Annotated in this window: 43 protein-coding genes (1 of these 43 cut by a window edge); 15 read left to right on the plus strand and 28 right to left on the minus strand. The window is 43.7% G+C overall.

Features of this window, described 5'->3' with window-relative positions:
• The 3 genes from P0M28_RS30025 to P0M28_RS30035 all read right to left on the minus strand — a co-directional run.
• A protein-coding gene (locus P0M28_RS30025; RefSeq protein ID WP_302207207.1) for a transglutaminase family protein crosses the window boundary here: on the minus strand, window positions 1-429 show its 5' portion. Its footprint begins 420 nt before the window's first position; the window shows 429 of its 849 coding nt (coding positions 1-429); the start codon lies at window positions 427-429; its stop codon lies beyond the left edge, outside the window.
• 124 nt (window positions 430-553) lie between these two features.
• Window positions 554-1192 (minus strand): hypothetical protein, encoded by a 639-nt coding sequence (locus tag P0M28_RS30030; protein WP_302207208.1) that lies wholly within the window; start codon window positions 1190-1192, stop codon window positions 554-556.
• Window positions 1193-1810: 618 nt separating this feature from the next.
• Window positions 1811-2377 (minus strand): DUF421 domain-containing protein, encoded by a 567-nt coding sequence (locus tag P0M28_RS30035; protein ID WP_302207209.1) that lies wholly within the window; start codon window positions 2375-2377, stop codon window positions 1811-1813.
• A gap of 113 nt (window positions 2378-2490) precedes the next feature.
• Between P0M28_RS30035 and P0M28_RS30040 the strand changes: the two genes are divergently transcribed.
• The gene (locus P0M28_RS30040; RefSeq protein ID WP_302207210.1) at window positions 2491-3492 is read left to right on the plus strand and encodes an endonuclease/exonuclease/phosphatase family protein; all 1002 of its coding nucleotides are present in this window, start codon (window positions 2491-2493) and stop codon (window positions 3490-3492) included.
• Window positions 3493-3652: 160 nt separating this feature from the next.
• Window positions 3653-4801: a sensor histidine kinase gene (locus tag P0M28_RS30045; RefSeq protein ID WP_302207211.1), complete on the plus strand. Its 1149-nt coding sequence runs from the start codon at window positions 3653-3655 to the stop codon at window positions 4799-4801.
• Window positions 4802-4868: 67 nt separating this feature from the next.
• On the opposite strand, the gene P0M28_RS30050 is transcribed toward P0M28_RS30045, so the two are convergent.
• Both P0M28_RS30050 and P0M28_RS30055 read right to left on the minus strand, forming a co-directional pair.
• Window positions 4869-5888, minus strand: a complete 1020-nt coding sequence (locus P0M28_RS30050) for a helix-turn-helix transcriptional regulator (protein WP_302207212.1) — start codon at window positions 5886-5888, stop codon at window positions 4869-4871.
• A gap of 438 nt (window positions 5889-6326) precedes the next feature.
• Entirely contained in the window at window positions 6327-6449 is a 123-nt protein-coding gene (locus tag P0M28_RS30055; RefSeq protein ID WP_302207213.1) for a hypothetical protein, read from the minus strand.
• Between the two features lie 501 nt (window positions 6450-6950).
• Here P0M28_RS30055 and P0M28_RS30060 point away from each other — a divergent pair.
• The 5 genes from P0M28_RS30060 (at window position 6951) to P0M28_RS30080 (ending at window position 13866) form a co-directional block, all read left to right on the plus strand.
• Window positions 6951-8048: a fatty acid desaturase family protein gene (locus P0M28_RS30060; protein WP_302207214.1), complete on the plus strand. Its 1098-nt coding sequence runs from the start codon at window positions 6951-6953 to the stop codon at window positions 8046-8048.
• Window positions 8049-8130: 82 nt separating this feature from the next.
• Complete coding sequence (locus P0M28_RS30065) at window positions 8131-8622, plus strand: hypothetical protein (RefSeq protein ID WP_302207215.1); 492 nt, start codon at window positions 8131-8133, stop codon at window positions 8620-8622.
• Between the two features lie 782 nt (window positions 8623-9404).
• Window positions 9405-10481: a sensor histidine kinase gene (locus P0M28_RS30070; protein WP_302207216.1), complete on the plus strand. Its 1077-nt coding sequence runs from the start codon at window positions 9405-9407 to the stop codon at window positions 10479-10481.
• A gap of 99 nt (window positions 10482-10580) precedes the next feature.
• Window positions 10581-12857, plus strand: a complete 2277-nt coding sequence (locus P0M28_RS30075; protein ID WP_302207217.1) for a glycosyltransferase family 4 protein — start codon at window positions 10581-10583, stop codon at window positions 12855-12857.
• A 1-nt stretch (window position 12858) separates the two neighbouring features.
• On the plus strand, window positions 12859-13866 hold the full coding sequence (locus tag P0M28_RS30080; protein ID WP_302207218.1) for a glycosyltransferase family 4 protein: 1008 nt from the start codon (window positions 12859-12861) through the stop codon (window positions 13864-13866).
• On the opposite strand, the gene P0M28_RS30085 is transcribed toward P0M28_RS30080, so the two are convergent.
• Both P0M28_RS30085 and P0M28_RS30090 read right to left on the minus strand, forming a co-directional pair.
• Window positions 13858-15330 (minus strand): glycoside hydrolase family 130 protein, encoded by a 1473-nt coding sequence (locus P0M28_RS30085; RefSeq protein ID WP_302207219.1) that lies wholly within the window; start codon window positions 15328-15330, stop codon window positions 13858-13860. The genes P0M28_RS30080 and P0M28_RS30085 overlap by 9 nt on opposite strands.
• 285 nt (window positions 15331-15615) lie before the next feature.
• Window positions 15616-15762 (minus strand): hypothetical protein, encoded by a 147-nt coding sequence (locus P0M28_RS30090; protein ID WP_302207220.1) that lies wholly within the window; start codon window positions 15760-15762, stop codon window positions 15616-15618.
• 372 nt (window positions 15763-16134) lie between these two features.
• Here P0M28_RS30090 and P0M28_RS30095 point away from each other — a divergent pair, with 372 nt between their 5' ends.
• A complete protein-coding gene (locus P0M28_RS30095) occupies window positions 16135-16995 on the plus strand; it encodes a sigma-70 family RNA polymerase sigma factor (protein WP_302207221.1) in 861 nt (286 codons plus the stop codon).
• 1149 nt (window positions 16996-18144) lie between these two features.
• Here the strand turns inward: P0M28_RS30095 and P0M28_RS30100 are convergent.
• The 3 genes from P0M28_RS30100 to P0M28_RS30110 all read right to left on the minus strand — a co-directional run bounded on the left by P0M28_RS30100 (window position 18145) and on the right by P0M28_RS30110 (window position 19599).
• Window positions 18145-19116 (minus strand): hypothetical protein, encoded by a 972-nt coding sequence (locus P0M28_RS30100; protein WP_302207222.1) that lies wholly within the window; start codon window positions 19114-19116, stop codon window positions 18145-18147.
• Complete coding sequence (locus tag P0M28_RS30105; protein ID WP_302204934.1) at window positions 19113-19316, minus strand: hypothetical protein; 204 nt, start codon at window positions 19314-19316, stop codon at window positions 19113-19115. The genes P0M28_RS30100 and P0M28_RS30105 overlap by 4 nt, the downstream gene beginning before the upstream one ends.
• Window positions 19317-19395: 79 nt before the next feature.
• Window positions 19396-19599: a cold-shock protein gene (locus P0M28_RS30110; RefSeq protein ID WP_302207223.1), complete on the minus strand. Its 204-nt coding sequence runs from the start codon at window positions 19597-19599 to the stop codon at window positions 19396-19398.
• 161 nt (window positions 19600-19760) lie between these two features.
• On the opposite strand from P0M28_RS30110, the gene P0M28_RS30115 reads away from it, so the two are divergent.
• Together P0M28_RS30115 and P0M28_RS30120 are read left to right on the plus strand one after the other, a co-directional pair.
• Window positions 19761-20234 (plus strand): hypothetical protein, encoded by a 474-nt coding sequence (locus P0M28_RS30115; RefSeq protein WP_302207224.1) that lies wholly within the window; start codon window positions 19761-19763, stop codon window positions 20232-20234.
• Window positions 20235-20706: 472 nt separating this feature from the next.
• Entirely contained in the window at window positions 20707-21111 is a 405-nt protein-coding gene (locus P0M28_RS30120) for an Arm DNA-binding domain-containing protein (RefSeq protein ID WP_302207225.1), read from the plus strand.
• Between the two features lie 171 nt (window positions 21112-21282).
• Here P0M28_RS30120 and P0M28_RS30125 read toward each other — a convergent pair whose 3' ends face one another.
• Both P0M28_RS30125 and P0M28_RS30130 read right to left on the minus strand, forming a co-directional pair.
• On the minus strand, window positions 21283-25620 hold the full coding sequence (locus tag P0M28_RS30125) for an ELWxxDGT repeat protein (RefSeq protein ID WP_302207226.1): 4338 nt from the start codon (window positions 25618-25620) through the stop codon (window positions 21283-21285).
• A 5-nt stretch (window positions 25621-25625) separates the two neighbouring features.
• Window positions 25626-29162 (minus strand): FG-GAP-like repeat-containing protein, encoded by a 3537-nt coding sequence (locus P0M28_RS30130; RefSeq protein WP_302207227.1) that lies wholly within the window; start codon window positions 29160-29162, stop codon window positions 25626-25628.
• A gap of 148 nt (window positions 29163-29310) precedes the next feature.
• On the opposite strand from P0M28_RS30130, the gene P0M28_RS30135 reads away from it, so the two are divergent.
• Window positions 29311-31599: a T9SS type A sorting domain-containing protein gene (locus P0M28_RS30135; RefSeq protein ID WP_302207228.1), complete on the plus strand. Its 2289-nt coding sequence runs from the start codon at window positions 29311-29313 to the stop codon at window positions 31597-31599.
• Between the two features lie 325 nt (window positions 31600-31924).
• Here P0M28_RS30135 and P0M28_RS30140 read toward each other — a convergent pair whose 3' ends face one another.
• The 6 genes from P0M28_RS30140 to P0M28_RS30165 all read right to left on the minus strand — a co-directional run bounded on the left by P0M28_RS30140 (window position 31925) and on the right by P0M28_RS30165 (window position 41107).
• A complete protein-coding gene (locus P0M28_RS30140) occupies window positions 31925-36802 on the minus strand; it encodes a DNA repair ATPase (protein ID WP_302207229.1) in 4878 nt (1625 codons plus the stop codon).
• 48 nt (window positions 36803-36850) lie between these two features.
• Complete coding sequence (locus P0M28_RS30145; protein ID WP_302207230.1) at window positions 36851-37120, minus strand: hypothetical protein; 270 nt, start codon at window positions 37118-37120, stop codon at window positions 36851-36853.
• A 77-nt stretch (window positions 37121-37197) separates the two neighbouring features.
• Window positions 37198-37407, minus strand: a complete 210-nt coding sequence (locus P0M28_RS30150; protein ID WP_302207231.1) for a hypothetical protein — start codon at window positions 37405-37407, stop codon at window positions 37198-37200.
• Window positions 37408-37480: 73 nt separating this feature from the next.
• Window positions 37481-39649: a flotillin family protein gene (locus P0M28_RS30155; RefSeq protein ID WP_302207232.1), complete on the minus strand. Its 2169-nt coding sequence runs from the start codon at window positions 39647-39649 to the stop codon at window positions 37481-37483.
• Window positions 39650-39660: 11 nt separating this feature from the next.
• Window positions 39661-40296 carry an OB-fold-containig protein gene (locus P0M28_RS30160; RefSeq protein ID WP_302207233.1) on the minus strand — a complete coding sequence of 212 codons (636 nt, stop codon included), beginning with the start codon at window positions 40294-40296 and terminating at the stop codon, window positions 39661-39663.
• A gap of 88 nt (window positions 40297-40384) precedes the next feature.
• Complete coding sequence (locus P0M28_RS30165; RefSeq protein WP_302207234.1) at window positions 40385-41107, minus strand: PspA/IM30 family protein; 723 nt, start codon at window positions 41105-41107, stop codon at window positions 40385-40387.
• A gap of 306 nt (window positions 41108-41413) precedes the next feature.
• Between P0M28_RS30165 and P0M28_RS30170 the strand changes: the two genes are divergently transcribed.
• Both P0M28_RS30170 and P0M28_RS30175 read left to right on the plus strand, forming a co-directional pair.
• A complete protein-coding gene (locus tag P0M28_RS30170; protein WP_302207235.1) occupies window positions 41414-42190 on the plus strand; it encodes an XRE family transcriptional regulator in 777 nt (258 codons plus the stop codon).
• 255 nt (window positions 42191-42445) lie between these two features.
• Window positions 42446-44854, plus strand: a complete 2409-nt coding sequence (locus tag P0M28_RS30175; RefSeq protein ID WP_302207236.1) for an ABC transporter permease — start codon at window positions 42446-42448, stop codon at window positions 44852-44854.
• A 34-nt stretch (window positions 44855-44888) separates the two neighbouring features.
• On the opposite strand, the gene P0M28_RS30180 is transcribed toward P0M28_RS30175, so the two are convergent.
• A complete protein-coding gene (locus tag P0M28_RS30180; RefSeq protein ID WP_302207237.1) occupies window positions 44889-45905 on the minus strand; it encodes a quinone oxidoreductase family protein in 1017 nt (338 codons plus the stop codon).
• Between the two features lie 24 nt (window positions 45906-45929).
• On the opposite strand from P0M28_RS30180, the gene P0M28_RS30185 reads away from it, so the two are divergent.
• Complete coding sequence (locus P0M28_RS30185; RefSeq protein ID WP_302207238.1) at window positions 45930-46463, plus strand: Xre family toxin-antitoxin system antitoxin; 534 nt, start codon at window positions 45930-45932, stop codon at window positions 46461-46463.
• A complete protein-coding gene (locus tag P0M28_RS30190) occupies window positions 46463-46906 on the plus strand; it encodes an RES family NAD+ phosphorylase (RefSeq protein WP_302207239.1) in 444 nt (147 codons plus the stop codon). The genes P0M28_RS30185 and P0M28_RS30190 overlap by 1 nt, the downstream gene beginning before the upstream one ends.
• Window positions 46907-46988: 82 nt before the next feature.
• Here the strand turns inward: P0M28_RS30190 and P0M28_RS30195 are convergent, their stop codons facing one another.
• The 9 genes from P0M28_RS30195 to P0M28_RS30230 all read right to left on the minus strand — a co-directional run bounded on the left by P0M28_RS30195 (window position 46989) and on the right by P0M28_RS30230 (window position 57638).
• Window positions 46989-47867 (minus strand): Rpn family recombination-promoting nuclease/putative transposase, encoded by an 879-nt coding sequence (locus P0M28_RS30195; protein ID WP_302207240.1) that lies wholly within the window; start codon window positions 47865-47867, stop codon window positions 46989-46991.
• 219 nt (window positions 47868-48086) lie between these two features.
• A complete protein-coding gene (locus tag P0M28_RS30200; RefSeq protein ID WP_302210952.1) occupies window positions 48087-48650 on the minus strand; it encodes a transposase in 564 nt (187 codons plus the stop codon).
• A gap of 12 nt (window positions 48651-48662) precedes the next feature.
• Entirely contained in the window at window positions 48663-48890 is a 228-nt protein-coding gene (locus P0M28_RS31225; RefSeq protein WP_367281888.1) for a transposase, read from the minus strand.
• A gap of 180 nt (window positions 48891-49070) precedes the next feature.
• Entirely contained in the window at window positions 49071-50531 is a 1461-nt protein-coding gene (locus P0M28_RS30205; RefSeq protein ID WP_302207241.1) for an efflux transporter outer membrane subunit, read from the minus strand.
• 5 nt (window positions 50532-50536) lie between these two features.
• Window positions 50537-53737: an efflux RND transporter permease subunit gene (locus P0M28_RS30210; RefSeq protein ID WP_302207242.1), complete on the minus strand. Its 3201-nt coding sequence runs from the start codon at window positions 53735-53737 to the stop codon at window positions 50537-50539.
• Window positions 53738-53770: 33 nt separating this feature from the next.
• Window positions 53771-54061: a hypothetical protein gene (locus P0M28_RS30215; RefSeq protein WP_302207243.1), complete on the minus strand. Its 291-nt coding sequence runs from the start codon at window positions 54059-54061 to the stop codon at window positions 53771-53773.
• 167 nt (window positions 54062-54228) lie between these two features.
• Window positions 54229-55404: an efflux RND transporter periplasmic adaptor subunit gene (locus P0M28_RS30220; protein WP_302207244.1), complete on the minus strand. Its 1176-nt coding sequence runs from the start codon at window positions 55402-55404 to the stop codon at window positions 54229-54231.
• 573 nt (window positions 55405-55977) lie between these two features.
• Window positions 55978-56526: an OmpH/Skp family outer membrane protein gene (locus tag P0M28_RS30225; RefSeq protein ID WP_302207245.1), complete on the minus strand. Its 549-nt coding sequence runs from the start codon at window positions 56524-56526 to the stop codon at window positions 55978-55980.
• Window positions 56527-56726: 200 nt separating this feature from the next.
• Entirely contained in the window at window positions 56727-57638 is a 912-nt protein-coding gene (locus tag P0M28_RS30230; RefSeq protein ID WP_302207246.1) for a sugar phosphate isomerase/epimerase family protein, read from the minus strand.
• Window positions 57639-57671 lie beyond the last annotated feature (33 nt).

Genomic DNA, 57671 nt, shown 5'->3' on the forward strand with positions numbered 1-57671 from the left:
TGTCTTATGATCGGAATCTAGCAGAACTTGGTAACCATATTCAATTAGAGGAAAATAGATGTTTCTAGTTTTTAACGCTGTAAGTAGTACGTCTTTTAGATGCGGTAAATAGTCGAAGGGTAGATCAAAATAGCGATCAGGGAACAGAATAAAGTCAAAAGGATTATTATCTTCCAGGCGTACCACCGACTCCGAACGGATACTTAGTTTTTCGTGCCTCCCACTAAACCAGCAGAAATGCACCAGGTTATTTTCCGCGTCAATTAGTTCGGATAAACCCGTCGGGGTTGAGGATATGTCTATAGCAAAGCTTTCGAGCTTATTGTGGGGAGTGACCCTGGGTTTAAACCTTAGGTAGTGCGGTTCAATAAAAACCTCGCTACTAAATTTATAAGCTGTTTCGTGCACGATTTTCAATCTAGTTTTCATTGCTTCCGCCAGCGGGCGTATTAGGGTTTAAAATCTTCAGTAGTGTCATCATACCCTCTTTCTCTGGGTGGAAGATGTTCAGTACCTCTCATAAGAATGTCGTGAATATGGAGCAGTAGTGCCCTTAATGGTATTCCTCTAACTGGTAGGCCAGAATTTCCAGGGCTTTAGCTTCAAACAGTAGGTTGCCGGATAACCCGTTTTTTTTATTCTGGATGGTATCCACCAGAAAAGGAGCAATTACCGATGCATACGTCTGATGAAGCAGATAGGGTTGCTTCGCCTGGATATCCTCTATGACGGTTCGGATGGAAGAGGGTAAGTGGGATATATCCCAGTATTGAGTGAAGTCCTGCCGAATAAGTTGGATGCCAAGGCACTTTACTACTTGTCGCCCTGGAAACCGGACTTTTTGCTCTTGCCCCTGAATACAGGCATAGGCGATAAACTGACCAGCTTTGACCTGATGCTGGAAACGACCGGATACTCCAGAATGGGAAAATCCTCCTTGAAGAGAATACAAAAAACGTAAGGGATGATACCGTTTAATATCGAATAGTATCTCCAGGTCTTCCTCTAACTGCATATCCAGATAAAAGCATCCCAGTCCCTGAGAAAAGTCCAGAGCCCGAAAGCGGCTGGTATAATCGGGCGTGCTGATTTTTAGTATTTCCTGCTGATGAACCAGATAATCCTTGCCCAACTGTTGTTCCAGTAGGGTCATAAGATCATGCAGGAAATACGATTTTAAACATATCTTCATGGGAAAAGCTATTTGGTAAAACCTCCCAAAGGATACATTCCCCAGGAAATGATTCAGTCAGACAGACTCGGTCAAACGGTAAAAGGAGTTCGCTTTAGCTAATTTAATCTACAAGCTAACTGATAGAAACGAATGCTGCTTACCGCCAACCTTTAAGGTAGCGAATCAGTTTCATATAAAGTGTTCACCCCGGTAACTAAATTACCCTTACAGGAAACTTATTTTTTATAAATTATTTCAGTAATGAGCGATAGCCTATTAATTATAATTACCAGTATCATATTACTTCTCATAGTTTTACTGTTAGTCTATTTCTTACAAAGGAATACCGAAATTACCCTCAAAGAAGATACTCTGGTTTTAACAAAATCTTTCCGGGGGCAAGTGGGGATTAATCTGGAAGAGGAACTGAAGCATTGGAGTACCCAACAGCTTAGGCTTATCCTCTGGAGGGGTACCATTTATGGTATTACTATGAAATTTAGAAGTGGAAGACAATTGAATATAACCTCCCGGTTCAATCAAGAAACTTACCAGCAACTCGCTCAATTGTTAGAGTTTAAATTTCAGGACAGAAAAATCCCCGGGGGGCAAGCCTTCTAGCCGATTAGCCATTTTCTAGGCAGCTTCTCCCTTCGATTTCAACTCTTCTTTCAACCCCGACGGTAGTCCTTCTACGTCCGCTAATGAGAAACATACCTCATCATCATTTTCTTTAGGAATCACACTAAAGCTGGCATCCGTTTCCAGAATCACGGCATACACCTGGTTTTTGTTCTTCAGCCCACTCTCCCGAATGCTCGCTAGAATTTCAGATTCTAGGATTCGCTCCCGTTTCATATTATCGGGTAAAAACTCTCCTTCGTACAACAATAGTTGCGGGGTAGACTTAACAATTTTCCGGATGGTCGCCGAATACAACATCACTTTAGTCAGTAGATACTGAAGTACCATCAGCAACAGAATTCCCAAAGCACCATCTACTATGGCGACATCCTTCAGAATGATTGTAGAAGCCACTAACGAACCCATGGCCACCGTTACGATCCAATCGAAGTTATTCATTTGTGAGGTAGACCGCTTCCCTATCACTCGAATATACAAAATTACGAGTACGTAGATCACCGGAACGATCACTACGATGCGTACTATACTATCTAGGTTTGTAACAAAAATATTATCCATTGTATTAAGGGGTTGGTAGTGGTCAAGAATGGCCCAGGGGCTGAACACTACCTAAGTAAAAAGGTTTACCTTTGGTTTTTTGCCGTACTGCTTTTACTACAAACGACGACCCCATGAGCACTCTTAAGACAATAGTTTACTACCTGACAATACTATTGAGTACGTTAGTGATTGCCGCCTCGCTGCTATCACTACTGTACGATGTGAGTATTTGGTGGATTAAAGCACTTGATTTTCCTCGCCTTCAGTTCCTGATTACCGGGGGAGTCTGCTTAGTAGTATTTGCAACAATAAGTGATCGTTGGTCATTTTGGTCAGTATTTTTGCTTATCGGATTAATTGCCAGTATCGGGCTTCAGAGCTACTTTGTCTATTCCTACACTCCGCTGGTAGAAGAGTCTTTGAAGGATGCCACCCCCGAAGAAGCTAACTCTGAGGCGGTCATCAGCCTGCTAATTGCCAATGTGTATATGTATAACCGGCAGGCCGCTGACTTCCTTGAAGTAGCTACGACAGCAAGTCCTGATATGATATTGGTGATGGAAACTAATCAGTGGTGGATTGACCAACTGCAACCGCTACAGAAGCAGTACGACTATTATCAGGAATATCCGGCGAGCAATACCTACGGGATGGCTTTATACTCTCGCTACCCTTGGGCGGATATGCAAGTTAAATTTTTTAATCACGACAGTGTACCTTCTTTCCATACCGTGGTGCAACTTCCTCGTGGAAAGTCATTCCGCTTTCACGGAGTACATCCAGTACCGCCGGTATACAGTAAACACCCCGACAATCAGGGCGAAAAAGAAGTAGCCTTACTGAAGGTAGGAAACCTGATGAAACAACACCACGAACCAGTCATAGTAGCGGGAGATTTTAATGACGTGGCCTGGTCGAATACCTCGCGATTGTTTCAGGCTGAGGGAGAACTTCTTGATGCAAGAGTTGGTCGGGGACTATACAACACATTTGATGCTACCTCTTGGTTGATGCGCTGGCCGTTGGATCATGTATACGCCAGTGGCGAGTTTCGCTTAGTCAGTTTAAGACGTCTGGGAAAATTCGGGTCGGATCATTTCCCGCTATACGCCGAACTCGTTCTAATCGAATAACGGTGCTGGATCAAAGTCTGCGGCTAACTTAGTAGTACGATTTGTTCTTGACTTTCTGAATAGTATCTTTGACAAGTGGAAAGAGCCCTGAACCAGAAAAGCCCTTCCGAGCTGTTTATCTCATCGTAATAGTAGGGAAATGCCAACCACACCATACATCATGAAACAAGCCGCACAAACAATTCTGGATCAGCAGCAGCATATTATGGACACCTGGCAAGAAACCGTAGAACGGCTGATCACCGCCTCCCGAAACGCTAATAAGCTTGCGTTATACGACCACCTGCCGGATATGATCCGCGATATTGCGGATATCTTAATACGATTCCACGGTTCGGAAGATATGCCCCAAGACGAAAAATACCAAGAGATTGTTGCCAACAGCAGTGAGCACGGACGCCATCGGTCAACTTCCGAAGGATACACCGTGGACCAGATTATGCACGAGTATATCATCTTTCACCGTACGCTCACCAATACCCTTCGAGCCCATAACACCTACAATACCGATGTAGCGGACTTACTGAAGTACATTATAGAAACAGCCATGCTACAGTCGGTGGCAGCGTTTAATAATTCTTTACAGCAGATGCAGGAAAAGTTGATGGGTACCTTAGCCCACGATCTGCGCAACCCCCTAAGTACTACCTATAGTTTGCTGGATCTGATATCGGACAAAAGAACAGGGGATAATTTCGAGATGCTACGGCTGATGGCAGTCCGTAGTGTACAGAAAGCACTCAAACTGACTGAACAGCTGCTCGACTCAGTGACCTTGCGCGCCGGCGAAGGAATGATGCTTACCTTTGCCGAAACCGACATTGTCAAAGAAGTGCAAGCTGTGCACGAAGAGGCCTGCCAGATTTACACCCAAAAAATCGTATTGGAATGTCCTGAAGGAGAAATAATTGGAGTGATCGATGGGGTAGCGATTCGGCGGTTGCTAGAAAACCTGCTGACCAACGCTATTAAATACGGTGATATTAACCAAACAATCACGATCAAAGTGGAAGATTCTGACGAGCAGGTTCACCTTGGTGTCCATAATTACGGTAATCCTATACCCATCGAACGACAACAGATGATTTTTAACTTTCTGAACCATGACTCCAAAAAAAGTGATAGGGAGCGGCAGAGTTGGGGCATGGGACTTACCCTTATCAGAGTGGTAACTGAATCTCACGGCGGGAAGGTGTCTTTAAACAGCAATGCTGAACAGGGAACGCAGTTTATCATTACGTTGAGTAAAGAGAATAAACCCGGAAAAAGACGTACCAGAGTATTTGAGAAAGAACCGATTCCGGCGTAACCTGTAGTACACTACCAGATTCCGCTGGGAAAATTCGAGTCAGATCATTTTCCGCTTGATTTCTGATTTAATGATTTTTAAGAAGGTACTGCTGAAACTGCTTGGGAAACATGCCGAACTTCTCTTTGAATTTGGTGGCAAAATGGCTTTTGTTGGTATACCCTATCCGCTGAGCTACCTCTCCTACATTCCATTTACCTTCGGCTAACAGTACTTTGGACAACCGAAGCCGCTCTTGCCGAATATGATGATAGATCGTAGCATGAAAGAGTTGTTTGTAGCCCTGTTTTAACTTCAATTCGTTGATTCCGATCATATGAGCCAATTCTTTAATGGAAGGCGGATTCGCCAAGCGATCCATGATGATTTTTTTGGCGTTTAACAGCGCCTCCTCGTCGTGTTCCCGAAGCATCACCTGTTCGGAGCTGGGCTTCTGATCGTCGCTGTATTGGCTGAGCACTAACGATAATAGTTCCAGCACCTTAGACTCCAGAAATGTGCGTAAAATAAGCCCCTGATACTGGGTTCGCCAAATCTGATTCAAACACTCCGAGGCCCCAATGCTGTAGTATCCCTGATAGAGAAAAGGGTATTGAGCATCTACATCCCGAAATGTCTTTTCCAAATGGGGGTGGATGGATTCTAACCCGGCATCAATACGGCTCAGATAATACGACCGATTGATTTCAATAATATAGATCGCTTGTTCAAGATGAGCGTGAAAACGAAATAACTGGTCTACGCTACCGGAACAGGCCGATAACGAATTTTCTGATGCGTTAAGTTGGTACTGAATGAGGCGGGCATTAACCGAGTGAATTAATTTGCCCTTTCGGCAGAAAATCAGGCGAAGCGGGTGATACTTCAGTTGTTCCAGATGGATGAGCAGGTCTTCTTTTAAAGTGCCTTGAATAGACACTAAGCTGAGCCCATCATGCAATTGAAAGGTCTCCACTGTGCCCAAACCTAACCGCTTGGGTAATTGAAAGCTCTGTACATGATTGTTAGTCACCAGTGGCACTTCCAATGCAGAAGCAATAGTCTGCATCAATCCTAGTCTATCCTTACTGGTAACAGTTATTTCCATACATGAACGGCAGCAAATTTCTCAAAAACCCAGCATGTTACTATGTTACTAACAAGAAAATTGAAACAATGATGCCGGTTACGTAAAAAATACCTGCCTGAACGATTCCCTGATTCCACAATAAGCAATTAACCTTATCTTATTTAATTGATAAAATTATCGGTAGCGGCAATATTCTAGCCTTCTGCAACAATAACGTTAACACCCTTTGTCCTACAAATGTTATAGTGTTTTAAGGAATATGAATACTATGACCAGCGTGAATTTATATTACTATTGCTATAGCATACTAGCTGACGGCTTTTTACTGACTTAGCCTGAAAGATATGAAGTTACAATCAGTGCTGGAACTTGTTCTTTACTAGTATTCACGACGAGCTAAAGCCCCAAAGTTTATATTTGAAGGCTTTTAACAGATCAAGTAGCTGAAAGGTAGACCTAATTTGACTGCTCTCGTCTTTTTGCTTCACGTTTGGCCGCTTTGGCCGCCCTCTTTTCTTTAAGATTTTTTTCCGGTGCCTTTTTGCTGCTCTTTTTTCTACCTTCTTTTTCTTTAGACATTTTTTTGGGATTTGGATATAAAAAAAAATTAACCCGATATTATTCTGCTGTTGAAGGATCACCCATCAACTCTCGTTCAAAATACACCAGATCCTTATGGGCAGGGTTCTCTTGAATGGTGCAGTAGTATATACGCTTCACATATCGCCTTACTACTAATTTAAGGGTAGGATTCACTTTAGCATATACTACCGATCCTTTAGGAAAGATATTGTCCATGAACCAAGGTAGGCATAATATAATTAGTATGTTCTGTTTTGACGAAATGGTTGGCAGAAAGTTTACTGAGTTCACGCTTTAACCACAATACGAAGGTTGACTTACCACTACCAGTATAACTTAGGTGAATAAAAGCGAGCATAGTCCAATATGAAAATGACAAAATTACCAGTAGAGGTAGCAAAATACCTAAAAATAACCGCTAAGGTAAAACCGGGATTTTTTCACCTTCTTCCTATGTAATAGTTTTAATTAATAAAAAGATATTTTTTCATCTTGCCTATGAAAGCTTCCGCCAAATTTATCGATCAGGGTCAATCTGATTTTTTTCCTGTACTTAGAAAGAAAGTCAATCATTATTTTAAAGACAATCAAATTACCCGCTACGGCAACCGGGAAATGATTATTAAATCAGTGGTATTGATCACAGTATATCTAGGCACTTACCTGGCTGTTTTGTTACTTTCGGTAAACCCTTGGTTCTTATTACCTTTGGCGATACTGATGGGAGTAACTCAAGCCGGTATTGGGATGTCGGTGATGCACGATGCCTTACATGGTTCTTACTCATCAAACCCTATTATCAATCGTTGGGTGGGCTATAGCACCTATTTCGTAGGAGGCAATCCTTTTGTCTGGAAGATACAGCATAATGTGTTTCACCATACCTATACCAATGTCCACGGATTAGACGAGGATATTAAGACGAAGATTGTCCTCCGCCTGTCTCATCATGCTTCCCTTCGGTGGATTCATCGCTATCAGTACATTTATGCTTTTTTTCTGTACGGCTTCAATACCCTATTTTTTACTATCAGCGACTTTATTAAGTTATTAAATTATCACCGCATGGGGATGATCAAGCGGCAAAAATCAGCGTTGTGGGTGGAGTTAGCCAAACTTATATTTACCAAGCTGCTGTATATCTTCTTTTTAGTCGTTCTACCGATCTGGGTTACCCCCCTTTTCTGGTGGCAGGTGCTGATTGGGGTGTTGGCCATGCATATAGTGTCGGGGTATATTCTTACCCTGATATTTCAAATGGCTCACATTGTAGAAGGGGTCGATCAGCCGCTGCCCAATGCCGAAGGCGATATTGACAATGCTTGGGCTATTCATCAGTTGGATACGACTGCTAACTTTGCCCGAAATAATCGGCTGCTCAACTGGTACGTGGGCGGGCTCAATTTTCAGATTGAACATCATCTTTTTCCTAATATTTGCCATGTGCACTATCCTAAAATTTCTCGTATTGTAGAGCAAACGGCTAAAGAATTTCAACTGCGTTACCAAGTGATGCCTACCTTCGTCCAGGGACTTCAGTCGCACATTATTATGCTTAGATCATTAGGTCATCCGCATCACCCAGTGAATGCTTAACTATCTGCTGGGTTGTAGATAATTTATCAACCACTAACTAAATTTTTCATCTACTATTTTTTACTTTTTTACTATAATAAAAATGAAAACGACTATTTATTTCTATCGATTTCCCTCCGCTTTCCTAGTTGTCTTATGTACACTGATTGTTGGAGGATGCACGAAACCGCTAACCAAGTCTGATGTACAAGACGACCTGAAGGATGCCCGGGAGGCTACCCAGGAAGCCGAAGAAAAAACTCAGGATGCTTATGAAGCAAGACAACAGTATTATACTGATTTCCGCGAAACCAAGGTGAAGGAACTGGAAGACCGAAGTAGCAAAATTGACAACCGGATAAGCGAGCTTGAGAAAGTTTCCAAGAAATCATCTAATCAGGCCGCGCAGAGCGACATTTCTTCGGCAATAGCAGAACTGCAGGACGAAAAAGAAACGGTGAACGAGAGAATTGTGGAGGTGAAATCCATCAAAGAAGAAGATTGGAGCAGGTCCTACGATGAGATCAGTGCTGCTATTGGCAAAATAGAAGGCGAAATTGACAAACTATCTCAGAGTTTAGAAACCAATAATTAACCGATGTATTGACGCATGGTGTTCGCCCAGAAGAAACTGGTAAATATAAGGTTGAAACTTGGTTGATCACTAATGGCAGATGCCAACCAGGCACAGCACTGAAGCGATAAAATCACCGATAGCGGTAATAAAATGCATAAAAACAACCCTTGAGGTCTGATGCCAAAAACTATCGGATAATAGCACAACTAAGCACGCTAGATGCCGTGCAATAAAGAGTAAGTAAAACTTAATAACCACAAAAAGAGAATAATCAATGAAAAATTCGAGAATGATTGAGGAAAGGAAAAACTCACAGTATCAGAAAAAAGATGTCAAGCAATTAAGTGTTATGGAGCTAACTAACTTTTCTCACGGAGAAGAACGAAGAAGTTCAATGCGCGATGGGTTTTATACCCACCGTTATCGTTCATTGGTCTAATCCTGATTTATTGTTTGTTGATAAGGCGATTTCACTTGAGTGAAATCGCCTTTCTTTGGCTTCTTTCAAAAAAGAGATCTGTATTCGTCAATTGGTAATTCTTTAGCTATTCCTACAATAAGGCGGCTTGGCTCCCGTCGCACAGTGAGATAAGAATCTATTTCTTCAGAATAAAGCAGTTTATATTCCGCAACGAATGAATGAAATACTGGTTTTACTGCCAATATGCTGTTCGAAGCTAGAGCTTTACAAATCATTGGGCACCCAGTTAGAAAGATGTCTGTAGAAGTGCCTTCCTCAATATAACAGTTACCATATACGTAGTACATCGCCTCTTTTCACTAGTAAACCTTCTATTGATATGACTGATAGCCTGAACAAGCAATTTGCCGACAATGTACCTGAGTTTTTTTTTATTTGGGATATAGGCTTGCAGCAAATTACCCATCTTGCCAAAATCTACTGCGAGAATGGCACTTTTAAATTGAAAGAACTTACTGATTATAACCAGATTATGAATTTTGTCCATTCTCAGGATCAGAATAAATTCGAGGCTATACTCAGGAGTTTTTCCTCCGAAAATGCCCTACAGGATCATGACTTACGAGTTAATTATAAAAAATATAAGGCAAAGTGGTTGAACCTGCGCTCTTTTCTGATAGAAGAAAAACAAGAAAATGGCGGACAGATAGTAGCCCATATTTCCGACGTGACCAAACACTACGAGCAGTTGGAGGCTTTGCGAAAAGCAAGTGAGTGGAATGTAGAAATCATCCAAATGCTGATACATGATTTGAGAAACCCACTATCCAGTATCAGAATGCTTTCTACTCTGACCCAAAAGAGAATTGAGGAAGGCAGTACTTTGGTGGCCTTACACTTTCTAACATTGATAGACACCGTAGAAGAGGACGCTGCTCAGCTGATAGAAACGCTACTAAGGCTACTTGAACTGAGCGATACCAAGTTTACACTGGCGCGTAAACTAATGAATGTTAGTGAACTGGTACAAAGAAGAGCTAAATATTTTGCTGCTGAAGCCGACAGTTACACTATTTCCCTCACTGCCGAGCTACCTGACGAAGCCATAAAAATTGCGGCTGATAGAAGACTATTGAAGCAGGTCATTGATAATCTGTTATTGAATGCGCTGAAATTCACTCCAGCTAAAGGGCATGTTACGGTTCGTCTTTTATATCAGACAAGTTATATAACCCTCTCAGTGCAAGACAGCGGCATCGGTATTCCTAAAGATAAACTGCCCGAACTGTTTGAGAAGTTTACGAAGGCTCGCCGGTTAGGAATCCGAGGCGAGAAAACATCGGGCCTGGGCCTATCCATTGTAAAAAAAATCACTGATATGCATCAGGGTAAAATTTACGTAACCAGTCAGGAGCATCAGGGTAGCACATTTACGGTTGAGTTACCGGTAAACTAAGGTGCTTGGGGCATCAGGGGGTTGGCGTATTTCAACGGGCCTACTCCGAATAAGATTAATTTTTTCTCGTTTTCACGCCATTCTAAAATACGCTACGCTATGAAAATTGCCTACATTTCTACGTATTTACCTCGCGAATGCGGCATTGCTACGTTTAACGACAATTTGGAAAGAGCCGTGAACGCTAACTTTCCTACATCTACTTCCATAGAGCAAGGATTTGGTATTGCCCTTAATGACTCCGAGAACTTGTTATCTTATGATTATCCTGATCACGTAAAATTTGTCATTCGGCAAAATCAGCAGAAAGATTATATCCAAGCTGTAAACTATATCAATACCAGCGACGTCAGTGCAGTGATACTGGAGCACGAGTTTGGGATATTTGGAGGGGAAAGTGGCATCTATATTTTGCCCCTAATCCATCGGTTAGAAAAACCGCTCTTTTCCGTACTGCATACGGTATTGCAGGAGCCATCTTATACGCAGAAAATCATCATCCAGGATATTGCCGCGCGCTCGGCCCGGCTCATCGTAATGAGCCGAAAAGGGATGGAGTTATTAACCACAATCTACGGCATTGCCCCGGAAAAAATCGAGTACATCGAGCACGGCGTCCCCGACCTGGAAGCTCCGGTGGTGAACCCGTTGAAAAAAGTACTGCCTTTCCAAAATCACCAAGTGCTACTTACGTTCGGGCTACTTAGCCGCAACAAAGGATTGGAAACCGTAATCCGGGCGTTACCCCGCATCGTTGCCCAGCACCCCGACGTGATGTACGTGATCTTGGGTAAGACCCATCCGGGTATTATCCGCAGTTCAGGCGAGGAATACCGGGATCATCTTAAGCGTCTGGCCATTCGTTTAAAAGTTGATAAGCATCTCACCTTCATCAACAAATTCGTTTCTGAAGCTGAACTTATGGACTATCTGTCGGCGGCGCAAATCTACCTAACTCCCTATCTCAATGAGAACCAGATCACGAGCGGCACCTTGTCTTATGCGGTGGGAGCCGGTTCGGCGGTGGTTTCTACTCCTTACTGGCATGCACTGGAATTGCTGGATAATAATCGGGGGCGTTTGATTAAGTTTAAAGACGAAAACTCGCTGGCTAATACTGTGAATGAACTACTGGATCATCCGGATGAGCTCAACGCCCTGAAGCAGCGGGCTTATCAGTATGGTCTGCACTTACGATGGCCTCGGATAGGGAGCCATTATATTCGAACCATTCATGAGTTTATTGAGCAGAAGGTATTTGCTAAAAAAGAAATTCGTCAGATCGTTGATACGGATCGAATACCGGAGTTCAGCCTAACCCACGCCAGTCGTCTGACGGACGATACCGGTATCGTGCAGCACGCCAAATACGGTATTCCAAATTTGAAAGAAGGGTATTGCTTGGACGACAACGCCCGGGCACTGATTATGATCTTAATGGCCTACCAGCGTAATAAGAGTAAGGAAGCGCTGGATCTGTTACCCATCTATCTCAGCTTTATTAACTACATGCAACGAGATGATGGTAACTTTCGCAACTTTTTAAGTTTTAGCCGAGGATACTTGGACGAAGTAGGTTCCGAGGATTCGTTTGGCCGTACGGTATGGGCACTGGGCTATCTAGTATTCTGCGCCCCTAATAGTTCCTACCGGGAATTTGCCGGGGAGCTGTTTTTTCGCTCGGTACCCCACTTCAAGGCATTGCATCATTTACGGGGTATCGCCAATACGATCATTGGCATTAGCTACTATTTAAAAGTGCATCCCGATGATGATCGTCTCACGCATGAACTTACTGATTTAACCGATCTTTTGGTAGATGCGTATAGACAACATTGTAGTCCTAACTGGAGCTGGTTCGAGGAAAAGCTCACTTACGACAATGCTATTTTACCGTTGGCCTTGCTGCACTCCGGTGAAATTACCGGCGATGAAAACGTAAAGCAGGTGGCTATGGATTCCTTGGAGTTTCTGGATAAATTAACCATGAAAACTGAGTTTCTCAGCCCAATCGGTAGTTACGGGTGGTATCACCGCGGAGGAGAGGTTCCGGTTTTTGATCAGCAGGCGATAGAAACGATGGCTATGGTCCTGATGTATCTTCAGGCGTACCGAAGCACCCACCATCCAGTCTATATAGAAAAAATGTTCGTGAGCTTCCAGTGGTTTCTGGGAGAAAATATTCTTCGAGTTCCGCTGTACGATCACGAAACAAAGGGTTGCTGTGACGGCCTACAGGAGACATCTCTTAATCGCAATCAGGGAGCCGAAAGTACACTGGCCTACCTGATCTCCCATCTTACCGTGCTGAAGGGTCTGGAACTAGAGCATGAGTACAGCAGCCCGGTAGATAAGCATACAGAACCTGTTCTTTGACATGAAAATTGCGGTACTATCTCCCATTGCCTGGCGTACCCCGCCCCGGCATTATGGCCCCTGGGAACAAATGGCGTCTAATGTGGCCGAAGGACTGGTACAAGCTGGAGTAGAAGTAGTAACCCTGTTCGCGACGGCCGATTCTATTACTTCGGCCAAGCTGGAAGCGGTGATTGGTACCGGATACGAAGAAGACCGTACCCAGGATGCTAAAGTGGTTGAGTGCCTGCATATCAGCCATCTGATGGAGAAAGCGCATCAGTTTGATATAATTCATAATCATTTCGACTTTCTGCCACTTACCTACTCTCACCTTATTACCACTCCTCTGGTCACGACCATCCACGGGTTTTCGTCTTCTCGCATTATTCCGGTATACAAAAAATACAATGCTTCTTCCCACTATGTTTCCATCAGCCATAGCGACCGTAGTCCGGAACTGAATTACCTAGCCACAGTGTATAATGGTATTCGGGTAGGTAATTTTGCGTTTACCGAACAGCCCGATGAGTACTTACTATTTTTCGGGCGAATTCACCCGCATAAAGGAACAGCCGAAGCCATCCGGATTGCCCGTCAGAGTAACCGGAAGTTGCTTATCGCCGGTATCGTCCAGGATCAGGCGTACTTTGATGAACAGGTAAAACCTTTTATCGGTGACCAAATTTTTTTCCTAGGGCCAGCCGAACCGAAAAGGCGGAGCGAATTGCTGGGAAAAGCTTATGCTTTGCTGCACCCCATCAGCTTTGAAGAACCATTTGGTTTAAGTGTGGCCGAAGCCATGCTATGCGGTACTCCCGTTATCGCCTTTAATCGGGGGGCTATGCCCGAGCTGATCCAGCACGAAAAAACTGGTTTCCTGGTAAGTACCGTTGACGAAGCGGTTGAGGCAGTACAGCAAATTAACCAGGTCGACCGAGCATATTGCCGGGAATGGGCGACATTGCAGTTCTCTCAGGAAAAAATGGTCGCTGATTATCTAAATGTTTATCAACGCATTTTACGCTGAAGATGACTGGTTGTAAAGCTTATCCAGTAAGGCGTTGAGATTGACCGAAGCAAAGGAGGAGCAGTAGTCAGACAAACCATACGGAATAATCAATTCCCCATTATGAATAACAGAGCCACAGGAATACAACACATTAGGCACATATCCCTCCCGTTCTTCTTTGTTAGGAATAAGCAGAGGTTCCTCCAGATGCCCGATCTCAACAGTTGGGTCATCCAGTTGCAGTAAGCTAACCCCGATACAGTATCGCCGCATGGGGCCCACTCCGTGGGTCAGTAGCAACCAGCCGTATTCGGTCTCAATCGGAGAACCGCAATTGCCCACTTGAACCAACTCCCAGGGATATTTAGGCTGCTGTATCTTCACGGGGTTTTCCCACAGATTAATATTGTCTGAGTACATGATGTAGTTGTTCCAGCCGTCATTGCGGGAAGCCATCACAAACTTACCGTTGATCTTCCGGGGGAAAAGAGCAAAATTCTTGTTCTGGGCTCCGGCACCGTACAATGGCATAATATTGAAGTTATAAAAATCGTACGTCTTTAGCAGTTTGGGCACAATGATCTCTCCGTCGTAGGCCGTATAAGTAGCAAAGTATACAATGTTTCCATCATCTTCCGTAAAGCGAACAAAGCGGGCATCTTCAATACCTTTGCGTTCAAATTCGGATATTGGAAAGATTACCCGGTCGGAAATATCGGTATCCAGCGAAAAGGAAATCTCGTAATAGGAATCCGCTAGCCATAATACTTTTTCATATTCCAGACGGATAGATTCATCCGCATGTTTTTTTTTCTTTTCAAGTATGAGCTTTTTTAGGTAGTTATAATCAAAATACTCTTCTAGCTCCTCTCCCACTTCTTTTGATATACGTTCATCTATCTCACCGCTAAATGCGTTATTAAAAAATAATCTTTTCTCATAAGGGGCACTGTGCACGATCTCAGCCTCATCCACATGGTTGCCCACCGTTACCACGCTGATACTATGATCTCTGTCCAGCAAGGCGGTGCGAAAGGCAATGGAAGAAATATGGCCTTCTCCCACTGCCCTAAAACTTATAATAACTCGCTTTTGCCCTTCTTCCAATTCCGTCTGATCCGGCGCTTCTACCATAGAAGGATTAAAAAAAGCAGCGGACTCAATGGAGTATTCGTGGGTGAAATACGAGCCAATTAGTAATCTTCGATAAGAACTTAATAGTTCATGGTCTACATCCATCTCGGCAAAAAGAGACTTCAAGCGATTACAGTGACGGTATAATACTTTAGTAATATTGCGATGCCTTTTGGAATACTCCTGAAGAATAGGCGAGATAATACTAAATACTTCCTGATCATTCATGTCTATGACCTTCTGAATCACTTTTTTGGCCCGTTCATCGCCGTTGAAAAAAAAGCGGGCAATTACCCGTTTGGCATCAGGATACACTTTAATATTTTTTCGCTCAATGGAAAGTCTCATAGAAGAGGGGTAATAGAATGGTTCAATGCTAATTTAAGGTACGATGCGTAGAGGAGAAATGGGTAAATTAGGTTCAAATTGAGGGTATCAGATATGATAAAGTATGAAATAGGGAAGCTGGGCAGGGAGAATCATGATGAGATCGTAAAACCAATAACAATGTGGGTTAGCCGTAGGCATTTTCTGGGTTTCATAGTTGGTAACCTATTTACTATAATGCTTTTGGCAGCGTAAAGGTCATTGGTGGAACTAGCTATTCGGTGAACCCTGGCTACTGGTTAGCTCTCACTCAAAGTAAACTAATTCCTTTCGGGTAGGATCTTCCTGAATGGTACAGTAGTAAACACGCTTTACGTATCGCCTAACCACTAATTTAAGAGTAAGATTCACTTTGGCATACACCACTGATCCTTCCGAAAAAAGATTATCCATCTAGGTAAGGTAAGCATAATAAAATTAGCATCGTCTGTTTCCCGAGAATAATCCATCGTTATTCTTTTCAGAACGACGATAGTTACATTTTAGTGCTTTTATACTTTTAGGGTTGCATCCTAGGGATGAATGAAAATGGGTGATTCCAATTAACAATAAGCATTGCTAGAAAAAAAATACCAAAAGTCTCAAAAATTAGCGTATCTTCATTTAACTATTGCATACCTCTATTTTTTGATCTACTCATTTTTTTCTAATGATTGGGGGAAGACTTAACGTAGAAGTTTTGTTTTCCATTACCTTATTTCTGCTTACACTGCTTGGTGATGGCTCTATCAGCCAGACTCTTTTTATTTAGAAGATAATTATCCTATGAAACAGCTAAAAATAAGCAAGCAGATCACGAACCGGGAAAGTCAGGCACTGGATAAATATTTTGCAGATATAGGAAGGATGGGCTTGATCAGCCCCGAAGAGGAAGCAACTCTAGCGAAGAAGATTAGAGAAGGCGATCAACAAGCTCTAGAAAAGTTGACCAAAGCCAATTTACGGTTCGTTGTTTCGGTGGCCAAGCAGTATCAAAGCAGTAAACTGAGCTTAGGAGATCTGATCAACGAAGGGAATGTGGGGTTAATCAAGGCGGCTCAACGATTTGACGAAACTCGTGGATTCAAATTTATTTCGTATGCGGTGTGGTGGATTCGTCAGTCCATCACGCAGGCAATTGCCGAGCAATCACGTGTTGTTCACCTTCCTTTAAACCGTATTAACTCGCTGAGTAAGATTACCAAAGTATTCTCCGAACTGGAACAAAAATCCCATCGGTCGCCTACCATCACTGAGATTGCTGAGTCAACTGAGATGACCGAAGAGGAAGTGTCCTTTAATTTAAGTATTTCACATTCTTACCTATCGTTAGACGCTCCATTTGTTGATGGAGAGGAGAATAGATTACTCGACATATTAGAGAACAAAGATGAGGTAACGGATGCTAATATGATAATATCTTCCTTGCGAAAAGAATTGGAAATAGCCCTCTCTGCTTTGACAGAAAAAGAAGCAAATATACTCACCCAACACTTTGGGCTGGACGGGGAAAAGGCGATGACACTAGAAGATATCGGTAAAAAATACAACCTGACCCGGGAGCGGGTCCGCCAGATCAAAGAGAAGGCAACCCGTCGCCTTAGAAATAGCCCTCGGAATCATCTGTTGAAAATGTACTTAGGATAATTTGCAATTCTAAAAGAACCATTTCAGGTTGCATGAAATAAGGAAGAAAACTCCATATTACCTGTCTCACGATTAAAAAATGAAGGAATTTTTAGAGTGGATATGCTAGGTAGACGGTAAGTTGAGACAATAACTTTTAACTTAGCTGATATGAAAAAGAACGGCGACAGCCACCACCACCCGGCTTGATAGAGTCTTCAAGGTGATGTCGTGTACTCTCAGTTGTGGATGTAAGAACAAGAATAAAGTATATACTCAAATTCTGGAAACAGACGCTAATTTATGAGTTATCTTAAAAGGAAACGATAATACCATTGGACTTTCCATAGCAGATGTGAAAGAGGATACTGGTTTCACTTCATGAGAAAATCATCCAGTAAGAAAAAAGGTTTACTCATTCACCGTGGCTTAGCTAGGCTGAATTGTAATCTTTAGTACTTTCTATTTAGCCACTCTGCTCGTATCAGGATTCATAGACCCGCTTTCCGTATTCGCTGATACTGTGTAGAGGATCATCTCCTGAGTCACTTTCCGTATGAATTAACCCAAGCCCACTCAGTTCCTTCACAACGTCTTTCTCATCTCCGCTTAAAAGACCTAGTCTATGATAGATCTCGGTCATTGTAAAAGTATGGTCGGCACTTTTATAGAGATATCTAAATACGATTGTTGCGTTTTTACTTAGCCGTTTCATGGAAGACTAGGTTTTTCATACGGTGAAAATCAGCTATTGAAAGCTCTAAGGCTTTTATGCACCTGCTTTCCATATTCGCTGATTTCATAATAGGTTCCACCTTGGTTAGTAACCACCGGCTGGATCAAGCCTAAACAGCTCAACTCTTTCCTGGTACTCCTTTCATCTCTACTACTTAGATCAAGTAGCTCAAAAACCTCCGGAATAGAAAAAGATCCGATTATATGTTCGTAGTAGTACTTAAGTACGAGTTGTTCATTTTCTGTGAGTGACATAGCTAAAAGCCTGCTCGAGGAGTAATAAAAGTTGCCTTGCTACAGTAGTCCGTGTTGAGACGAGAGCCTTATATTTTAGATCAAAAGGTGATCAGAGAGTGCTTTCTCTAGTCAGACAGACCTGTAAAAAACAAATCCTTAAGGAGCATGCAAAACTGATGGGTGCATTTCAAAATGACGTTACGCAGCGTTTCGTATAACATCTTGCAGTTGATGCCATCGGTCGCTCATATTGAGTGCCCTCAAATCAAGTACCCGCTGTGCTCCCTTCCGGCCCCGTTGGCCTGATAACTTTAAGCGTTGCTGGGCTACCGTACGTTGGGCTGCTTCTATGGCTCCTGATCCGATCATCCAGCCTCGGCTAACATAGTAGGGATAGTCCATCCGGTACGTGTTGTTTTGACAATAACGTAGCAGTTTGGCTTTGGCCTTTCCTACTGCTTGGGTGGTGGTCTTTAAAGCCCCAATGGTAGCCACTACTTGCCTTCCCCCCTGCTGTAGTAGTTGTTCACTCACTTGCGCCAGCCAAGCTTTGCTTTGCTGAGCGTTACTGAAATAGAGGTGTGCAAACTGAGCTAAGTGCTCTTTGACATGATAAAAATCTAAGATTTGGGTCGCTCGCGGATAGGCAGCATCCACCCAATTTTTGATCCAGGGTGCCCCATCACTCACCACGACCATACGCTCAGCTAACGCCTCATACTTATCGGTCAATACGGCCATCTTGGCTTCAAACGCCCGATGGTGCCCCAGGTGAGCCACATACTCAGAATGCTTGATCCAGCCCCGTTCGGGCTGCTCCTTATAGCAATCCGATTCGCAAAACACCCGACCAATCTTGGCTTCCTGCCAACTTTGTTCCCGGGTTAATAACATCCCGCCGTCAATCTCTACATAGACCACTTCTGAGGAGCTTACTGCTTTCGCAGGTGTCTCTTCCGCTAATAAAGTGGCGGCCGATTGCCCATAATGATGAACCAGGCGATAGATCTGGGTCGCATTACTGGGCACATGAAGTAGTTTCTCTATGAGCCGAGCACCTGACGCATAACAATGATCTTGCCCTACATATACCAACAGTTCGGTCAGGTAGGGGGTAACTTTCCCTGAAAGGTACTGACTGAACCGATGGGCTTTACTCACTGCTATCATTCCGTAGCGACTTTGGACTTTTTTTTAATCCGTCGGTCAGTAGAAGAGACCCCTACGGTTTTTTCTAGCACTTGGCGGCCTAACTCAACCCAGAGGGTATCAAATTTCTTTTCGTAATCATAAAAAGTCCTCTCGTCTTGCAACGACTCAAGAGCGTCCCACCGGGAAGCTGCTAAGTCTAGGTATTCTTCTTTCGTCATAGCTCTTTACTTTTTAAGGTACTATCTTCATACGACATTATGAAATGCACCCAAACTGATGATACGTAAGTTTTATTGCTTATGACATTGAGGAAACAACTTTCACATTCACGGCATTCATCCCTTTTTTACCCCTTTCCTCTTCGTACTCTACCTCATCGTTTTCACGTACCTCTCCGGTAAGCCCTGACTCATGAACAAAAATGTCATCTCCTGAATCAGAGGGTTTAATGAAACCAAAGCCTTTAGCAGGATTAAAAAATTTTACAGTACCTTTTTTCATCAGTATTTATTAAAAGTGTAGTAACATTCAACTGTTATTTATAGTAGAGCGTTCCACATCATGCTGTTTATTTTGGATACACGTCAACATTAACTAAATGTATGTGGCTAAACTATTAGTCGGATTGGCAAGTTGTAGTAAGTGGTATACAGATGACTGCAATGCGTAAACAACTTATTAACCCGAATCTAGAAAACTCATCAACAACCAACCAAGACTGGCTAGACTTAACACAGCAGGCTCAGGTGGAATTGACATCGGAAGATCCGGCATACCCCATAGAAGGAGCGTTAGATTTAGAGAAAAAAGCAGGTTGGCGAGCATCCCAGGCAGGCTCACAATGTATTCGTATCATTTTTGATGAACCCCGTAATGTCCGAAGGATTATGTTACTCTTTGAGGAAAAACAACAGCCCCGTACTCAGGAATTCGTACTGAGATGGTCTTCGGATAGTGGCCACACTTATCAGGAGATTGTACGGCAGCAGTATAATTTTAGCCTTCCTCAAACTACTCGAGAATTAGAGAATTATTATGTGAACCTGAAAGAGGTAACTACGATTGAACTCAGTATTATTCCTGATACTAATCAGCAGAATGTACGGGCGTCTCTGACTCATTTTCGTATTGGATAGAGGTAGCCACCTCCCTTTAACATTGTAATTTTCTGCTAAGTTATACCCCTTTGTTGGTATGCTGGATTTACCCTATTGTAGGGTAAAGGGAATGATAACTACAGACTCGAGTCCTAACAAGGAAACTGCTAGCACTCAAGCAACAATTTCAGGTATATATGCATAAGCTAGCTTTTCCCTATAGGTAAATTATTGTACCTTTATAAAAGAGTTCAAACGGAACCAAAAAAAATGTGCCTAATACATGGTCTAACCGAAAAATAGACCGCACAACTTATTGAAAATCAACATTTAAGGGAACTGTATTTTCATCCAGTCATCCCGACTTTTACACTTTCAAATACTATAGAAACCCTCTTATTCCACGAATTTGAGGGTTTTTCTTTTCCCTTCGCTTCATATTTTTCAAATATTCTCATCGTACTGGTGACCTGTTTTATCCGATTCGGTTACCCAACCCTAACCAATTGCTATGACTACGCAGCACACCTTTAGTATTCTGTTCTGGCTCAATAAATCTAAGGCCAAAGATGGCCAAGCCCCGATCTGGGTCCGCATTACTGTGGACGGTAAACGTAAAGAAGTTTCGGTTAAGCAAAAGTTAGATATGAAGCTTTGGAACAATAAGAAGGGTCGTGCTAACGGCACCCGCCAGGAAGCCCAAGAAATCAACCTTTACCTCGACCAGGTACAGAACCAGTTACACAGCATCTACCAAGAGATGAAAGCGGCGAATGAACTGGTCACCGCCGAGGCTATTAAGAATCGATTCACTGGAGCCGAGGGTATGATGGACGTTAAAAATGATACGTTGACATCGTTCTTAGGCAGAAAACCGACAACTGTCATGAAGTTCATTAATCGGGTGTACGGATAAATTGTGAAGTTAAGAAGGATTTTATGGCGAAAGCCTTCGGGGAGTAAGCATTGTTGATAAAGTCATAATCAAAACATGAGACTACGGATTCACTGTTGGCTTAAAGCACGAAAGTTTGAAGTTTTTACAGTCTGGGAATGTCGCACTGTTTACGACTACTTAATTCTTGAGTTAATCGACTTTAAGTACTTTGAACGAGTGATGGCTTGATCTACTCCAAGCCTTTATAAGGTACACTCCATTCTTGTAGCCGGAAAAATCAATAGAGAATTCGTTTTTTACGGGACGGTTAATTTCTACAATGGTTTTCCCCAGTTGATTATACACCTTGAGGTACTCTATTGGGTGCCGAAACTGGCTGAGATCTATAAAAAGGGTTTGCGTGACCGGATTAGGATAAACTAAAAGGTGCTGTACATCAGAAGGCTGTATTCCACCGGTAATAATCTCCTCTTCAACGTTATCCGTAGAATCAGTAGGTGTGGTCCGCATAGGTCTCTTCGTAAGATTGAGTGCTGTTGTCATATTAGTGCCACAGGCACTTATTGAAGAGAGCGTGAGCGTGTTTTCGTTGACATAAGCATCCCATTGTACCCAAACGTTGGGCCCAGCAGACCTTTTTATTGTGCCTCCGGTGCTACTCCACTGATACGTTGCGTTTTGAAGTGTTTGTGCTTGGTAGTGGTATGTGCTTCCCCCTACTACTTCACGCTCCCCCACAATATTTCCAGCAACTACAGGCTTAAATTCAACCTCTAGTTTTCGAAGAACTCTAGCATCGTCAGCAAAGCCGCTACTCGATGATATAAATACATCTCCATCAACATTTATCAGGTATGCGTCATCACTTGTTGTGTATCTTCTAAGCCAATTCCGTCCTCCGTCTTCAGTATAGTATATGGTAGAGTTAAAACTTGCCCAGCCTATCATTTTGTTTAGAAAAGTTGGAGTTAACTCCTGTTGATTATTTTCTCGGCGGATTTCCTCCCAATTGTTACCTCCGTCAACCGTTCGGTAAAGCTCCGGTGGGGCTGGGTTATCATATTTACGTTCATATGACCATAGAAAACCAAGATTGGCATCTAAAAAATCAAACCCTTTTATTCCTATGTTTTCATCAAAAAAGATATTCTTCCAGGTTTTTCCTTGATCTTCAGTCTTATAGACTACATTTTTTCTTTTAATAAATCCGGTAGTGTTGTTCACAAAATCTAATTTGTGAAAGTATTCAGATTCATTATTTGTTAATATAGTCTCCCAAGAGTTACCCCCATCCGTGGATCTTGATACTTCTTTGTAAGAAGAAGCAAGTACTATTTGGTCATTTAAAAACTTGATTGATTGAATTCCTCTACTATTTACTATCGAATTCCAGTTGTTTCCACCATCTTCCGTTTTATACAGGATGTCGTTTGTAAAATAAAAACCAATTTTTTCATTATACATACTCAAATCCCCCTGATCGTTGGTTGGTAATGGAAATGGTTTCCAGGTAAGCCCGGCATCGTAGGTAATAAAGGCAGTTGTATACCCTTGGTAAGAGTTTGTCTTAACAAATCCTGAGGACTTGTTGATCATATTCAACCGGGTTCTCTGGTCAATTTCCAGTACAGAAACAGTTTCCCATACACTGTTGCGGCTAGCCAGGATAAGCTTATGAGTATGTTGTTCCCAGTAATTACTAATTGCTTGTCCCACGGCAATGACATTGTTACCTGCTTCATTGGTGGCCATTCCCCAAACTTCACCTCTAGATTGACACACTAGGTTCCATTGATTACCACCATCGGTTGATTCGTACAGCCCTTCGTCTTGATTAAAGAAAAAACCTCGTTGTTCGTCGAGCATATGTAGATGGGATATTTTTTTTTGAATGGTAGATACTGGAATCCAGTTGTTTCCGCCTGTCGTCGATTTATACGCTCTTCCGCCACGATTCACCATATAAATAACATCCCGACTGAGTAGCTGTAGTTGGATCACCGCTCCAATCTCGTCAATGCCATTTAAAGATAGCTCACTCCAGTCCTTACCTCCGTTGGAAGTTTTATACAGTTTTCCCCGGTGGTCCCCTGCCAATCCATAAAGTGAGTCTACAAACGAAATAACATTAATATTATTCCGATCGTAGGAGCGACTACCGACATCAATAGCCCCCTGAAACTTCCAGTGACCGCCCTGGTCGGTGCTCTGATAGATATTGCCGGTGTGGGTACTTACAAAAGCGTGATTCTGATCAGAGAACGACAGGCTGGTAATAATGTCATCTTGTTGAGAGATTTTTAGGATTTGCCATTTTTCTCCAAGGTCGTCGGTTTTCAGAATAAAAGATGAACCGGTGACGTACAGATAACCGTCTCCGGGATACTGTACGGTATGGTAATTTTCGGCCGCTAGGTTTGGAGTGATATCCGTCCAGTTGGTTCCACCGTCTGTAGATTTGATGATATTGTTCGGACCGGCAGCAACCACCACATTATTGTCCAAGAATGCTACATCCTCGAGCTTTTGGTCGAGGTACTGCATGTTATCTTCACATACAACGGAGATGTTTTCTTCAACGTCGGTAACTGCAATTAGTAATACTTCCTCCGCTGTGCTTTGAGTGCTTTCGGCTTTTACTCGTACCGACATCAGAGGAGTGGATTCAAAGTCTATTGGTTGGCTGGAAAGTAGCTGGTTACCGCTGATAGAAAAATAGCGATTATCCCGGTCACCTTCTCCCGGAACTAATGAAAAAGTATAGCCTTGGGACTGAGTCGACACCGAAAGTACTCCTACCACCGTTTTTGAGGGTTGGTTTTCGTCTATGGTAGATTTAGTAAGTTTAATTGCTTGAGCGGTACTGCTGAACGTTACTTTCTTGGTCAGGGTTGCTACCCCAAAACAATACGATGAATCTCGCAAAGCCTGGGTAAACGATGCCCCAGAAACAGGAATATTCACCGTTGGTTCGGATTGATCGTTACTTACGATGCTTACCAATCCGTCATGTAACCCTGCCGTATCGGGGAAGAAAGTTAATTGCACATCAGACGACTCACCGGGACGAAGTAGCGGTGAGTCTGAGTCCGAACTGATATAGTAAGCGTTACCTGATACCGTAACGTCTGATAAGTAAAGGTTTTTGCGACCAATGTTGGAAATACGTATGGTCTTTTGTGCACAGCTATCCGCCGCCAATGCAGAAAAGTCTAGTTGTGAGTGGCTTACCGAAATTTTTGGTTGGGGAATGTCAACCCATAAGTCTTGATGAAACCTATCCACTCCGGCAAAATAGAAGTCCTCTCCCACCCCGGCTTTGAAGTCTATTTCCTGAAAGTCTCCCCCGAACAAGTACAATGAGTCAGGATAGTTCAGATCATAAATGCCCAAGCCTACGGGAGTCCTACCATAAAGCTGGTTTTTCCACTCGGTCAGTCTTGCGTCCTGCTCATCCCTGTCATCGTATTTAACGACCACCACATCGGATACATTTTGGGTTCCGGCTTCGGTGCCATCGGATACCCAAAGGTTAGCAGAGGAGCTGTAGCCCGTTCTGCCGACAAAATAAAGCTTACCATTGGCAGCGGCAAAGTTCATGATTTCAGAATTATACGCGTGTGGGTCGAACGAAAAAGATTTAAGCATCTGGGTTCCCTGAACCGTCCCATCCGTCACCCACAGAGCGTCACTGTCCTTCGTCCCGCCATTGTCTCGGTTAAAGTTCAGGCGCACCGAAAAGAACAATAAGTCACCCACCCCCGTCAGATTATCAACCTCTATTCTTCCGTATCGATCGATGGTCCAGGAAGAGAGCACCGTAATTTCACGGGTGGCTTCGTTGACCCGGCCTATCTTCCCGCTCCCGGCTACGTACAACCGGTTTTCATGATGGCGATAGCGCGTGATATTCTCGAAACCAGCGGCATTAATAGGTTCGAATCTTTGTTCAGACTCATCATATATTGATAACTCTTCTCGGTGATCGCTAAAAGAATATAAACCCTCGCTGGTGGTAAATAGTGATGCTGCCCGTAACTGGCGATCACAGTCAGGAAAACACGCTACGCGATTTTCTGAGGGAAACACTTCAAAAACCTCATCGCGATTGCCTAAAACAAGCAGCCGATTTTGGTAAACGACCCAGTTTCTAGGATTTAAGCTGTTGGTTCCCGGGATATGATCTACCAGCAGCCGGGTACCTTCTTCTGTACCATCAGTTATCCAAACTTCTGTTCCATGACGAACATCGTTGGCACTAAAGAGCAACTGGTCGTTGTACACCAAAAAACTTTTGGGAGAAGAGCCGTTCTCACCGATGGTGATATCTTTTACTAGTACTGTATTTTCTACCGTTCCATCGCTTCGCCACAACTCCATACCGTGAACCTGATCTTCAGCAGCGAAATACAGTTCGTTCTTAAAGGATATGGATTCACCGGTAGATTTAAATTCTTTCAAAAAAAGCTGGGCCAATGTAGTAGTAGAAGCCGTACTTAAGAGCACGAATATTATAGTAATTCTCATAATAATTATAACAAATTTAAGAATATTAACTTTTGATGGTAGACCTTATCGTTATGTCTGACCGTAGCCATGTACACCCCCGATTGGTTAGCGAGCCAGTTAATTTCCAATGGATCGTACAGGGTAGTTATTGCTAACTGTTGGGAATAACATAACTTACCGAAACTATCCACAATCGTAATATCATAAGTGCCAATTTCCCCGGGAGGCAGCTTTAAGTACAAAGGTGATTGGGTGACCGGGTTTGGATAAAAAAGTACGGGCTGATGAGGCTGCTCTTCAATAATTGCGGTGGGGGTCAGTGCATCGACCATAAGAGTTTGAGCCAATGAGAAGGCGGAACCCAGGTGTCCGTTGTCAATGGCCTGAACCCCCCACTCGTAGATTCCCTCGGGAAGCGATGTAAGTACGAAGAAGTTATTCTTTTGGGCATTGCCTAACGTAGGGTACTGTAGCACGCCATTTTCGTTGGCATAGGGATGTACTACAAACCTTCCATTAGCGTCTTTTACGAAGAGGTTATACGTAAGATGAGTGCTGGATGATTCAGCGTCGGTAGACGCATCCCACGAGAAAATAACGGTGGAACCCGATACCGAAGCCTGAAGGTTGGTGGGAGACTCGGGCGGGGAGTTGACCCGGTTCCAGCGAGGTGACATGTTGTTACGATACAGAATAACTTTAGGACTTACATAGTCGGTCTCTCCTAAGACTACCACATCTAAGTCGCCATCTCCTTCAATATCTCCTACCGACATGTGCCCTTGATGCGTGTGTTTAAGTAGATAAGGGTATGTTTCCCGAAAAGCTAAATTTTCCTGGTTCTCGTAAATGTGAGTGTGTTGCGCACCTCCGTGGGGGTCACCGTAAATCAGAATATCGGTATCACCATCGTTGTCATAATCTCCCCAGGCAATTTGTATGTCGTAGATTTCTCTCACAAAGGTATCCTGAAACACTTCGGTAAACGAACGGTCGCCCATGTTTCGTAGCAATGCTACTTTGCCTTCCCCATTACCGCAGTACGTTGAACCAGCCAGCAAGATGTCTAACCACCCGTCACCATCATAATCGAGCCAAGTCATTTTTCCTCTCGACAGGGGGAGATGAGCGGTAACAGCGGGCAGGCCTTCCAGCACGTTAGGCTCAAATACTTTAGAGGCCTTTTGCTCATAGATAACCCATCGGTTGACTCCGCAGCTGGTAGTTTGCGCGACGATAATATCCAAGTCACCGTCATTATCGTAGTCAGCCCATGGTTGGCTGCTCTTTATATCTCCCCGTATGGAAGTGATGTTTGAGTCCAGAAATTCGCGATTATCCTTTTGTTCGTAAATAGTAATCGGATGAGCCTCGTTATAACCACCCTTTGATTGCATAATGTCTACATCACCATCGTGATCATAATCTTCCCAAACAAAATTTGAAGATAATACGATTGAGTCTCCCAAATACTCGGAAGGTAACTGAGCGGTGAAATGACCGGTGCCATCGTTGATAAATAGTCCCGCCGAATCGGCGACGTACCAACGCTCGCGCAGATTCAGCCAAAAATCCAAGTATCCATCGTTATTAAAATCTATCCAACGTAGAGTAGCATCATTGAATACCGGGGGGAATTTTTGGTTCGTTCTTTCGTAGTAAGTGTCTTGCCACAAATATACGTGGGTCGCTAAAGTAGCATTAGTTTCTTCATTGGCTGAGCTCAGTAATAGATCCAGATCACCGTCGTTGTCCAGATCTGCCAATGACGAGAACGTTCCCTCCGTTTCATCAAGATAAAGGCCAAAGTCAGCCTCGTAGGGATCAGGAAAAGTGGCGGCTTCCAGTTGGGCAAAAAACTTGTCGGGATAGGTGCAGTTAGCAGAGACAATTTTGTAAGTGTACGAAGTGTTGCTGGTTAGATTAAATGTGTCCAAAAACGAAGTAACGTTCTTCGGTAGTGTGGCCAGCGGCCTATCTATCGGAGTGAATTCCTCGTCTTCGGAAACACGATAAATTTCGTACGCAGCTTCACTGTCAGACTCATCTTTCCATTCTAAGCGGATTGAATGGTTTGATATTGTGGTTGATTGTGCGTTTTTAGGCGCAACTGGCCGATTGTCTTGGATAGTAAACTTCCTCTCAGCCGTGAAGACCGAGCCCCGATAATTTGCGTCAACACTTTGAACTGCCCAGGCGTATGTTCCTGCTGGCAGGCAGCGAAGCGTGAAACCCGAATTGAGCGAAGCGTTACCCGGACGAGCCACCCGACGAAAGCCACTCAAAGTATCCGATAACGGACTTATAACATAGCTTCCTTGTTCGTCTTTAACGTACACGTTGTAGGTGAGAGAAGCTACGTTGGTCTCCAGGTCGACATCTTTACTCCATGACAAACTTACTTGGTTGTCTACTACCTGTTCGGAGAGTCCGGCGGGTGGTAAGGGGATGGTGTTAGCTTTCCCCTGCTCGATCCAAAGATTTCGATACAGATGAAACTGCTTGTACCCAGTCATTACAACATCTAAGTCGCCATCTTTATCGTAATCAGCAGTAGCTACCACGCTCCTTCCCAAGCTCTTAATCTCGGGCAGAACAGCTTGGGTAAAGTCCTTTCCCTCCTGATTAATATACAAGTAACTTTGTTGGGCTTCGTTTGCGCAGTACTGGTGACCATTGAGTAAAATATCGTACCACCCGTCATTATTAAAATCTCCCCAGAGTGCTCTGTTTGTTTCGGGAAAGTCAATGCTTACTGTTTCGGTATTTCCTGATACCAGACGTTGAAGACTATGCTGTACATATGATTTTAAGAGTAAGTCTATTTTGCCATCACCATCATAATCAGCCGCTTGCGCATCGTGTATCTCTGCCTCGTACCCTAGTATGTCCCTCTGAAAATCCCCGAACCCATCGTTTTTCCAAACGTATCCTCTTGCTACGTTATCTTCGGAAACACTCCCAATGAGATCAAGGTCTTGATCACCATCTAAATCTACCCAATTCCCGTAAGTTAGGTCACGGATACTATTATCCGTTGACCGAGCAAAGATTCCTTTTCTATTTTGATAGATGTTTAGTTGCTTGAACTTGCTGAAGAAAAAATCACTATCACCATCCCGATCATAATCGCCCCACATCACCGCGGCAGAGGGAACACTATTGATAACAAATCCCTGATTGGTATACTCCCGGAAGCCCTCCCGGGTGTTTTCTAGAATAAGCAATTTTTTAGAGTGGGCGCCCTCGGATAAGATAATGTCTATATCGCCATCTCGGTCAAAATCGCCCAGGTCGAAGCTTTGGTGCGTCACCCCGGCTTGCGTTCTGATGGGAAGCTGACTGGTAGGGATAAAGCTACCTTGGTCTTGGTAAAAGATAAAAAAGCTAGGGTCACCTCCTAAAGAACCTATATGGATCAGATCAAGCTGTCCGTCGCCGTTCATATCTCCCCACTGAACGTCAGCGTTCCAAAGCCCTACGCCACCCGTGATTTCTACCTCTTGAAATGATTGCCCCAACTTGTTTTCTGTAGCAAGTAAGTAAAGGATCAAGATCAATAAATGCGGTTTATAACGTAATATATTTATTTTTTTAAGTAAATTTTATGATTTTTCATCTTTTAATCGCTACTTTATACAAAAGTAATATATTTTTGTTTATACAAAAAATTTTTCGGAAAGGATGTTTAGCATAAGGATTAAGCTAGTGACTGTTTTTTTACTTGTCCCAATAGCTTACGCGCAAGGGCAGGTGTTTGATTGGGCATTAGGCTCGGGGGGCTGGACAGACGACTATACTCGCGATATCACCGTAGATCATCTTGGTTACGTTTACGTTACTGGTTATGTAACTAATGCGAGTATTGGTGACACTATTCTTCGTGATAATGGTGCTTTTGTCATGAAGCTGTCAAATAAGGGGCAGGTTGTTTGGGCTAAAAGTTTTGGACAATTCGATACTTCAGGGGTTAAAATAAAGGTAGACTCACAAGGAAATGTTTTTTTGTTAGGCAAATATTCTCATGGGTTTACAGTCGAAGGACACACCGTGTATAGTACTGGGATCGGATTATTCCTCATGAAGATAGACGTAAATGGCACCATTCTGTTTCTGAAAAACTATAGCACTCCTCGTGGAAACGGGCGAGCCTTGGGTGAAGGCTTAGCTATAGATGAACAGGACAATGTTTACGTAGGAGGGCATTTCAATAATTTTTTAGTATTAGGAGACTCAACGTATCACGTGCGAGGAAGGCAAGGGTTTGACCATGATTTGTTACTGATCAAATTTAGTAATGAAGGTGAAGTGCTGTGGGTGCGAACTCCCGGGAGTAATCAGAAAGAGTTTATCCACGACGTAGCCGTCGACAGCCATGGTGTCTATCTGGTAGGCGATTTGTCTGGCCGCATCATTACTTTTGAGGAAAGTACGTTCCAGGCTCCTATCTCAGGATTAGGTTTTGTTGCAAAATACACCTTAGACGGGGAATATCAATGGGCTGAGGTATTTCATTCCCCGAATCATTCCAGAGCATTTTCGGTAGCGGTAGATCATCAAGGAAATGTCTACGCATCAGGTATCTGGACCGTTCGCAATTATGTTCATCGCTCCGATAAATTTATAGCGAAGCTTAGCAACGAAGGCCAGCTTCTGTTTACCCGATTTGTAGAATTTGGTCCGACGTACACGCTAAAAAGTGGAGTTACCACCAACGGCACTGATGTTTATTTTACGTCCGGATTAGCTGCGCCCTATAAAGCCGGTCATATACAAAGTGATTCCAGCAGTACAGAACAGGCAGCTATCCTAAAATTCAGCGAAATAGGGTACCCCCAGTGGTTAAAACTAACCGAGGGGTCGTCTAATGACGAGGGGGTAAGCATTGCGGTGGATGGTAAAGCTATATTCCTCGCAGGTAACTATAAAAGTGATACACTGCATCTTGACGCTTCTTATACAGTAAACAACAGCGGCAATAGCGATAAGGATTTTTTCCTAGCGGGTGCAAAAGATACTACCGATAACATTTGCCCTGATCCTAGTTCTTTCACACTTAGTCACGTACCAAATTTTTGCCACGGGGATTCAGCACGACTAGTCATTGAGAATCCCTATGCAGTTTATACTGAATGGTATAAAGATGGTCGGAAACTTAATTTTGATAATCAACGGAGTATATATGTCAAACAGCCGGGCTTGTATTCAGTGAAAATCAATAGTAATACTAGATGCCCAGGTATTATTGAAGGAGTAGAGGTTGACTTAGCATCAAATCGTACTGAGGATACCGATGTGGTCATACATTCAAATCCAATCTCGCTTTTTAAATACGATTCAGTAACCGTTTGTTTAGGAGAGAAATTAATCCTCGAAGTTGACTACCATCCAGAGTACACTTACATGTGGCGGAATCTACATATATTAAATACTGATAAAAACAAAGCAACCATAATTACGGGTGCCACAGACACCTCATTCGTGATCTTGCAAATAAAAAATACAGTTACTAGTTGTTCTAACCAGGATACCTTATATCTTATTAGCACCGCGCCCCCCTCTTTAACAGTGATGCCACTTGGTGATTCTTTGGTTGCTTCGGGTAGTCTCAATTATGAATGGTATTTCAATGGAAGGCTACTTGAGGAATTTGATGGACATGTCTCTGTTTTTCCAGAGGAAAATGGGTACTATAAGGTTGGGGCTACAAATGAAGCGGGATGTTATAGTGAGTCAGATAGTGTATTAGTTGAACTCGTATTGGGTTTGGAAGAAACCCCGGAGGATATTCGTGTGTATCCTGTTCCATTCGAGTCAAAGATTTACATTAAATCAACACAAACCGTCGAGAAGGCAACGCTGATGAACATCAATGGGAAGGAAGTAAAAAGTTTTCCATCGGCTAAAGTACTGGAGGCTGATGATGTCAGACCGGGTGTTTATCTACTGAAAATTCATACTTCCAGTCGCATAATGCTATTTAAAATACAGAAATGATTGCGTCATGGTGAAAGGGGTTTGATAAATTGAGTGAATTTCTTTACTGAACTCCAATCTCCTGCTTAATCCGTTGCACTTCCTCTTGGCGATAGGGTTCACCGTTGGGAAGGAATGTAGACTTCCCAATTTTAGGACGACTCAAAAGTAGAGTTTTTTGGTCAAATTACTTTACAAATACTATTACTATTTTGACAAGTAGAAAAAGAACGGGGCCATCAAGAAAATGAATGCGGCTTTCAACCGACTGGAAAGGATATTACTGGGGCGCAAACCCACGGCTACACTAGCCATAGCGGACTCTCAGAGCATTCAGCACCTGGTTCTATTCAACAGGCTTTTGCTGAAGCCATTGGGCTATTCCTCTCAAGCTTTCCGAAATATCTTCCATCATAGCAACGGCTTGCCCCATTCCATTGGTGCCTTTTTTGCGCTGCTCCTGCTGAAAGATTGTTTTGATTTCGCCCCATCGCTGTTTCGCTTCTCCTTCTAAGGCATTGTGAAGTTCTTTGAATTTGAGTAAGTTAGCTTCGGCACCTGAGGTCAGAGTTTGAGCTTCGTTTTCGTAGTGAGTATTAATGAGCGTTTTTAGCTCGTCCTCATTCATGATGGGAGCTACTTTTTCGGCCATTTTGTTCATATCGCGGTACGAACCCTGCAACTTGAACGGTGGTTCAGTGCGGTAAGCATCGGCTCGAGCTGCCGAACGGATGTACTCCAAGTTCACGGTAAGCACGGTATCCCGGATAGTAATGAGCTTTTTCATCACAGTTATGTATTCACTTATTTCTTCGGCAGAATGGTTGGCCTCCCACTCTACTCCTTCCGCAGAGTTATCTTGCGCTAACTTTACCAGCGTATAAACATCAGCTTGGCTCTTGATAGCTAGTTTGCTCAGCACCGGGTTAGAGGTTAAACTATTCTCTATGTAGCTCAACTTAAACGCTTCGGCGGAGTCGCCGATAATATCGCCTAGATTGTAAATATCGGCTCGGTTCGCCAGCATATCGGGAATCTGAAATTTATCACCGCTCTCGGTATAGGGGTTTCCCGCCATCACTACGCAGACTTTCTTACCTCGGAAATCGTAGGTTTTGCTGCGCCCCTTGTACACGCCTTCAATCTTACGCTGAGCATCGCAGAGGGAGATAAACTTTTGCAAAAACTCGGGATGGCAGTGCTGAATATCGTCCAGATAGATCATCACATTATCGCCCATCTCAAAGGCGAGATTAAGTTTCTCCAGTTCCTCTCGTGCCCCAGCGTTAGGTGCTTGACTCGGATCTACCGATACTACCTGATGACCAATCGCCGGACCATTAATTTTCATAAAGACCAAGCCGAGCCGATTCGCCAAGTATTCCATCAGCGTAGTTTTTCCGTAACCCGGCGGGGAAATTAGCAGCAGCATCCCCATCAGGTCAGTTCGTTTATTTTCCCCGGTAGCCCCGATTTGCTTCGCCAGATTAGAGCCAATCAGCGGTAAATACACCTGATCGATCAGGCGGTTACGCACGAAGGAAGACATTACCCGGGGTTTAAATTCGGATAATCGTAGCTCTTCGGTAAACTGCTGGGTAAGCTCTCGCTTTCGCTGTTGAAAATCCCGGTAAGCGGGTACAGCTTCATGGTGAAATTCGCTAAGCTTCTGGAAGAACGTCTGGTAATGCAGTTCGTATTTCCCGTCCTCGATGACCGGATGGTTGCCCTGCATATTTTCCATCGTAGTGCTAAGAGTCACCTCGCTGGTTTCTACCTTTTGTTTAGGGTTAAACAATAGTGCTGCCGCTTCGGAAACATAGGCGGTGTCCAACTCAACCTGTTCCGCAAACGACTGTACCCACTTACGAATAAGATCATACTGTACCCAGAGCTGTTCAGCTAAATCACTGACAGATTTACGGTACTTAGCCTCGGCTTTTTGCTTCGCTAGGTATTTCTCAAAAGCTTCCTTCAGATTAATCGACTGCTGATTGATCGTAAATTTATCATCACCAATTAGTTCGTAGAACAAATACTCACTGGCTTCAGTAATCACCGAAGCATCAAACAAAGACGTTTGCTGAACAAAATCTTGAATGCTGGTCTGAATCTGGTTAAGTACCGGATCAAATTCTTTAGTGTGCGGAAAAACCTGAAGAATAGCTCCCGCTCCTTTGAGTTGAAAATTCAATCGTTGCTGCTGCTCTTTTTCCAAAAACTGTTGCCAGCACATCAATGCACAACTTCTCGCTTCTGATGAATATCTCAACAGTCCGGCTTGCTGATGAATACGGGCTAGTTGTTGCAAAATATGCCTCGCATCCTGATCGTGTACGCCTTTCACATAACCTTCGTCGTAACGACTGGCGACAAACTGCTGCACCCAATCCGATACTTCTTTAGTCAGTTCTCCATCGATGTCGGAAAGCGCAATCGTTTCATCACCAGCCTCAGCCGCCACGAAAAGTTGGTACGCCAAATATTCGGCTCGATACACTTCTTGATTTTCCGAAACCAGTGACTGGTTCCAGTAAGGTTGGTAACGATTGATATCCGCATCATCCAATCCCTCGTAAAAATTAGTACCCGTAATGTGATAAAATAATTGATTGTTCTTCACGACAGTGGTCAGCGCCACTTCGGCAGTATTTACCGAAAAAGAATGTTGCCCCAACCTAATCACCTGCGCGCCGTCAACGTAGAGTTCGTTACGGTCTTTTAGTTGCCGTAGTGCATCCTCTCGGGTAGATTTCAGCCTACTTTCTACGTCATCAGCTTTTACCGTATCGCCAACTTCTTGCAACTCAGTGACAATACTTCGGACTTTCTCGACCATCAGATCGGAAGCGAAGTAGCCGTTAAGTTCAGCGGCTGATGAGAAGGAAGACAAACGGTGCTGGACAGATTTTAGAATCCTATCAGCCGCTTGTAGCAAGGCATTTGCTCGTTGGTTGCGAGCTTCAATTAACTGAACCTTACGGCTTTCAAAAGCATTGTAAATTTCTTCGCGCAGCTCGTTGATCTGGTTGAGCATTTCGGGGAACTCAGCAAACTTCCCTTCCAGTTCTTCCAATTGCACCATCAGTTTATTGAGATACTCATCGGTCTTTTCGGGCGTATCGGCTACATCCAGATAGTTGACCAATGCCTGACGAATCAGCTTGGACTGGGCGTGGAACTCAGCCTTTCCTTCCTGACCGAGCAGTTCTTTCCGCTTGCGTTTGAGTTGGGCTTTTAGCTTGTTCAGCTCGGTGAAGATGACCGAGATACGGTCGATAATCTGGGTAGTTTGGGTAGCATCTTCAATTTTTAGATTACTCACCACTTCCATTAGCATTTCCAGTTCGCCCGAAAAATCAGCGATCTTTTTCTCCAGCTCCTGAATGTCTACAACCTTACCAACTTTGGTTAGCCCCTGCTCAAATTCAGCTACCTGTTTGGTGAAAGGAGCTAAAGAATCATCTTTGAGTAAAAACTTTACAGTATACTGCGCGGTGGACTGAGCCACATCGGCCAATGTTCCCTCATACTCTTCAACCCTATCAGCATCTACGTAGCGTAGTTCTTTAAGCGAAATCACTTCACCTCGTTTCTCCCGCAGCCGGGCTAAAGCATGGACAAATTCCTGGATATGTTTCTTCGGTTGGCTTTTCAGCTCGCGCAGTAGTTGGTCTACCGCTTGAGTGGTTTCAGCTACCTGTTGCTGCGTATTTTGCCGAATACTAGTAACTTTTTCAAACTCATCAATAGCCGCCGATGCCGTATTGCGAAGGGCGGTGAGCGGCTTATGAATTTGCTGGGCTTCGTCACGATTTAACCAGTAGTAGGCGTCTAACAAAGTAGTAGATTGTCGCTGGAGATCAACGTATAAGTTTTGGTAATTTTCACCTTTATCAATCAGCGTGAGCAGTGCCTGACATTCGGCCATTGCTCGCACAATATCTTTGTTGCCAACTTTGTAGAGAAAAGAATCGCTCTGGGACGAAAGTGGATAATTTGGCCCGACAAAAGGAGTTTGCCAAATACGGATGGCGTGGTGCTTCTTAGGCTCATCATCCGCATTAAAATAGCAAAGCTCACCATTCTCAAAAATCGCAAAACCGTGGGCGACCATTGGATTAGCAATTTCCTGATTGATGATATTGTAGGGCAGTAATTGGTACTGATGATAATTCTGATTGTAGAAAACGTAGAGAAAATCTTCTCCATTGGGCGAAGCAATAGTTTTTTCGTAGACCAACGAATCCTGACTGATCTCAAAGGCTTTGAACTCCCCCGTTTGCAGATAATAACCGTTCGGAAACAAAATTCCCTGATCGTCAGGTAGTACAATGCACGCTTCTTCAATGGCATCAATCCGCCGAGCTTCTTGCAATTTGGCATTGTACGCCAGATAGCGGTAAGCTTTTTCCTGATAAGGACGAATCTTCAACAGCACTAAATTATCCAGCACCGAATAGTAGACTTCGGCATCGTCTAGCGTTTGGTCAGGGTTATCTACCGGTTCCTGATAAATTCCCTGCCCGGCATCGGTATTGTCTTCTACTTTCAGCGTAAGGTTACCATTCAGTGTGTCAACAAATACCCGATCAGCTACCGATACATGCGGGTGCTTTCCGGCTCGTTGATCGTCGCGGGTAGCCCTTTTCCAACGGAAGGCATGCTGTTCGGGTACCGAGATTTCGTGCTCACTACGGTTGTCGCGGTACACTAGCGTATCGCCCTTAATTTCCCACTTGAACGCTTTTATATCGCTCGCGCTCTTGCTGATCTGAAATACCATGTACACGAACGGCTCGCTGAGCACAAAGCGGACAAACTTGGTATCTTTATAGTATTTGTATAGCTTCTGAAAGTCATCTTGAAACGTAGCGTTGCTGATTAGATCATAGCCTAGCTCATGAAAACTATGATCGCGATAGGAATACAGACTGAATACATCCGATAACTCCACTTGTGACTTTAGCCCCAAATGTACGTTGTAGCCAAAAATGAAGTTCTCGCCCACTGGCACCATATCGTAGGGGATGCAGTTGTGCGCCGTATGCACCCGTTCGGTAGCAATCAGCGTAGTTTCAATCGCCCCAAAAACCTCTTTGCGAGCTTCGTTAAGCTTACCCAAACGATCCCGCAGATCAGTTGCGCTTTGCTGCAAGCGATTCTTCAGAATTTCATAGGTACTATTTTCTAAAGTAGGATTGGATGTATCTTGATTGGGCATTGTATGTTTGTAGTTAAATGAATAGCTGCTTAGAGATCTCCGACACGATTAATACAGAAGACTCAATCCGGATAGCAGTACTGCTAGTAAACCAATAGCCACCAGCAAAGTGTACCACCTAGCCTTCTTTCTTTTGATCTCTTGCTCATATCTTAGCTGTTTCAATGCTTCGTAGTTGTTAGCAATATTTGCTCGATAACTGGGATTATTTTTGTGATGATTCTTCAAAACTTCAAATGTACCCTTACGGCGAAGTAAAGCTCGATTATTCTCGTAGCTTTTCTTCATAGCACTAATTACTCCACTAGCTCCCATCATGTTTTCTATTTATGTGTAAATATTAATTTAAGTTAGTCCCATCAACTATTTCTTGGGCATGTATTCTATCCTCGATGCTAGAAGGGTAAGGCAAAAACTGGAAATGAAAACTGACCAGAGTCGGAATAGTAAATGCTTTTATTGGTGTATTCTTCATCGCTCTCGAGCGAAAATGTATCTCCGCTGCTGATATAGTAACCTGCTACCATGCCGGCTAGAAAAAGAATCGCTGGAACACTAATTCCCTTGATTTTAATTGATTTATTAAAGTTAGTATTGGTATGCATAGTGTGAAAGTTTAGGGTAATGTGGCCGACCAAAAGTCTTTTAGCTTCTGACCGACCACAGGGTGAGGGTTGGTTATAATTTGATATTCTTGACTGGTTCATCGGCTAATCCAGCAGAACGGGCAATATCCATTAGCTTAGTCAAGCTGCCTTTTACTTCCGGCTGATCGGTCTGGTTCATCAGCTTGAAGAGCAAAGCCGACACCGTGAGATTCTTCATGTCTTCGGAGGATACTCCGAACTGACTGATGAATTTGTTAAGATTATCTTTGAAAGTTCCCCCGCCATTGGTATTAAAGAATGTATCTTTAATATCTAGCAAGGTGGTATTTTTCCGCACCATACCGTCAATGGCTTTGCCTTTGGCGATGGAACCCATAATCTGATCAAACAGCATGGTTTCCCCACCGATGATCTCAATGTTAGAGGCTTTCAGAGCTTCGCCAATCACTTGCGCCTGAGCTTCGGCAATATCCTTCTGAATATCGATCTTCGCCAGCTCCAGGGCTTTCTCGGTTTCCAAACGTAGCTTGAACTCTTCATGCTCCTTACCGGGACCGTCCAGCACCTGCATGGCGTTGGCTTTCTCGCGGATACCCTCGGCTTCGGCTTTGTACTTCTGCTGCATCACCCGGGCTTCGGCCATACCTTGCTTCTCTTCGGCTGCCGCTTTGGTTTCAATCACTTCAGCATCAGATTTTCCTTGCTCTAAACTAATCTGTGCCGCAACCAGTCCAAGTTTCTCGTCAGCTTCCGACTGCGCTTCAGCCCGTAGACTGATACCTTTGGCGTCGGCTTCGGCCTGGGCCTCGATGACTCCGGCTTCAGCTTCCCCTTCTTTCTCGCGAGCGGCGGCTTTGGCTTCCATCACCTGGGCTTCGGATAGTCCGATAGCCGCGTTTTGGGCGGCTTCCGCTTCCGCCATTGTCTTCATGGCTTGGGCTTTGTGCTCAGCCGAGTTTTCTTCGGCTTGGGCGTCAATCATCAATTGCTTCGCTCGGTGTTCGGAGGCTTCTTTCGCGGCTTCAGCAGATTTGATTTCCTTAACCAAAGACTCTTGCGCTTCTTTCTCAGCGTTGATTAGAGCCACTTCTTTATTCCGGTCAGCCTCGGCCTTGGCTTTAGTGTCTTTGATTTTCTCTTCTTCCTCCACCGTCGCTTTTTCTACCATCACCCGCTCCCGAATCACTTCCTGAATATTCTTCCGCTCTTCTTCCAGCGACTTTTCTTTCTCGATTTGAGCCAGTTCTACGACACGCTCCCGCTCAGTGGCTTCCAACGCTTTAGCTTGCTCTACACGCTCCTGCTCAATAACGTCGGTGCGTTCCTTATTACGCTGAGCAACCAGAATCTGACGGTCTTTATTTTGCTCGGCAACCCCCACTTCTTCTTCAGTTAGAATGCGGGCTTCCTCAGAACGCTTGCGCTCCTCTTGGCGGACTTTCTCACGCTCGGCAGCTTCACGAGAGCGAATATTAGTCACTTCGCTTTCTTGACGTTCGCGTTGCTCAGTCAGTTGCTTCTCCAGTTGCAGAATGGTTTCTTCAGCCTCCACATCCTGCTTTTTGATGGTTTTCTTCTTTTCGTTTTCAATCAGGTTGGATTGAATTTTTTGCTCAGAGGTAAGATCAATGATCTTCTTGATACCTTCTGAATCCAGAATATTATCCGCATTCAGATACTCTAGGGGAGTCTGCTCCAGATAATCAATAGCGCAGTCGTCCAGAATATAGCCGTTGAGATCGGTGCCGATTTCCTCCAGTATTTTATCCTTAAAGTTCGCTCGGGAATTGTACAGCTCCACAAACTCAAAGTGCTTACCTACCGTCTTTAAGGCTTCCGAAAATTTAGCGTCGAACAGTAGCTCTAACTGCTTGGGATCAGATGCCCGATCGCAACCGATAGACTGGGCGACGTGAATTACATCTTCTTTGGTTTTGTTTACCCGAACGAAAAAGGTAACCTGAATATCAGCCCGAAGATTGTCGTTACAGATCAAACCATCCTTACCCGTTCGGGAGATCATGATGGTTTTTACGGTAATGTCCATTTCTTCCAGACGATGCAGTACCGGAATTACCAGCAAACCGGAAAATGATACTTTTGCCCCGCCCGCCCCTCCGGTGACAATCAGGGCTTGTCCTTGGGAAGCTTTGCGGTACATTTTGATGATAGCAACCCCGATCGCAAAGAGAAATACGATGACGATGATGCCGACGAATAATAACATAGATTGTTCCATGTGAGTAGAGTTTAGTCAATATAAGGTTCAATAAAATAAATGTTACGTCCTTCCTGCTGCTCGATGACCATCGCGGTATCACCCCGGTCAAGGGAAACGCCCTCGTAGGTTTTTACACTGAGTAACAGGGGTGCACCCGCAGTTTTTACCCGTGCCTGTCCCACCCGTTGGTGCGAAGCCTGGGAGGTTATGGTGCAGATTTTCCCGATAACTGTTTCGTTAGATTCCTGATTCAGCTTACCAAAAACTTTCGCCAGCGGATTGGTCAATACTTTTGCAATGAATAGCCCAGCGATAAGAGTAGGAATCAGAATCAACAGTCCGATCAGAAACGAGGAGTTACCGAGATAGTAATTTCCCAAAACAGTTAGTACCCAAACCGGGAGAATCCAGAAGGTAAGAAAAACCATTAGTGGTACTTGACCCAGATTAAAGAAGGCCAGCACCTCATTTAGCCCATTCCCTGAAAGGTCACCGTCCACGTCAGCATCGACATCCACGTCTGTATCTAGGTCAACATCTACATCGAGCGAGTCAATATCGATGGCTCCGACCAGTACCACCAGCCAGTAAATCATTACAAAGGCTAGCAGCAGTGTGGAAATCAAGTTGGGGGCCGACGCGGCGGCGGTGAACAGTTCTTTCATAATTAGTGAATGATGATTGATGATGAATGACTAATGATTGGTGAGTAATGACCAGTGACATATACAATTAATCATTACTCATTCGTCATTATTCATTACTGTTTGCTTGTGGCAAGCCCAGTCGTTTTTTGAGCTCTAGTAAGCGCTCGTCGGCAGAAGGATTGCTTCCGGTATCCAACGCTCGCTCGATTTCTGCATCGACGGTGGTAGGCTGGTTGGCAATTTCGCCGTAGGATTCCGCTAGGGCTTCCTCCTCTTCTACCTTGGCTTTCATTCGTTCAAGCATGGCAACAGTACTACTAGAATCTACGCCAGCCAGTTGCTTATTGATAGTTTTGGTAGCCTTACTAACCTTCATGCGCGACTTTAATGTTCGCAATTCATTTTCCCAGGTAGTGATGTTTGCCTTCAGCGTATCTACGGTATTTTCTAGTTGTTGCACTGAAGCATCGTAACGGCGGGCTTCCCGCTGATGCAAAGCTGCATCTTTATCGGCATGTTCTTTCCGGCGGAGTGCTTCCGAAGCCAGGCGATCCGCTTCGGTCATTTCCAGTTCGCCAGATTCGGCTCGTTTCAGCAGGAGAACAGCTTTCTGCTCATAGTCAGTAGCTCGCTTCTGGTAAGCTGTTAGCTCCCGACTAGAGCGGATCTGCTGCGCTTTTACTTCCGCCAGCGACTGCAAAGCTTTTTCAAGATCAACTTTCAAATCGCGGATACCCTGTTCGGTTACCTTGATTGGGTCTTCCAATTTACTGATAGCATCGTGGGCTTCGGCTTGTCCAATTTTAAAAATTCGAGTGAAGATATTCATGGTCACATTGGTTAAATGGTGGTTGATAACAATTCGGTTTAATCCTTTCCATACGCACTCCAACCATGTTGCATCCTTTCTCAATTAGTCATATGTTAATGACGAATTGTCAAAACTTACCAGGCTGTAAAGAAAAGAAAGCAGACGGTTACGAACGCGCCGTTTTTTTGAATAAACCTACATGCTCATCGCTAAGATGATTCAATTTAATACTACCTTGTCCGGATCAATAGCAATTAATTATATATACGGACGTTTGCTAAAAAAGTTAGCACTACTAAAAAAATTAGTTAAAAATATTGTACTATGTCCATTATTGGAAAGAATATAAAGACCATCAGAACCATCAAAAATATCAGCCAGGCTGAATTTGCCGATATATTTGACATATCTCGAGCTAGTATTGGAGCTTATGAAGAAGGAAGAGCTGATCCTAAACTAGAAACTATAATCAATATTGCTAATTATTTTAGTATTTCTATTGACACGCTGCTCACCAAAGCCCTTTCGGTAGCCGAGCTGCGGGAATTTGATATTTTAGATGATAAGAAGCCTCTAGCCGAGAAATCGGATAGTGATCGGGATTTAAGCAAGGAAGATACTCCACTAGTGAAACGAGGGAGTTACGTTGAGTACATTGTTAATTATCAGAATAAAGATTACATCAATCGCTTACCCTACGTCCGCTTACCCGACACCCAACACTACAAGTCTCGGGCGTTTGAAGTGCAGCATGACGCGATGGAAGTAAATCGTAAAGGGTTGTTGAAAGGTGATATCCTATCTTGCTCACCCATTGCCCTCTCTGAGAAGAAAAAGCTAGTGAAAGATGGAGTATACGTAGTGGTGACGGAAGAAGATATTTTTGTGCGCCGTTATGACCATGCTGACGAGCAACTCTACTTTCGGGCGGATAACCCCAACTATGAGACCCTGCAAATTCAGCGGGAGAATATTTTAGAGCTTTGGAAAGTGATGGGATTCTTCAGTACCGTGCTGAAGCCCCCAATATTTCTGGAAGAGCGAGTAGCATTGTTGGAACGAAAGCTTAACGATTTAGAGCAGCGATTTATTTCTGATTGACAGAGTGATCCAAGTGTTTGGATGATGTAAATACCTTAGTAGAGGTCTATTTGGGTATATTCCATCGAAAGTAGTTCGTACCTAGTTCACATTCCCTTCTGTTCATTCTCGGGCAATAACTGTTCATTTTTGCACAGTATATGGTGTAAAAAAATCCCGTACTTATCTCAACCTATTCATAATCAACCAATTAATAATTTGGCATAACGGTTGGTGACCTTAGCTAAGTCTTCTCAATTTTTTACCAGCTGCCGTATGTCTTTGTTTGCAAGCACTCTGAATACCACCCGGAGAAACCTTCGCCACCAGTGGGGAAGTAGTTTGTTGAATGTTGTAGGACTCACTTTGGGTATTCTCTGTTCGGTGATCATTTTTCTGACTGTGCGCTACGAGTTTAGCTTTGATACGCATCACCAGAACAATGAGCAGATTTATAGAGTAACCAACAACTATTACTATCCCACGTTCACTATGTACGTAGGGCATACGCCCGATCCAATGGCGGAAGCTCTCCGGAATGATTTTCCGGAGTTTGAGCGGGTTGTCTCGATCCACACCTCCCAAAATCACTCTATTTCTATTGAAGATCAGCTGTTTGAGTCTGATATTCTTTTCTGCGATCCCGCGTTTATTCAGTTACTTGATTACTACAATGATGCTTCGCAGTGGATCATCGGTGACCCTACTGCCGCACTTAACGAGGTTAATCAGACGGTGCTTACCCAATCGCTTGCTGAGAAAGTATTTGGCGATGCAGAAGAAGCTCTCGGAAAAACGATTACCCTCAGCAATGGCACCAACGTAGAAGTAAGGGCAGTGATTCAAGACCCACCGCCCAATACCAACTATCCTTTTGAACAGTTAGTGTCTTACGCTACGTTTGATCGAGTTGCCAGCGAATCGTTCGGCAGTGTTAATAGTACAACTACTTTTGTTCAGCTTCCCCCGGAGGTGACGGCAGAAAGCTTACAACCCGCATTGGATCAGTTCAATGCCAAGTATATGGAAACTGCTTGGGGGGAAGACTTCGTATCTATGGCTCTTCAACCGCTGGCTGCTATTCACTTTGATGGACGATTTGGCGCGGACAACTACATGACCAGTACTACTTACCTGTGGACGCTCGGACTGATTGGCTTATTTATGATTGTAGTAGCGTGTATCAACTTCGTTAACCTTACAACTGCCAAAGCTATCACTCGAGCTAAGGAAGTAGGAGTGCGGAAGATTTTGGGAAGCACGAAAAAGCATATCATTGCTCAGTTTATGACCGAGTCGTTACTACTCGCTCTGTTTGCCGTAGGTTTCGGTATCGTACTTGCCCAACTGTCCTTTACCTACTTTAGCGAACTTACCAATCTGAATATCGGAAACGAATTTACATTCACTCCCGATCTGCTGGCATTTCTAGGAGGCTTGCTGCTCTTCATTACTGTAGCCATTGGAGTGTATCCGGCACTAGTGTTATCTAAATTTCAACCGCTTGATGTTATTCGTGCCCGAAAAGCAGCAAACTCCTTCAAAGGCTTATCGCTGCGTAGAGTGCTGATTACTTTTCAGCTAACCGCCTCTCAAGCTCTCGCTATTGGGGCTATTGTAATTGCTAGTCAGCTTGAACTTTTCCAAAATACAGATCTGGGTTTTGATCAGGAATCGATCCTTGTTGTAGACATCCACGGTAACGAACCAAGTGAAAAAGTAAAATCATTGAAAAATAGCGTGCAGCAGTTTCCCTTTGTTGAATTAGCTAGCTTGTCATCCAGTGCTCCTATGTCAGGCAATAGCAGTACAACCGGGCTTACTTCAGTAGATGCGGGAGTCGCAGAAGAAGAGCGGTTCAACGTAGAATATATTATGGTTGATAATGACTTTGTAGATGCTATGAACCTTGAGGTATTAGCGGGAAAAACCTCCATGACTACGCTTGACCAGGATACGGTGCGGGGTTACGTGGTGAATGAAACTCTGATCGAGCGACTGGCTTTCGCTAGCCCCGAGGAGGCACTCGGAAAAAGGATCACAATTCATGGGGTGGAATCTACCATTATCGGAGTAGTCAAAGATTTCCATACTCTCTCGCTGCACGAAGAGATCAAACCAGTAGCATTGATTTACGGTATTAGAGATTACTCGCTGTTGAGCATCAAATACCAAACGGCTAACCTTCAAGAAGCTGTTGCCCAATTAGAAACGGCCTGGCAAGGAGTATTTCCCGATAAAAACTTTGACTTCTACTTTCAGGATGAGCAAATGGGCGATATGTACGACAATGAAATCCGCTTCGCAAAGTTGATCAGGGTGTTTACCATAATTTCTATCGCCATTGCCTGCTTCGGTCTCATCGGTCTTTCGGCTTTCTCTTCGGTGAGAAGATTTAAAGAGATTGGAATCAGAAAAGTGTTAGGTGCCAGTGTTCCCCATCTTTTGTTTTTATTATCGCGAGAATTCTTGATTCTGGCCGGGGTTAGTCTCATTTTCAGCGTTCCTATTGCCTACTATTTAACAGCCGGTTGGTTGGCAGATTTTGCCTACCGTATTCATTTAACGTGGTGGATGGTAGGTATTGCCGGATTTATCACTATAACATTTACTTTGCTTACGGTTGGCCTTCAGAGTGCGCGAGCAGCCACGATGAACCCGGTAGAATCTCTACGCAGCGAGTAACAAAGCATCAGCAAATGATAATTTCCATTCTCTACTAATCAAGAGAAATCATCACTTTCCCGTAGCTCTGCCGCGACTCAATATACTCGTGCGCTCGGGGAAGCTCCGCAAAGGGAAATACTTTAGAGATAACCGGTTTGATGTTATGTTCTTTCACAAATTTAGTCAGCACCTGCCATTCCTGTTCTACTACTGCCTGGTGCTCAATTAGGTAACCAATGTGGGTGGCGAGCAGTCCAGTTGAGCGTTGAGCCATTTGTAGAATTTTAGCTTGAGGAATATTTTTCAGCAAGTGTGGCCAAGTGAGCGGATTACGTTTGCTCCAATTGAGCCCCGCCATACCGGCGATAACGAGCTTGCCAAATGGGTTAAGCAATTCGCGACTTTTGCGGAAGGTTTCACCACCGACTAGCTCCAGAACCACATCCACTCCCCCACCCGACTGAGCCTCTCGGATCACCGAGGCAAAATCCAGCTCTCGGTAATTGATAGGATGGTCCACTCCCAGCTCTTTCAGTAACTGTAACTTTTCGGGCTGACTGGCAGTACCAAATACTTTACAGCCCTGAGCTTTGGCAAGCTGCACCGCTGCCGTGCCCACTCCTCCGGCTGCGGCATTCACTAACACCGAATCAGATGGTTGCAAACGAGCCAGCTTCATCAGCCCAACCCAGGCAGTCATATAATTGACGATAAAGGCGGCGTTTTCTTCGGGAGAAAACTGCTCCAAAGCAGGTAACGCCATATAATCTTTCACGATCATTTTTTCGGCGTAGCTACCGAACTGCCCCCCGGCAATTACTTTCTCACCAATCTGCCGATTAACTCCTTCTCCTACTGCATCAATTTCCCCGTAAGCTTCCATCCCTAGCACGTAGGGTAGCTTTGGTGCCCAACGGTACTGCCCTCGTCGGGAAAGGATTTCGGCGTAGTTTATACCAATCCGCTTAACCTTTACCCGTACCTCTCCGGCTTTGGGAATTGGCTCGGGTATATCCTGTATTTTTAGGGATGAGGCGGATCCGTGTTTAGTGAGTAGGTAGGCTTTCAAATTAGTTAAATTTTAAAAATAACGGTGGTAAGTTTACATTTAGTCAATAGTAAATATGCAATTATAGATACGGGTGCGGCAAGTAAGAAAACTAGCAAAAGCCCGAAGGCGAAAGTTACAAGAAAACCGATGCCGAAAGGAGGCGTAGCCAAGTTTTCGCCAACTTGGGTGGTTAAACATGGCAAAGATACGCCAAGCTACCAACTCCAACTGATCGACCGTATACGAAGCGGGGTAAAAAAACATGAGTGGAAGCAACTCATCAGTAGCATAGGTTTGACAGAAAAAGAGCTCGAACTTATTTTACCCTCATCTATTAGCAGTATGCAAAAAAAGGAGGTCTATAATAAAGAGACTTCCGAAAGGATATACGAGTTAGCAAGACTCTACGGCCTTGGCTACGAAGTTTTTGATTCTAAAGAAGATTTTAAGATTTGGTTAATGACTCTTTCGCCCGCCCTAGAAAACAAAAAACCATTTGAGTTGCTGGACAGCATTTTTGGTTTTGAGATGGTTGGGAACGAGATTATACGAATCCAATACAATGTGTACAGTTGATGTACGTATACCGAGCTGCCAACCTGAAATATAACGATAGCACCCTGTTGGGTATTGGAGCCGAAAAAGTGGGTGGCCGATGGAATAAGGTGGGAACCAGAGCGGTTTATTGCTCCGAAAATGCTTCACTGGCTTTGTTAGAGTACTACGTACATTCGGCTAATAAAGCAACCTTGCCCAAAAGCATTCTCATTGCCAAGATTGAAATACCCGATGCATTTGAAATAGAAACGATCAAAGTCCTTCCTGAAAAGTGGAACCAATACCCCTACTCATCTGAAACTACGGAAATATTCACCCAGCGAGCAGCCAGTAGAGACTTTTTTGCTATCAAAGTACCATCTACCATTGTAGGGGTTGAGTACAACTTTATTCTTAATCCGCTTTACAAAGAATTTGGTAAGGTAGAAGTGGTAAATTTTACGGAGCTAGCTGCCGATTGATGCAAGATTGAAAAATGTATGATAATGACTCGGCTAAAAAACGTTGCCATCCCGCCGGGCGACCATGCTTTTTTAGCCTTTGTTACCTCTCGTTTTTTATTCTTTCTATATCCTTGCTGCTCAGTCCTGTGATACTTGCTATCATCTCAATCGAGAGTCCTGCATTAAGTGAATTTTGAACTATTTCTATGTTTCTTTTGTCTATTGCTTCTTCACGTGCCATGTCCAATGAGTTCTGCAAGTCTCTGTAGGATTTCAAACTTTCCTCATACGCTTCCGCCTCTTCCTTGCTGAACTTGGCTATCTCGGCCACTTCAAAGAGCCGCTCAAAGATATTTTCTCGTAACTCATCGGGTACTCTGTTCAACTTATTGAGGTTACGAATTACATACATCCACTTGTCAAATCGGGACTCCAGTAATTCAACAGGCTTGTTGAACTTGGGCATCTCCAAGTAGATGAAGGTCAGCTTGTCGTAAAAGATCTTGCAAGTCTCTATGTCCGTCAGTTTTACGTCATACCTGAACTTATCCAGCTCGTCCATTTCTGAATCAAACACAAAGTCCAGGATTGCTATGGTGTAAACCGCCTTTAACTCGAAGTTCCAGTCCGAACCTCGCTGTGCTTGTTCTCGTATCGGGAAAGTCGAGTAATAGACTGTCCTGTCCTTGAAAAACTTCTGTTTGGTCTTTTGCAGCTCCACGATGAACTTTTCGCCATCCTCGTTCTCGCAGTAGAGGTCAAAAACAGCTTTCCGGCCATCTTCACTATTTCCCAGCCTGTCACTTTTCAGGTAGGTCAGACCGATTATTTTTCCTTGTTCGTTTTTGAGTAGCTCGTTCAGAAAATCGAGTAGTAATTCCTTGTTCGGTTCCTCTCCGAAAAGTCGCTTAAAACCATAATCGGTGAACGGGTTGATGTATTTTTCTATGAACTCGGGCATATCGTCTCTTTTTGGCAAAGATAATCATTTGCCCAAATCGTTGCATGATGCAACTGGTGCATTTTTAGATAAGGGGTAACAAATCAGTAACGGCAACCTGTCTCCGTTACCCACAAATAACGGGGGAATAGCGACGACTACGTTCTGCTATTTCCAATATATCAACAATCTGACAGACCACCAATATCATTGAGTCAATCACTATACTTTCACGCTTCCTTCCCAAAATACTGGTAGTCAAAAATATGTCTTCACCGCAAATTCAAACTGGTCGATAAATATTCTTCTAAAAGCGGTGATATTATTTTGTTCGTAGAACACCAGCATCGCTTTTTTGTAATCAATAGAATCCACCGTTCGGAAGAATAGAGGGCAGTGCTGGTTGGCGATCAGAATGGCGTTACTGGTGATTCGAGCGGTTCGTATGTTGCCATCGGTAGTGGTACTATCTGGCTTTTTTGCTATTTCCCCTCGCCACCCGTATAGGTTTAAAGCATCTAAAAACTCACCCCGATAGGCCTTGTCAAGACAGAACAGTTCAAGCCGTTCATTCCCCTCCATTTGCCAGAGTAACTCAGCCCCAGCCTTGCTATCGTGTACATCGGCGGCAGTAATGGCCAGAGCAATAGGTAAGCCATGTTTATCCACGGCAATATGACGTTTTCGGCCATTGATAAGCTTGCTGCTGTCTACACCTTTGTCCTGGGAGACAAAAGGAACAGACTTTATACTCTGACTGTCAATAGCCGCTCTTGAAGGCTTCGGACAGTCTCCGTTTTTTCGCCGAAACGTGGCTACCAGAGCAGAAAGTACCTAATTCCAAACACCATTACGTTGCCATTGATAATAGTAGTATAGTATAACCGATAGATTAGGGTGATACTGACTATCTATGTTTCGCCACTGCGTCCCAGTCCGGCTCACATGGAATATGGCATTGACTACCATACGTAAACATGTTTTACGTTTTCTTCCCTTATCTACGATTGGTTGTATATATTTCCAGTCGGAATCGGTAAGGGCTGTTTGACGGTCTTGCATAATCTAGATGGTTTGGCCATCGTGGCGCGGTCAACTAAAGATTAGCCGATTCCTTCTTTTATGCAATTTTACCAGTTATTCAGTTTTTACTAACTCGAAACCTAAACATGTTCTTACATCATTCGCTCCTGGGATAAGTGTAGTATTTTTGAAGAATTTATAATTCTTATCAACCTCCCTTTACTTCCAACCTCCGCCCAAGCTTCGGTATAGTTCAATATTGGCCAGAATAATCTGTCTTTTTAGATCAGCCAAATCAAGCTCACTTTGTAGAGCATCTTCCTGAGCAGTAATCACCTCCAGATAATTAGCAAAGCCACTCTGAAAAAGTAGTGAAGCATCTTGCACTCCTTTAGTAGCCACAATAATTCGGCGGAAAGCAATACTATATTCTTCTTGCAGTTTTTCAATAGTAATCAAGGCATCAGAAACCTCCCGAACTGCTACCACTACATTATCCCTAAAATCCAGTTCGGCTAGTTCTCGTTCAGCTACGGCAATGTTGTAGTTAGCTTTTAGGCGTTTATTTTGAAAGATTGGCTGAAAAACAGCTCCGTTAAACATCGCAAATCCCGACCCCATGGGGTTTAAAAAGCTCTCGAATATAAAGGAATTTAACCCGGTGCTGGCATCCAGTACCAGAGAAGGGTAGCGCATGGCGTGGTTAATTCCTACCTGAGCGTTACTGGCAATTAACTGATATTCGGCGGCAGCAATATCCGGCCGGTTGCTGATAAGTTCTAAGGGCACTCCGGTAACGTACCGATCATCAAACGCCACATCTTCTAAATTTTGCTGAATATCTATGGGTTGAGGAAAACGACCCAATAACTGGTTCAAGCGGTTTTCCAGTAAGATGTACGAGCGTTCCAACTGGGGAATTAAAGATTCAGCCCGTAGCATCTGAGATTCTGTTTGTTGTATTGCCAGCGAGGTAGTTTCATCGGCCTGAAACTGCAATTTCACAATTTCTAGCGTGCTTCTTCCCAACTCTAAGTTTCGCTCCGCCACCGCAATCTGAGAATTAATCATTAGCATATTGTAGTAGGTAGAAGCCACCTCAGCTACAATGGCAGTCTGCACTGCCTTTTGAAACTCTTGGCTTTGCATAAAAGAGGCCTGAGCCGCTTCTTTCTGCCACCGTAGCTTGCCCCACAGATCAATTTCCCAACTGGCAAAGAGAGAAGTGGTGTAAGCTAGCCGTTCGGTGTAGAACGTTCCCGGTGGGTTTTCTCCGTGGTTACGCCTTGCCCGGTTGGAGCCAAAGTTATTAAAGTTTTCAGAGAAGTACTCTCTATTGACCCCAAAGGGAGAAAACCCCAGACTAGGATAAAAATTAGCTTTAGACTGCTGAAAAATCTGATCACCGATGCCAATTCGTTGGATCTCTCGTTGCAGATCGAAGTTATTAACCAGTGCAGAATCAATCAATGCGATTAATGTGGAATCTTCAAAATAATCCTGCCAGTTTACATCAGCCAAATGAGTCTGATTGACGGAGATAGAATCGGAATGAATACTGTTGCCGTAGTAACTTTCAATATCAATAATAGTAGGTCTGACGTAGCCCTCGCCCACTTTGCACCCAATGGCCGTTAATAAAATGAAGCCAATAGGGAGTAATTGCTTTATAAAATTCATGCGTATTAACTTGGTTGGGTAGTTTTTATGCTAAACCGCTCATCTAGTTTGAGAAATACAAAGGCTAGCACGGGTATGATAAGAATTCCGAGAAAAACCCCGGATAACATTCCGCCAGCCGTACCAATACTAACCGACTTGTTGCCAATGGCTGAAGAACCTTCGGAAAACATGAGCGGTATTAAACCAGCAGTAAAAGCTAGAGAAGTCATCACAATGGCGCGAAGGCGTAGCGCACTGGCATTGAGTACCGCATCTAATATTTGTTCACCAGCCTGTCGTTTCTGAGCAGCAAACTCCACAATCAGAATGGCATTTTTTGCCAGTAGGCCGATTAGCATAATGATACCTACCTGCACGTAGATATTATTATCAATTCCGGCCAGATTGATGAAGGCAAACACCCCGATAATTCCGGTAGGTAAAGAAAGCATTACGGCCATTGGCAGCCAGAAGCTCTCGTACTGAGCCGACAAAATAAAGTACACCAGCACAATACTGATAATAAAGACGATGATAGAATCCGAACCGGATTTTTTCTCCTCCAAGCTCATGCCCGTCCACTCAAAATTCAAGCTAGCGGGTAAGGTTTGTTCACTCAGTTCTTCAATTTTATTCATTACATCTCCGGTGCTAAAACCTTGAGCCGGAGTAATATTAATTCGGGCAGCATTGTACAGGTTATACCGAGTAATAGTTTCCGGACCAAACGATTCTTCCAGCTTCACAATGGTGTTTAGCGGCACCATCTCATTTACATTGTTCTTCACAAAGATGGAGTTGAATGCCTCCGGGCTTTCGCGGTAGGAAATGTCAGATTGCATGAACACTCCGTACTGCCGGGTGAACCGATTAAAGTCCCCCACCCTGGTCTGCCCAAAATTAGACTGTACCGTAAACATCATATCTTTCACGCTTACCCCCAGCGCCTTGGCTTTTTTGTAATCGATATTCAGAGAATACTGCGGAAAATTAGTATTGTAGGACGTAAAGGCATTGTCTATTTCTGATTGCTGAATAAGCTCAGCAATAAACTCATTCACCAAATTTCCGAATTCACTTAGGTCGCCATCCGAACGGTCTTGCAACATGATCTGTACTCCGTCAAAGTCTCCAAACCCCTGCACGGTAGGCCGAGGGTACATATTAATTCCCTTTACCTCATTAATCACCATCAGTTTACTCATCAAGTGCTTAATGAGTTCGTTCATATCTTCTATTTCCCCTCGCTCATCAATATCTTTTAGCAGTACGTACCCCAAACCGGACGATGGACTTTCCGAACCACTCACAATATCGTAGCCAGAAACGGTATTTACTCCCGCCACCGCAGATTCCATCTGGAGAATAGAATCGGCCTGCACCAGCGCTTCATTGGTTCGGTGAAGAGAAGCCCCTTCGGGCATTTTCATGGTGAATATCAAGAAGTTATCATCTTCGGTAGGAATAAACGCTTGGGGAGTGCGGTTGGCTAAGAACACTGTAACTACGACAATGCCCAGCAGAGAAACTAGGCTTATCCACCGGTACTGGATGGCCAGCCGTGCCAGATTAACGTACTTCTTCGTAAACCGATCAAAGAGCGTGTCAAACTTCTTCAATCCTCGGTTACCCAGGTCTTTAGCTTTCTGTACCCTTTCTGACTTTTGTATTTTGCCCACCACTCCACTGTCGGTACTTTCAGTTACCAGTTTGCTTTCTTGCCCTCGTTTTTTGTACAGCAACATGAACAGTACTGGCCCCAGCGTAAGTGCCACCACTGCCGAGATAACTACCGCAATGATAATGGTATAGGCGAATTCCTGATAAAAAATACCCACCGGCCCTTGCAAAAAGCCCACCGGAAGGAATACCGCGGCAATCACCATTGTGATAGAAACAATAGCACTGGTAATTTCTGATAGGGCATCAAACACCGCCTCCCGGGCACTCATACTATGGTGTTGCATCTTTTCAAAGATAGCTTCTACCACCACAATCGCATTATCTACTACAATTCCGATAGAGAGTACAATGGAAAACATACTGAGTACATTCATGGACACCCCAATCAGGGATAGAAAGAAGAACGTACCTACCAGAGAAACCGGAATGGTGATAGCAGTAATGAAGGTGGCCTTAAAATCTTGTAAGAAAATGAATACTACTAAAAACACGAGTATAAATGCCTCAATCAGCGTTTGCTTCACGTGACCCATTGACTCATCAATCTGATCTCGCACACTGTAGGTGATCTCGTAACTGATGCCCTCTGGAAAAATCTTGGCCTGCTCTTCCAGAATCTCCCGTACGTTTTTATCGATCTCTACCGCATTGGCTCCACTTTGCTGAACCACATCAATCGTTACCGAAGGGCGGCTATCCAGACGGTTCTGACTGGTGTAGTTGGAAGCTCCAAACTCAATACGGGCCACGTCTCGCAGATGCAATTGCAGCCCATCTTTTTCCGACTTAATAACAATGTTTTCGTATTCTTCTGGCTCAGAAAATCGCCCGGTGTGCTTCAGGGCAATCTCAAATACTTCGTCAGAATTTTCCCCAAATTTACCAGGAGCAGCCTCAAAACTCTGATCTCGGATTTGCTGGTAAACATCGCGAGGGGTAAGACCGTACAAAGCTAGTCGCTCCGGGTTTAGCCAAATTCGCATGGCATAGTCGCGAGAACGGAGAATAGCCGCTTCGGCCAAGCCGGGCACCCTCTTTAGCTCTCGCCTTACGTTCATCCGGGTGTAGGCGTTTAAGAAGGTTTCGTCGTAGGGCGAGTCTTCTTCTTCAGCGAAAATATTGATCGTCATTAAGGTACCCTTCATTCGCTTGAGTACCGTAATGCCCGATTCTACTACTTCTGGCGGAATTTGCTGCACTACCTTAGAGATACGGTTCTGAATGTCCACCGCTGCCAGGTCAGGGTCCGTGCCCGGTTCAAAATATACGGAAACTCGTCCACTACCCGAGTTGGTAGCAGTAGAACGAGCGTAGGTCATATTCTCGGTTCCGTTGATCGACTCCTCAATGGGCAGCAGCACCGACTTGGCTACTGTTTCGGCATTACCGCCCGGGTAATAGACTTGCACACTCACACTTGGCGGGGCTATTTCTGGAAATCGCTCTACGGGAAGCTGAAAAATACTGGCGGTACCGGCTAGCACCAAAACTATTGATATTACTAATGTTAATACTGGCCGATCAATTATCTTTTCTAACATAGTATTCTATAACTTATTCACAATATCAAATATTTACTGTTGTCCTTTCCAACCCAAACCTACGGTATGTTTACTATCAGGCAATTGATTTTCTGCTACCCAGCACCTACTCAGTTTAGAATAGATCGTTGGGTGAGAGCCAACCAGGTGGTTGCGCCACGAAAGCTGAGATGAAAAATGGACGGGTAAAGAGGAAGAGAAATTAGTAAAAGCCAGCAAAAGAAAAACGACTAACTTATTGGCATTTTCGCCCTCAAACCAAAGCATAGCGAGAAATTGCTCTACTCTCCATTCAAAGCGGGTAGCCAGGATAGTAGGAATCATTTTAGTTGAACTATAGCGGCAACAATAAGCATCAATGGGCAAGTAAGCTCCTTCACTAAAATAGCAATTGGATACCACTAAGTTAGAAAACTTCTAGACAGCTTTGCTACTATCCAGAAGTCTTTATCTTTTACTACTATTTCTAAGACAAACTACGAAGTTACCAACTACTGCATTGTGGTGGTAGAGTTATCCACTACCAGCTGACCGGGGCGCATTGGATTTACCTTCACTCCGTTCGCCAGTTTATTAATGCCCGAAACCACAATTCTGTCATTAGGATTAAGCACTTCATCGCTTACAATATACTGTTTCCCCGTTCTTCCTTCAATCTTTATCTCTCTTCTCACTACTGTACTATCTTCTTCCTGAAACTGAAAAACAAACCGCTTATCTTGAATAGAAGCCGTGGCACCCTGAGGCACTAAAATAGCGTTAGGGTATATCTGTTCCATGATAATCTTACCGGTGCTTCCGGATCGTAGCAGCGTATCAGGATTGTCAAATTTAGCCCGTAGATTGATTGAGCCGGTCGACTTATCAATCTGGCCGGAGTTCGCATCAATAACCCCTCGCTTAACGTATTCCGAACCGTCAGATAGAACCAACTTCACTTGGCTATTCATCTTTTTGGAAGTAGAATCTCCTTTCATCCTCTCGTAATACAGATAGTCAGCCTCACTCATTGAGAAGTAAACGTAGACATCCTCTACGTTAGACAGTACGGTTAAAGGATCTCCATCAGTTTTCTTTACTAGGTTTCCAATAGATTTAGGAATTCTCCCAATAAAGCCACTTACGGGAGCTTTAATAGTCGTGAATGCCAAATTAATCCGCATGTTAGCTGCTACTGCTTGGGCACGATCCAGAGAGGATTGAGCTACCTCGTAATCGGCTAAAGCTGTTTCCATTCTTACCTTAGAAATAACTTCATTATCGATCAGTGGCTTAATACGATCAATCTCGGTCTTGGCTTTTCGAAGCTTAGCACGTTCTACTTTAACGTTGGCCATCGCATTTTTAAGATCCTCCTGGTAGGGCTGACTATTAATCTTGAACAGTGGCTGTCCCTTCTTAACAAAAACCCCTTCATCAACATAGATTTCCTCCAGTATTCCATCTACCTGAGGGCGAATGGCTACATTTTCTACTCCTTCAATAGAACCTAAGTACTGAAATGATTTTGCGGCTCGTTCTTCCTGAAGCGTCATTACCGGTAAGGGTAATCCTTCATCTTTAGGTTCAGCTTTCTTGCAGCTGAACATTAAGGAAAAAAGTATGACGGCAATAGCCGATCGGTAAAACTCTCTTACGTTTACTGGGTAGTATTGATATTTCATCATTAACTTCAATAGTTTCTCGGGGTTCCGCATATCAATAACTGTACTTTTATTCGTAATGATAAGCTGTTTTGGCTCTAATTGCCTAAATTTCAGCAACATATGCTACTCAATTTTTTGTACACTTCAGGCATTCTACTCTCTAGTACCGAGACAAACTGTAGAATGTTTTACCACACCTTAAACAGAATGTAGAATAATTCTTCAGTTTGGTGACCAATTACCCAAATTGTCACTAAACTTTTCTAATAAAGAAATGTAATATATAGCTAATATAAATACGGTAGCAGATTAGCAGTAACCGGAAAGAATACACGCAGTGAGCTTCCCTGAGCAAGTAATTCTCATAAAAATGCAATTTAGGACACACCACTTACGCTAGCTTCGCTCACCATCACCAGCCTAAGAATTAACTCTCTGTATGATTTATTGATACGTAGTCTTCTATGTAAATAGAATATAGCAAAAGGCCAATAGGTAAGTTTTACCCACAGTTTCACCGATAAACCGACCCACGGGCAAACCAACCTTACGGCTTGAAGGCCGCTTCTGAATAGGGTTTCTTTACAGAAGGAGCTACTGTCCGGATGTTTCGGTAGGTTCACTCAAACCGAGGGCTTCAATTATTAGCGGGGTCACGTTAGATTCTTCAGGATTTTGGGTGTAGACTAACATAGCCTGCCCGTTGACACTCGCCGGAAAGATGTGGGTGTAGCCATTAAGCTGAGCTACCGAGTCAATTGTTTGTTGCACTTTTTGCCGTAAGGGGCTCATGGCTTGCATCACCTTAAATTGCATTTGCTGTTGGGCCGTTTCTTGTTCACTTAAAATATCTTGCTGCAATTCCTGGAGTTCTTGCTCCCGGACTGCCCGCACTGTATCGCTTAAGTTAGCGGCTTCCTGCTGTAATTGAGCAGCCTGTAGCTCTAGCCCCTGCCGCATGGCGGTAAGCTTATTATTGAGCTTTCGTTCAAAAGCAGCTACATCTTGGCGAGCTGCTTTGGCTTCGGGCAATAGCCCCAATACGTATTCTGATTGAACAAATCCGATTTTAAGCCCCTGAGCAAAGGTAGTTGCTGTGCTTAAAGTAGTAACTGAAAGTAAAGTAAGGAATATCTTTTTCATCGGTAGTAGTCCCGTTAGATTGTAATTAAGTGCAAAATAAACCTCGAAAATAGCTAAAACCCAATGATTCCCCTAACATAACTAGAAAGATTTAACAAGAGTTAACGCTTCAATTGAAAATTGACAATGGAAAGGTGAAAAGTAATAGACAGCGATTTGCCTATGAAACTATTAATTGTCCACTGTCAATTTCTTGTTAATTAGGAGAGTTGACCGCCTACTTTTTGTAGTAGTTTTTTGGTGAGCATAACGCCGTCATTTTTGTTTATCTCCTCAAGTTTACCTCCAAACTCAATACCAACGTAGCCCGTAAAATCAGCTTCTTTCACAATAGCCATCAGTTGTTCGTAGTCCATATTTACTTCTTTTCCCCGGCTATTAAACTCAACCGTTTTGGCACTCACTCCTTTAGCGTAGGGCATCAGCTCCTTTACTAATTGATAGCGATCGTAATCTTCGTTCTTAGCGATCTTGGTATTCCCAAAGTCTGGCAATGTGCCTACGTTGTCACGATTAGCTTTTTCCATTACCATCGCCAACCACTTACCATTGGAAGAATAGTTGCCATGATTTTCTACCATAATATTCATGTCCGCTGCTTTGCCATAATCAGCCAGACGAACTAGCGTATCTACAAATAGATCAGCGGCCTCTTCGGGTGATTTACCTTCGTAGCCATTAGCATTAATTCTTACCCCGTGACAGCCTAAGGTGTGGGCAGCATCAATCCATTCGTAGTGCTTTTCTGCCGATTTTATTCTTTCTGACTCAGCCGGACTGGCCGTAGGATACTCCCACAAGTCTAACATAATTAGCACATTGGTTACACCTAAATCATCAGCACGTTGTTTAAGCTCTTTTAAGTACACCTGATCTTTCACTTTGTCAATAAAAAACTGATTTACGTACTCAACCGCATCAATGCCGTAGAACTCTTTGGCTACGCGAGGAAAGTCCAGATTGGTGATAGCTCCCTTACGAATAGGCTGGCGCAGCGACCATTCGGCCAACGACATTTTAAAAAATAAGGGTGATGATTTTAACAGACTGGGTAGTGCCCACGCACCCAGTGAGGCCTGAGCAGTAGTAGATAAGAACTTGCGACGTTGCATTACAAACTAGGATGTGTAAATGTGAAAAATATT

Source organism: Tunicatimonas pelagia, assembly GCF_030506325.1.
GTDB lineage: Bacteria > Bacteroidota > Bacteroidia > Cytophagales > Cyclobacteriaceae > Tunicatimonas > Tunicatimonas pelagia.

What these genes read in the sequence shown, in the direction of transcription:
- P0M28_RS30030 (WP_302207208.1), bottom strand. Translation starts at nt 1,192, where the DNA reads ATGAAGATATGTTTAAAATCGTATTTCCTGCATGATCTTATGACCCTA.
- P0M28_RS30035 (WP_302207209.1), bottom strand. Translation starts at nt 2,377, where the DNA reads ATGGATAATATTTTTGTTACAAACCTAGATAGTATAGTACGCATCGTA.
- P0M28_RS30040 (WP_302207210.1), top strand. Translation starts at nt 2,491, where the DNA reads ATGAGCACTCTTAAGACAATAGTTTACTACCTGACAATACTATTGAGT.
- P0M28_RS30045 (WP_302207211.1), top strand. Translation starts at nt 3,653, where the DNA reads ATGAAACAAGCCGCACAAACAATTCTGGATCAGCAGCAGCATATTATG.
- P0M28_RS30050 (WP_302207212.1), bottom strand. Translation starts at nt 5,888, where the DNA reads ATGGAAATAACTGTTACCAGTAAGGATAGACTAGGATTGATGCAGACT.
- P0M28_RS30055 (WP_302207213.1), bottom strand. Translation starts at nt 6,449, where the DNA reads ATGTCTAAAGAAAAAGAAGGTAGAAAAAAGAGCAGCAAAAAGGCACCG.
- P0M28_RS30060 (WP_302207214.1), top strand. Translation starts at nt 6,951, where the DNA reads ATGAAAGCTTCCGCCAAATTTATCGATCAGGGTCAATCTGATTTTTTT.
- P0M28_RS30065 (WP_302207215.1), top strand. Translation starts at nt 8,131, where the DNA reads ATGAAAACGACTATTTATTTCTATCGATTTCCCTCCGCTTTCCTAGTT.
- P0M28_RS30070 (WP_302207216.1), top strand. Translation starts at nt 9,405, where the DNA reads ATGACTGATAGCCTGAACAAGCAATTTGCCGACAATGTACCTGAGTTT.
- P0M28_RS30075 (WP_302207217.1), top strand. Translation starts at nt 10,581, where the DNA reads ATGAAAATTGCCTACATTTCTACGTATTTACCTCGCGAATGCGGCATT.
- P0M28_RS30080 (WP_302207218.1), top strand. Translation starts at nt 12,859, where the DNA reads ATGAAAATTGCGGTACTATCTCCCATTGCCTGGCGTACCCCGCCCCGG.
- P0M28_RS30085 (WP_302207219.1), bottom strand. Translation starts at nt 15,330, where the DNA reads ATGAGACTTTCCATTGAGCGAAAAAATATTAAAGTGTATCCTGATGCC.
- P0M28_RS30090 (WP_302207220.1), bottom strand. Translation starts at nt 15,762, where the DNA reads ATGGATAATCTTTTTTCGGAAGGATCAGTGGTGTATGCCAAAGTGAAT.
- P0M28_RS30095 (WP_302207221.1), top strand. Translation starts at nt 16,135, where the DNA reads ATGAAACAGCTAAAAATAAGCAAGCAGATCACGAACCGGGAAAGTCAG.
- P0M28_RS30100 (WP_302207222.1), bottom strand. Translation starts at nt 19,116, where the DNA reads ATGATAGCAGTGAGTAAAGCCCATCGGTTCAGTCAGTACCTTTCAGGG.
- P0M28_RS30105 (WP_302204934.1), bottom strand. Translation starts at nt 19,316, where the DNA reads ATGACGAAAGAAGAATACCTAGACTTAGCAGCTTCCCGGTGGGACGCT.
- P0M28_RS30110 (WP_302207223.1), bottom strand. Translation starts at nt 19,599, where the DNA reads ATGAAAAAAGGTACTGTAAAATTTTTTAATCCTGCTAAAGGCTTTGGT.
- P0M28_RS30115 (WP_302207224.1), top strand. Translation starts at nt 19,761, where the DNA reads ATGCGTAAACAACTTATTAACCCGAATCTAGAAAACTCATCAACAACC.
- P0M28_RS30120 (WP_302207225.1), top strand. Translation starts at nt 20,707, where the DNA reads ATGACTACGCAGCACACCTTTAGTATTCTGTTCTGGCTCAATAAATCT.
- P0M28_RS30125 (WP_302207226.1), bottom strand. Translation starts at nt 25,620, where the DNA reads ATGAGAATTACTATAATATTCGTGCTCTTAAGTACGGCTTCTACTACT.
- P0M28_RS30140 (WP_302207229.1), bottom strand. Translation starts at nt 36,802, where the DNA reads ATGCCCAATCAAGATACATCCAATCCTACTTTAGAAAATAGTACCTAT.
- P0M28_RS30145 (WP_302207230.1), bottom strand. Translation starts at nt 37,120, where the DNA reads ATGATGGGAGCTAGTGGAGTAATTAGTGCTATGAAGAAAAGCTACGAG.
- P0M28_RS30150 (WP_302207231.1), bottom strand. Translation starts at nt 37,407, where the DNA reads ATGCATACCAATACTAACTTTAATAAATCAATTAAAATCAAGGGAATT.
- P0M28_RS30155 (WP_302207232.1), bottom strand. Translation starts at nt 39,649, where the DNA reads ATGGAACAATCTATGTTATTATTCGTCGGCATCATCGTCATCGTATTT.
- P0M28_RS30160 (WP_302207233.1), bottom strand. Translation starts at nt 40,296, where the DNA reads ATGAAAGAACTGTTCACCGCCGCCGCGTCGGCCCCCAACTTGATTTCC.
- P0M28_RS30165 (WP_302207234.1), bottom strand. Translation starts at nt 41,107, where the DNA reads ATGAATATCTTCACTCGAATTTTTAAAATTGGACAAGCCGAAGCCCAC.
- P0M28_RS30170 (WP_302207235.1), top strand. Translation starts at nt 41,414, where the DNA reads ATGTCCATTATTGGAAAGAATATAAAGACCATCAGAACCATCAAAAAT.
- P0M28_RS30175 (WP_302207236.1), top strand. Translation starts at nt 42,446, where the DNA reads ATGTCTTTGTTTGCAAGCACTCTGAATACCACCCGGAGAAACCTTCGC.
- P0M28_RS30190 (WP_302207239.1), top strand. Translation starts at nt 46,463, where the DNA reads ATGTACGTATACCGAGCTGCCAACCTGAAATATAACGATAGCACCCTG.
- P0M28_RS31225 (WP_367281888.1), bottom strand. Translation starts at nt 48,890, where the DNA reads ATGCAAGACCGTCAAACAGCCCTTACCGATTCCGACTGGAAATATATA.
- P0M28_RS30205 (WP_302207241.1), bottom strand. Translation starts at nt 50,531, where the DNA reads ATGAATTTTATAAAGCAATTACTCCCTATTGGCTTCATTTTATTAACG.
- P0M28_RS30210 (WP_302207242.1), bottom strand. Translation starts at nt 53,737, where the DNA reads ATGTTAGAAAAGATAATTGATCGGCCAGTATTAACATTAGTAATATCA.
- P0M28_RS30215 (WP_302207243.1), bottom strand. Translation starts at nt 54,061, where the DNA reads ATGATTCCTACTATCCTGGCTACCCGCTTTGAATGGAGAGTAGAGCAA.
- P0M28_RS30220 (WP_302207244.1), bottom strand. Translation starts at nt 55,404, where the DNA reads ATGATGAAATATCAATACTACCCAGTAAACGTAAGAGAGTTTTACCGA.
- P0M28_RS30225 (WP_302207245.1), bottom strand. Translation starts at nt 56,526, where the DNA reads ATGAAAAAGATATTCCTTACTTTACTTTCAGTTACTACTTTAAGCACA.
- P0M28_RS30230 (WP_302207246.1), bottom strand. Translation starts at nt 57,638, where the DNA reads ATGCAACGTCGCAAGTTCTTATCTACTACTGCTCAGGCCTCACTGGGT.